We start from the raw sequence: 56,203 nt of genomic DNA on the forward strand, positions 1-56,203 counted from the left end.
GCTCACGTCGAAGTTGATCGCATCCAGCCGCACCGGAAATTCCGCGGTGCACTCGCGAATCGCCCACAGCGCGCGCGCATCGGCCACCGACTGCGCGATCACCGCGTCGCGGATCGCGCCGGCGTCGAGCGCTTCGGTCAGCGCGGCGGCCAAACGTTCGCCGTCGTCGCCTGAATCGAAGCCCGCATGTTCGATCAGCGCATAAAGCGGATGCGGGTCGGCGAACGGCGAGCGCGTGCCCGTCAGCTTCACGCCGAAATCATAGAAGTCCGGCCACATGATCTCGAATGCACCGATGTCGTTGCCGAAACGCGTCGACAGACGGCGCAGCAGGTTCACGGCGCCGTCGTACCCGTCGAGCGCGACCAGCGCCGTGTGACGCGCCGCGCGCCGCGGATGGAGCCGCAACACCGCGCGCGTGATGATGCCGAGCGTGCCTTCCGATCCGATGAACCAATGTTTCAGGTCGTAGCCGGTATTGTTCTTGACCATCTTGCCGAGCGAGGTCAGCACGTCGCCATTGGCGAGCACCACTTCCAGCCCGAGCACCTGATCGCGCGCGGTGCCCGACTGGATCACGCGGTTGCCGCCCGCGTTGGTCGCCAGATTGCCGCCGATCTGGCACGAGCCGCGCGCGCCGAGATCGAGCGCGAGTTCGAAGCCCGCTTCGGCGGCCGCTTCCTGCGCGGCTTGCAAGGTCGTGCCGGCGCGCACCGTGAGCGTGGCCGACGCGGCATCGACTTCCTCGACGCCGCTCAAGCGTTCGAGCGATAACGCGATATCCGTGGCGCGTGCAATCGCGCCGCCCGCGAGACCGGTCATGCCGCCTTGCGGCACCACCGGTTGATGCGCCGCATGGCAGATCGCCAGCGCGCGCGAGACTTCTTCCGTGCCGCGCGGCAGCAGCACCGCGGCGGGGCGCGTCGGATCGTGGCGCGTCCAGTCGGTGAGCGCGCGTTCGCCGATCTCTGCGCCGACGCGCACCGCATCGTCACCGAGCGCGGCGCGCAGTGCATCGAGTGTCGCGGCAAGCGGCGCCGCGCTGTGCGTCCCGCTGTGTATCCCGCTGTTTTCCCTGCTGTTATCCGTCATGCAGTGGTTCCTTGCGTTCCTTCGCGTGCCTGCTTCTTCCGATAACCCATCGAATCGTTGATGCGCCCGAGGATATAGTCGCCTGCCGCAACCGGCTGATACTTCAGGTCGGCCTCGCTCGTGCCGAGCTCGCGCGGATCGACCCGCGCGCCGTAGGTCGGATCGTAGAAGGTCGCGATCGAATAACGCTCGCGCCCCGACGCATTGATCACGCGATGCAGCGTGGAGCGGAAGCGGTCGTTGGTCCAGCGCGCGAGCAGATCGCCGACGTTCACGACGAAGCTGCCTTCGATCGGCGGCGCCTCCACCCAGGTGTCGTTGGCGATCTCACGCACCTGCAAGCCGCCCACCTGATCCTGCCAGAGCAGCGTGATGCAGCCGTAGTCGGTATGCGGCGCGACACCGAACTGATCGGCATCCGATTGGGGCGGCTGCGGCGGATAGTAGACCATCTGCGTGCGCTGCATCCGCTTCGTATAACGCGGCGCGAAGAACTGTTCGTCGACGCCGAGACTCACCGCCACCGCGCGCAGCAGATCGGCGCCGCACGCCCCGACCGCTTCATAGTAGCCATACAACGCGGGGCGTAATTCCGGCATGAAGTCGGGCCAGTTGTTCGGGCCGCGCAGCGCCTGGCCGGCCAGCACGTCGGGATCGTCCTCCGGCAATTCGAGGCCGATGCTGAAGAACTCTTTATAGTCGGGACGCGTGGCCTGATACATGGTCGCGTCGCCGAGCGCATTGAAGCCGCGATGCCGATGATTGACCGCCGCGCGCCGCTTGGTCTCCACCGGAAACGCGAAGAACGTGCGCGCCGCCTGCGCGGCTGCGTCGATCGTCGCTTGCGGCACGCCGTGATTGACGATGTAAAAGAAGCCGATGGTCGTGCACGCTTCACGGATTTCCCGCGCGGCATGCTGCAAGGCCGGCGGATCGCCCGCGCGAACGCCGGCGAAATCGATGATCGGAATGCGGGTCACAGGCATCGCGTTGCTCCATGAAAGGCCGGTCGATTCGACTGCTCAATGCGCGGCGCGAATGGGGTGCCGCAAGGGGTGCCGCAAATTCGCGCGCCTCGCGCATCCCAGTTGTATATACCGCCAAAAGCACACTCGCAAGTTGCTTCGCGGCGCTTCACGTAAGGGCTTTTCTCTACTCGCGCGTTTATTTGTTTCGCGCGAAAAACGCGGTATATACTGCCTCGCATGACTCGCGCCGTGCCCGTTCGCGGACCGCTTTCGTGCGACACCGCTTTGCCACCCGGAGAATCTCATGAGCATCCTTGCAGGCTGGAAGTGTCGTTTGGTCATGCTGGCGTTGTGCGCGGCAAGCGTCGCGGCCCACGCCGAAGACCAGCTCGCAAAAGTAAAGAAAGCCGGCGAACTGGTGGTCGGCACCGAGATGCAGTTCGCGCCGTTCGACTTCCTCGAAAACGGCCAGCAAGCGGGCTTCAACAAGGATCTGTTCGCCGAGGTCGGCAAGGAACTGGGCGTGAAGGTGCGCTTCATCGACCTGCCGTGGCCGAGCGTGCTGCCGGGTCTCGAAGCGGGCAAGTTCGACATGGTGGGCGGACCGCTCACGGTCACGAAGGCGCGCATGGAGCGCTACACGTACACGCTGCCGATCGCGGACGCCACCGACGCGCTGCTCAAGCGCGCCAACGATGCTTCGGTCAAGCAATCGTCGGACATCGCGGGCAAGACGGTCGGCGCGGGCAAGGGCTCGGCGCAACTCGATCAGTTGAAGAGCTACGTCGCCACCTTGCCGAAGCCGCCTGAAATCCGCGAATACGTCGACAACAATCAGGCTTACGCCGATCTCGCCGCCGGCCGGATCGCGGCGGTCGCGAACTCGATGACCAACATCGCGTATGTGGCGAAGCAACGTCCCGAAACGTTCGCCGTGGTGCAGCCGCCGTTCGGCGCGAAAGTGTACTTTGCTTACTGCCTGCGTAAAGACGCGGACAGCAAGCCGCTCGCCGACGCCTTCAACGCCGCGCTCGTGAAGATGCACAACGACGGGCGCCTCGCGACCTTGCAGAAGAAATGGTTCGGCGTCGCGATGGACGCACCCAGTACGATGCCCACGCCGAACTATTGACGGCTCCCGACCCATCGTTTCGATGCAGGCGATGCGCGCTTTTCAACAGGCCGCATCGCCCTCCCCGTTCCAGCGAGTGCGACGCTCATGTTCAGCACAACCGTCTTCGTCCAGGGCTTGCCGCTGCTGTTGCATGCGGCGCTCGCCACCATCGGCATTTCGCTGACGGGTCTGCTGATCGGTTTCTTCGTCGCGGTCGGCGTGTGTGCCGCGCGGCTTTCCACGAACCGCGCGGCGCGCATGTTCGGCGGCGCTTATGTATTCTTCTTTCGCGGCGTGCCGATGCTGGTGCAACTGCTGCTGGTGTACTACCTGCTGCCGTTCGCGGGCATCAACGTGTCGCCGGTGGTGGCCGCGATCAGCGCCGTGTCGCTGTGTTCCGCGTCGTATATCGCCGAGATTCTGCGCGGCGGTTTTCTGAGCATTCCGCCGGGCCATCTGGAAGCAGCGCGCATGCTTGGGCTTTCGCCGTTCGACATGCTGCGGCGCATTCTGGTGCCGCAAGCGTTTCGCTTGACGCTGCCCTCGCTCGTCAACGAAATGGTGCTGCTGATCAAGGCTTCGTCGCTGATTTCGGTGGTGGGCGTGGCCGAATTGACGCGCACCGCGCAGAACATCGCCGCCAGTACGTATCGGCCGCTGGAAGCGTATCTGGCCGCCGGGCTGATTTACTTCGTGATCTGCGGTGCGCTCGCGCTCATCGCGCACGCCGCCGAATACCGCTTGCAGCGAGCCTGAGCCCGAGATCGAAAGCAAACCATGCAAACGCTCGACCCCGCCGTCATCACGCACAACCTTCAGCCGATCGCCGCCGGCCTCGCGACCACGCTCGGCACGTGGGCCGCGGGCGTCGCGATCGGCATGCTGATCGGCTTCCTGATCGCCGTGCTGCAGCTCTTTTGCGGACGCTGGGTGCGTGGCCTGCTGCGCCTCCATATCGAACTGTTTCGCGGCACGCCCTTTCTCGTGCAACTGTTTCTGCTTTACTACGGCGGACCGTCCTTCGGCCTCACGCTCGAACCGATGACGGCCGGCGTGCTCGGCTTGGGCCTCTACGGCAGCGCGTATTTCGCCGAAGCGTTCCGCTCCGGCTTTCAATCGGTGCCGCCCGGTCATCTGGAAGCGGCCGCGTGTCTCGGCCTCACGCGCTGGCAAGCCGTCCTGCGCATTCAGGTGCCGCAGATGCTCGTGCTGATCGTGCCCGCGCTGACCAATCTGATCATCGTGCTGAGCAAGGAAACGGCGGTATTGTCGATCGTTACCGTGCCCGAACTCACGTTCGTGCTGACCGGCATCGGCTCGGCCACGTTTGCCTTCGTCGAAACCCTGCTGGTGCTGTGCGTGTGCTATCTCGCGCTGGTCGAACTCACGTCGCGCGCGGGCATGTGGGCCGAAAGCCGCATCGCACGCTTCATGGCATGAACGCAATCGGGACCACCTTATGAACGCCATCGCCGACATGCCCTCCTCCGCCTCCACCGCTGCCGCCGATACGTCGCGTGGCGCGCCGCTGATCGAAGTACGCGATCTGCGCAAACGCTTCGGCGAAGTCGAGGTGCTGCGCGGCGTCGACCTGCGGATCGCCCGCTCGGAAGTGGTCTGCATCATCGGCCCGTCGGGCTCGGGCAAGAGCACGCTGCTGCGCTGCCTCGCCGCGCTCGAAACCTACGACCACGGCGAGGTACGCATCGAAGGCGAACTGCTCGGCTACAGCGAGCGCAGCGGCAAGCGCGTGCGCGCCTCGCAGGGCGAGATCAATCGCGTGCGGCGCAACGTCGGCATGGTGTTTCAGCAGTTCAATCTGTGGCCGCACATGACGGCGCTCGGCAACGTGACGGAAGCGCTCCTGCGCGTGCGTCATCTTTCACGCGACGAAGCGCGCCGCCGCGCGAATGCGATGCTCGAAACGGTCGGCCTCGCGCATAAAGGCGATGCGTACCCCGCGAAACTCTCGGGCGGTCAGCAGCAACGCGTGGCGATTGCGCGAGCGCTGGCGATGGAGCCGCACATCATGCTGTTCGACGAGCCGACCTCCGCGCTCGATCCCGAACTGGTGGGCGAAGTGTTGCAAGTGATGAAGCAGCTCGCGCGCGACGGCATGACGATGGCCGTGGTCACGCATGAAATGGGCTTTGCCGCGCAGGTCGCCGACAAGGTCATGTTCATCGATCAAGGCCGCATCGCCGTGCAAGGCGAACCGCGCGAAGTCTTTCACGATGCCGGGCAGCCGCGCTTGCGGCAGTTCCTGCAAAACTACTTCGACCGCAACGCCTTCTGGACGCGCGGTCCCGATGACGTGGAGCCGCTATGAGCGCGCGCGAATTGGCACCCGCGCAAGCGTCACGCGGACTGTAGCGCGAGAACGCCGATGTCCTCCACCGTTCGCAGCCGAGCCCACGACAAGCCGCCGCCCGCCGCGTCGCCGAAAGCCACGGGCGCGACGGGAACCACGCGCGCCGCGCGATCCACGCGCCCCGCCGACGACGCGCCGGCCGCACGCTACGAACAGGTGAAACACCATATCCGCGCGATCATCGAATCGGGCGCGCGGCAAGCGGGCGACCGCCTGCCTTCCGAACTGGATCTGGTCGCGACGCTCGGCGTGTCGCGCATGACCGTGAATCGCGCGCTGCGCGAGCTGGCGGACGAAGGGCTCGTCACGCGCGTATCCGGCGTCGGCACCTTCGTCGCGCAAAGCAAGCCGCAATCGACGCTGCTGATGATCGCGCATATCGGCGACGAGATCCGCTCGCGCGGCCACGAGTACAGCTACAACACGCTGCTGTCGCAACGCGAAACGGCCTCGGTGATGGTGTCGAATGCGCTGGGCCTCGCGCCGGGCGCTTCGGTGTTCCATGTGATTTGCGTGCACCGTGAGAACGGCTTGCCGGTGCAGTTGGAGGATCGCTACGTGAATCCCGCGACCGCGCCGGATTTTTTGCAGCAGGATTTTTCGACGATCAGGCCGTCGGAGTATCTGTTCGAGACCGTGCCGGCGCACGACGTCGAGCATGTGGTCGACGCGGGTCTGCCGACGCGCGCCGAAGCGGATCTGCTCGAAATCCGCGCTGAGGAGCCGTGCCTCACGCTGATGCGCCGCACATGGACGAGCGGTGTGGCGGTGACGTTCGCGCGTTTCGTGCATCCGGGCTCGCGCTATCGGCTGGGCTGCCGGTTTTCGCCGGATATGTCGCAGCGTCAAGGTTGACGGCACGACATATCAATCCGCGCCAACCCGCGCTACACGTTCCCCGCCAGATGAAACCGCGACGCCGGGTGCCACAACTGCACCGAGGTCGCCACATCGTCGCCCACCCAGGTGCGGCGCCATAGCTGCAAGCACGGCTCGCCGATATCCATCAGCAGATGCCGCCGCACATAAGCGTCGGGTTTTTGCGCGTAGATGCGAAACTCCGCGCGCTGGATCGGCGCGAGCCGCACCATGTAGTGATTCGGCGTCTCGACGGTGAAGTCCTGTTGCAGGTAGTCGGGGAATACCTTCGGGTTCACGTAGCGGTCCTCGTACTGGATCGGCTCGCCTTCCTCGCTGTGCACGATGCACGAGTGAAACGCCGGGCCGCTCGCGAGTCCGAGCGCTTCGAGCGCTTGCGGGTCGTCGCTCGGTTCGAGCGTAAGCACGCGGGCCGAATGACGATGACCGCGCGCGGCGATTTCGTCGGCGATATTGCGGATTTCCAGTACCGTCGATTCGTAGCGTTGCGGCGCGACGAAGGTGCCCGAGCCTTGCACGCGCGTGAGCACGCGTTCGGTCGTTAACTCGCGCAGCGCACGCGACACGGTCATGCGCGCAACGCCGAACTCCTTGACCAGCTCCGTTTCCGATGGAATCAGGCCGCCCGGCTTCCAGTCGCCTTCACTGATGCGCCTGATTACGTAGCGCTTGATCTGCTCGTAGGCGGGCATCGCCTTCGCGGGTGTCTCCGGGCTGCGATCGGGACCATCAAGGCGGTCCTGCGTGTCTGCGGTTTGCGCGTTTGTGTTTGTAATAGTGTTCACGTCGACCTCGTGGGTGGTACGCGGGTAGTACACGGTGTGTTCGGATTGTCCACTTTCGCCGGTTCGCAGGCGGGTAGCCCGCTCACCGGATGTCTGCATCACGCCTCGCGGGCGACGGTTGGCCCTTGGTTGGCCGCGTTCATGGTTGGAGCCGCGGTTGCGTCATTGGCCGCGCCATGCGCGCTTGCGTCGAGCTTGCCTGTATCCGGCACACTCGCCACGTTCGCCACGTTCGCCAGCACAGCAAGCTCCGGGCCGCGCCCGGAGGTAACCGGCCGGGGCCCAATGTTACCCGGGTTCGGCAGCGGCGGCGGCGCCTCGTCGGCGATCATGCGAAACGCAATGCTCATGTCGTCCGCGAGCGGCCGGTCGTCGCGGTAGGTGGGCACGACGCGGCGCACGCGTTGCCACAGCGCGTCGGTATGCGGCGCGCGCGGCGCGTCCACGCGTTGCAGATCGTAGGCCTGCGCCGCCGCCAGCAACTCGATCGCGACGATGCGCCCGGCGTTGTCGACGATCTCCAGCGCCTTGAGCGCGGCGGGCGTGGCATGGCACAGGTGGTCTTCCTGCAAGCCGGACGTGATGCCGCCATCGAGACTCGCGGGCATCGCGAGACGCCGGTTCTGCGCGACCAGCGAGGCCGCCGTGTACTGCGCGATCATGAAGCCGGAACAGGTGCCGCCCGGCTCGGCGAGAAAAGCCGGCAAGCCGCTGACGAGCGGATTGACCAGACGGTCGAGACGCCGCTCGGCCATCGCGGCGACTTGCGCGATCGCGGTGGCGAGGCTGTCCATCGCGAGTGCGATCGACGCGCCCACCGCATGCGCCTGCGAATAGACGCGCGGATCCTCGGGCGTGCCGGCGACGATCGGGTTATCGGTAATCGACGCGAGTTCGCGATCGACCACGACCGCGGTCGCGGCCAGCACGTCGCGCGCCGCGCCGTGCACGTGCGGAATGGTCCGCATGCTCAGCGGGTCTTGCGTGCGATGACCGACCACCGCCGCGAGAATGCCGCTGTCGGCGAGCGCCGCGCGCATGCGTTCGCCGACCAGGTTCAGCCCCGGCGAAATGCGCAGTGCGAGCGAATCCTCGGCGAAGGCCGCGAGTTGGCCGCGCAAGTTCTCGAAACTCATCGCGGCGACCATGTCGGTCCAGTCGAGCAAACGCGCGGCGCGCGCGAGCGCCAACGCCGCGAGGCCGGTCACGCACGGCGTGCCGTTGATCAGGCTCAGCCCTTCCTTGGCTTCGAGCACGAGCGGTTCGAGGCCGAGCCGTTGCAGCGCGTCGCGCCCCTTGAGCCGCTCGCCGCGATGACGTACATGCCCTTCGCCGATACACACCAGCGCGATATGCGCCATATGGCTCAGGTAACCGACCGAGCCGAATGCCGGCACCTCGGGCAAACAATCCGCGTTGAGCAAGGCGACCAGTTGATCGGCGACTTCCAGGCGGATACCGGAATGCCCGTGCGCGAAGTTGTTGACGGCCGCGGCCATGATCGCGCGCGTCTCGGCGACACCGAGCGGCGCGCCCACGCCGACCGCGTGGCTCATCAGAATGTTGCGCGACAGCGTGCGCTGTTCGCTCGGCGACACGATCACGTCGCACAACGCGCCCACGCCGGTGTTCACGCCGTAGGCGCGAATCCCGCGCTCGACGATCTGTTCGACGAGCACGCGCGCCGCCGCGATGCGCGCGCGGGCGTCGGCGGAAAGTTCGAGCGGCTCGCCGGCGGCGATGGCCGCCACCTGAGCCCAGTCGAGAGGACGATCGGAACGGATCACGGCCATGATGGTGCTCTGCGCGGTAAGGTAGCCAAGTGCTGCGGATTAGTTGGTGGTGCGGTCCTGATGACTCGACACGAATTGCCGGAAGCGGTCCGACTTGCATTCGACAAAGACTTCGTCGGGCGTGCCGTCGGCTTCCACCTGGCCTTGATGCAGGAACATCACGCGATTCGATACGTGCCGCGCGAAACCCATCTCATGCGTGACGACCAGCATGGTGCGGCCTTCCTCGGCGAGCGAGCGCATCACGCGCAGCACTTCGCCCACCAGTTCGGGATCGAGCGCGGAGGTCGGCTCGTCGAACAGCATCACTTTCGGATGCATCGCCAACGCGCGCGCGATCGCCACGCGCTGCTGCTGACCACCCGACAGATGCGCCGGATAGTGGCCGCGCTTTTCCGCGAGGCCGACTTTCGCGAGCAGCGCCTCGGCTTCTTCCACCGACTCGGCGCGGCTGCGTTTTTGCACGCGCATCGGGCCTTCGATCAGGTTTTCCAGCACCGTCATATGCGACCAGAGATTGAAGTTCTGGAACACCATGCCGAGTTGCGAGCGCACCCGGTCGACCTGACGGCGATCGCTCGGTTGCAGCTTGCCGTCGCCGCGGCGCTTCATTTTCAGTTCCTCGCCGGCGAGCGCGACCAGGCCGTCGTCGGGCGTTTCGAGCAGATTCAGGCAGCGCAGAAACGTGCTCTTGCCCGAGCCGCTCGCGCCGAGAATCGAAATCACGTCGCCTTGATGGGCGTCGAGCGAAATGCCCTTGAGTACGTGATGGTCGCCGAACGACTTGTGAATGTTCTTGACCGAGAGTGCAACGGGTGCCGCAGCGTTCATGGGATTCTCCAGATTCATCCGGGATGGGCGGCCGTTCAGGGCGCGGCGCGGCGTGCTTCGGCGGTGGCCGAAACCGGCCGGCTCGGCGCGGCCTGCGCGGGCGCGGCGCGCAGATGGCGCGACAGACGCGTCTCGAGGTAGCCGAGCAGACGCACGATGACGAAGTTCAGGAACAGATAGATCAGCGCCGCGCAGATGAATACTTCGGTCGTGCGGTAGCTTTGCTGAATGATCTGCTGCGCGACCCCGGTCACTTCCCACACGGTAACGAGGCTCGCGAGCGCGGTGGATTTGACGAGCAGCACCGCTTCGGTCGAATACGCGGGCAGGCACTGGCGCAGCGCAATCGGACCGATCACGCGGCGCAGCAGCGCGAAGCCCGACAGGCCGATCGAATAACCCGCTTCGATCTGGCCGACCGGCACGGCCATCAAGCCGCCGCGAATGATTTCCGCCGTATAGCCGGCCGTGCACAACGCCAGCGATAAAACCGCGCACAGGTACGGCTCGCGCAGCACCGGCCACAGGAAGCTCTCGCGAATCACGCCGAACTGACCCATGCCGTAGTAGACGAGGAACATCTGGATCAGCAGCGGCGAGCCGCGGAACACCAGGATATAAGCGCGTGCGAAGCGGTTCGGCAGCCAATGCGGCGATACGCGCATCGTGACGATCACGAGGGAAAGCAAGCCGCCGAGAATCAGCGAGCAGAAGAACAGGCCGAGCGTGGTCGGCACCGCCACCAGCAGTTGCCGCAGCGTATCGAGAAGGAAGTCGAAGTCGAAATGCATGATGTCCGTCCTCGTCAGTTGCGCGCGAAGTTGCGCTTGAAGGACCGGCCCACGCGTGCTTCGGCGCGGTTGAAAATGCGGTTCGAGATGCCGGTCATCAGCAGATACAGCGCGCCGCCCACCACGAAGAACGTGAAGTATTGATGCGTGGAACTCGCCGCCACCTGGCTCGTGCGCAGCAATTCGGCGAGCCCCGTGACGGAGATCAGCGCCGAATCCTTCAGGCTCAATTGCCACACGTTGCCGATGCCGGGCAGCGCTAAACGCAGCACTTGCGGAATCAGAATGCGGCGCGCCATGGTGAGCGTGGGCATGCCGATCGAGCGCGCGGCTTCGAGTTCGCCGCGCGAGACCGCGAGCACCGCCGAGCGGTACACCTCGGCCTGATACGCGCCGGAAATCATGCCGACCGCGAGCGCGCCGATCACGAACGGCGGCACGCCGACAAAACCCTCCGCGCCGAACCATTGGCCGACAGTCGTGACGAGCGTGGAGCCGCCGAAATAGAACAGATAGATGACGAGCAGTTCAGGCACGCCGCGAAACACCGTGGTGTAGATGTCGCCGATCACGCGCAGCGTGCGAAACCGCGACAGCTTGGCCGCCGCCACCAGCGCGCCGAACACCGCGCCGACGGCGAGCGCCGCCAGCGTGAGCGCGACCGTCATCAACGCCGCGAGCAGCAACACGCCGCCCCAGCCCTCCGGCCCGAAGCCGAGCATCTCTATCAGCGCCATTCCCTACCCCTCAGCCGTTACGGCGGATCGAACCAGCGAGGCGCGGCCTGTCGATGCCGCGCCCGCCTCTACCTCTGAACGTTCAGCGAATCAAGGCGTGACGTCGGTCTTGAACCACTTGGCGGACAGCTTCTTGACGGTGCCGTCGGCGAGCGCGGCGCTGATCGCGGTGTCGAACTTCGCTTTCAGATCGGCGTCCTGCTTGCGGAATGCGAGACCTTCGCCCGGACCCCAGATCGGGCCGCCGATCTTCGGGCCGGCCATCAGGATCGACGCGGTTTCCTTCTTGTCGATGTTGGCGGCGTAGTAGGTCACGTCGTCGAACGACGCGTCGATGCGGCCGTTCGCGAGATCCAGATCGCGCTCGGGCGAGGTCTTGTAGACGCGGATCGTGGCGATGTCCTTGAAGCCTTCGTTGATGAACCTGGTGTAGACCGTGCCCGACTGGATGCCGATGGTCTTGCCCTTCAACTGCTTGCGCAACGCGTCGACGGTGGGTTGATCGGTCTTGGGATCGCCCGTCAGTTTGACGACGCCCGCGGTGGGCGCGGCCTTGGCGAGCACTTTCGCGTCCGTCACGGCGAAGGTGGCGGGCGTGGCGGCATACGGCTTCGAGAACGCGATGACTTTTTCACGCTCGGGCGTGATCGAGATCGCGTCCATCAACACGTCGAACTTGCCGGCTTGCAGACCGGGGATCATGCCGTCCCAGTCTTGCGCCACGAGATTGCATTGCAGCTTGATGCGCTCGCACAGATTCGCGACCAGTTCGGGTTCGAAGCCGCCCAGCTTGCCGCCCGGCAACGTGAGGTTCCACGGCGCATAGCCGCCTTCGAGCGCGATGGTCACCGTCTTCCAGTCCTTGGCCTGGGCCGGTGCCGCGAAAATCGTCGCGGCGCCGAGAACGGCGCCCATCAATGCTTTTGCTAACGTCGTGCGCTTCACTTTCACGTCGAAACTCCTTTGATTGAGGAAACCGTCGAACTGGATGTTTAACCGCTGCTTAATTTGTATAGACAAGTCTGCATGAGTCAAATAACCGTCGCAAGAGAATTTGCGCGGAATCGCCGGAATCATCGGGTAAGCCCCTAGAAAGCGCGGCGTTACAAGGCTTTACCGGGAGTGACGAGTCAATGATGAGCAGAGAACGCATGCGCTTGCATGCGTCAGCGCGGTGCGCTTTGTCTAGACAGGTTGGTGCACGAGGAGCAGATGCGCGCAAGAATGGCGCACGGCCGCGCTACCAGATGAAGGGCACGAAACGGTAGCGCACGCGTGCGGTGTAGTCGGCGTAGCCGTCGAGCTGCTCGGCCAGCATGCGCTCCTCGCGCACCGCGCGCCAGCCGAGTCCGATCGCCATGACCGGCGCCACGGCGAGCCCCCACCATGAGCCGAGCAGCAACGGCGTGCCGATGAAAAACAGCAGCGCGGCCGAATACATCGGATGACGGACATACGCGTAAGGACCGCTGTCGATCACCTTATGGCCGCGGCTCGCCTGGATCTTCACGACCGGCGCGGCAAAGCTGTTCGCACGGAATACGAAGCGGCACATGAAGATGCAAAGGAACACGCACAACGAACCGAGACTGACCAGCGCCACCGGCAACGGCGCCGACCAGTGAAAGCGCATGGCGTCGAGCCCCATCAGGATCAGCCAGCCGAACCACGCCACGCCGGCGCTCGTCACAAAGAGACGATCCCAGCGGCTTTGCTGCGGCTGCGCGAACACGGACATGCGCTCGGCGAGCAAGCCGGGATCGTGACGCGCGAGCCACAGTCCGATCCACAGGCTCAGCACGCCCATCTCGATCAGATACCACCATGCGGCCGGCCACGCGAAAGTGCCGGCCGCGCCGAACAACAGCACGCCCATGAACACCAGCCAGGCCGCTGTGTGGAGAATCAGGCGCTTGATCATGGCGATGCCCGGCTCGTTACGCGCTGTTGGCCGGGGTACGCACGCGGCCGAATATTTCGCCGATGTCGATGCCGCCGGTATTCAGGCCGAAGCGATCGCGCAGACAAGCGGCGAGTTCGTCCGCGCTCGCGAGTTGCCGTTCGCTGACGATCTGGCCGTCCGGGGCGCGTTCGTTCAGTAGATCGTTGAGCAGCGTGAGCCGCGCTTCGGGCAATACGCGGCACACGATCAGGTTGCTCGCGAAGATCGAATCCGGCGCCGTGGACGTGTACCAGTTCGAGGTCTCGTAGTCGATCCACTCGACCGGCTGCAGGTCGAAACGATAAACGCGCGACCAGCTCTCGTCGCGCGTCAGCACTTCGAGGTATAGCGAACCATGCGCCGCGTCGGCGAGGCGAAACGTGCCCAGCGGCGTGGGCTGCGCGAGGCCCGCGTTCAGACGCAGCGGTGCGGTGAGCGTGACGCTGCCGAAGCCGACGTCGGCGATCCACGCTTCGTTGCCGATGTCGATGCGCAAGACCATGTGCGTGCGCGGGGGAATCACGCCGGGCTCGCGCCCCCAGAGCACTCTGCCGAGCAGCGGCGTGACCTTGAAGCCCAACTGCGTCAGCACGTTTGCCAGCAGCGCGTTCTGTTCGAAGCAGTAGCCGCCGCGGCGCTCGGTGACGAGTTTGTTCTCGATCGACGCGAGGTCGAGTTTCACCGCGCGGCGCGTGAGCGGGTTCAGGTTCTCGAAGGGGATCGCTCGCGGATGCAGCGTGTGGATGTCCCGCAGCACTTCCAGCGTTGCCGCGCGCGGGCCTCGATAACCTATGCGGGCGAAGTAGTTTTCCAGATTCACTGTGTCTGACATCGGCGTGGTCCCGGTAGGGTTTGGCGTGTTGGGCATGGGTGAATCGTGCGTGGGCCGGATGCGGCCTCGCGGCTTCGGGTGATGATCATAGCCGTTTTTTCGAGGCTGCCCGGCGCACCGCGCTCTGCCTGTTTTCGTAGGATTTCGCACGGCTTGCGCCGCGCCGCCGCGGCGCGGCGCTCGCATGCCAGGCCTATCCTTACTGGCCGCCTTGCAACGCCGAGGTCGCGATCGACGGCACGCTGATGCCGTGGCTCGACGCGAACTGCACCGCCGCGCTCAGCGTCGACATCAACGATTGCAACTGGCCCGGCGCGGACTGCGCGATATACGACGCGCTCTGCGCAGTCTGCGGATTCATGCCGGCCTGCAACAGCGACGCCGGATTCATTTGGCCGATGCTGCCGAGCCCCGACTGCAAGCTCGAATACTGGCTCACGCCTTTACCGAGCGACGCGAGGCCGTCCGTGAACGCCTGCTTGTTCACCGGCGCCGCCGACGAGCCGCCACTCGCGCGGCTCGCCAACGCCTGCGTCAGCGTTTGCGACAACGACTGCTGCGCGCTGCCCGCCTGCGTCAATTGACTGACGGACGGCGTGCCGCCGCTCAGCAATCCCGCCGCCTGTTGCGCTTGCCCTGCCGCACTGCTCAAACCCATCGCCGACGCGAGACTCGATTGGCCGCTCAGCACCTGTTGATTCGCGCCGACGTAGGTTTGCAACAACTGCGCGATGCCACCCGACGACGCCGCGCCCGCATCCGCCGAACTCTCGCCGCCGCCTATGCCGAATTGCTTCAGATTCAGTTGCGCGTTCGACACGCCGCTCATCAGTAAACCGCCGCTCGCGAGCAACGAAATCAAAAGGCTGCGCTTATTCATGTGTCTCTCCTGACTTGGGACTTTGGGGTACTCGCGCGGTTCGACACCCTGGCCTCGCGCCGGTTCATACGAAGCGACCACTCCGGGCAATGCGCTCGCGCATTCGGGCTCGGTCACGTCGAGTGGCCGATGAGTGGCCGCTGAGTCGCGATATGTCAAGGTAAAAAATTGCGCTTTGGCAAGTTCGATGCGAATCGTTCTCATTTGTTGACGCATCGATTACGCATGAGTACGATCTCGCCTTCTGCTGTAGTCCGGCGTGGCAAATGGATGCGGCACATCGCGGGCCCATGGAGACACCGCCCCGCGATGCTCGAACCACTCCATACGATACCAATAAGGATCCCGATGAAACTCTCCTCATCCAGCGGACTCACGGCTCGCGCAGGTTCGCTGCGCGAGCATGCCGCGCGCCGTTCGCGTCTACCGTCGATGCGGCGCGCCGCGCTTTACACGGCCTTTGCGTGTGCATCGCTGACAGCGGGCGCCGCGATGGCGCAGGCCGCTTCCGACGCCGCGCCGGAAGCGGCCGAAGCCGAACGCAACGCCAACGCCAACGCCAACGCGACGGATACGAAAGCACCAGCCGGTTTCTGGGAGCGCGAACAAATGCTCGGCGATATGGGCGGTTTGCGCCCCTGGCTCGGCAAGTACGGCGTGACGCTCACCGTCACCGAGACCAGCGAAATTCTCGGCAACCTTCGTGGCGGCCTCGCGCGCGGCGCAGCCTACGACGGGGTGACCACAGCGGCCCTTCAGCTCGACACACAAGAAGCGTTCGGCCTGCCCGGCGGCCAGTTCAACGTCAGCGCATTGCAGATTCACGGCCGCAATCTCAGCGCCGACAAACTCGGCACGCTGAATACGGCAAGCGGCATCGAAGCCGAAGGCACGACGCGCCTGTGGGAGTTGTGGTATCAGCAGTCGTTCCTCGACAAGCGCGTCGACGTGAAGATCGGTCAGCAAAGCATCGACCAGGAATTCATCGCGAGCACCTATTCGGCGCTCTTCCTCAACACGATGTTCGGCTGGCCGGCGCTGCCCTCCTATGACATGCCGTCCGGCGGTCCCGCTTACCCGCTGTCGGCGCTCGGCGTGCGCGTGCGCGGCCAGATCACACCCTCGTTGACGGCGCTCGCCGGCGTGTTCGACGGCGATCCGCTCGGCAACAATCCGAACAACAAGAGCGGCACCAACTTCAATCTGCATAACGGCACGCTGTTCATCGGCGAGTTGCAGTACGCGATCAACCAGCCGGCGGAAGACGGAAAGCCCGCCGCGAGCGGCGGCGGTTTGCCGGGCACCTACAAGATCGGCCTCTGGTACAACAACGGCCGCTTCGCGGATCAACGCTACGACAACACCGGACTGTCGCTCGCGAATCCGGCCTCCACCGGCACTGCCGCGAATCATCGCGGCGACTACAGCTTCTATGCCGTGGCCGACCAGATGATCTGGCGTCCGAGCCCGGACGCGGCGCGCAGCCTCGGCGTGTTCGCCCGCGTGATGGGCGCGCCGGGCGACCGCAACCTGGTGAGCTTCGCGGCGAACCTCGGCGTCGTGCTGAAAGCGCCGTTCGCCGGACGCGACAACGACAGCGCAGGCCTCGCCCTCACCTACATCAAGGTCGGCAATCACACGCACGGACTCGACCAGGATAGCCGGGCATTCAGCGGCGGGCCGTACGGCGTGCGCACGAGTGAAACGGCGTTCGAAGCGACCTATCAGTATCAGGTCGCTCCATGGTGGACGCTGCAAGCCGATGCGCAATACACGTTCAACGCGGGCGCCGGTCAGAATCCGAACGACCCGGCGCAGCCGCTGCGCAATACGTTCGTGGTTGGCGTGCGGACCAACATCGCGTTCTGATGCGTGGTGTGTGGCCCTACGCAGGCGCCGCCGAACCGCGCGCCTGCGTGCGCAGCGACAGATCCTGCACCATCTGCGCGGCCAGATAGTCGCACGTGGGCCGATCCGATTTGGCGCTGCGCGCCACCACGATTTCCAGCGGAGCGATCTTCGGCAAGCCTTGCGCCTCGCCGAGAATCGCCAGCCGCGGCGGCACGCTGCAACGCGTGAGCGCGACCACCGAGAGCCCCGCGTCCACGGTCGCCACGAGGCCCATCAAACTGGCGCTGCTGAACGCGGCCCGATAGCGGATACGTGCGCCGTCCAGCGCGGCGAGCGTGTGCTGACGCGCCACGCAGCCCGGTTCGTACAGTCCGACCGGCAACGGCGACACCGCCAGCACCGGCGTCTCCACCGACGCCCCCACCCACACCATCGGCTCGCTGCGCACGAATTCGCCGCGCAGTTTGCGGTCGCGCGTGACGAAGGCGAGATCGATCCGGTTATCGGCCAGCATGGGCGCGAGCGACGTGCTCTGCGCGCAGACGATTTCGATCTCCACATGCGGATACAGATTCGAGAAGCGCCGCAATACCGGCGACAGGAGCGACGACACGTAATCGTCCGGCGCGCCGAGCACCACGCGCCCGGTCACTTCCGGCCGCACGATCGCCGACCACGCCTCCTCATGCAACGCGAGCACGCGCCGCGCGTATTCGAGCAGCGTGTTGCCGGGCCGCGTGAGCGACAGATTGCGCGTGTTGCGCGCAAACAGCGTGGTGCCGAGCATGGTTTCGAGCCGCTTGATCTGCATGCTGACCGCTGCCTGCGAGCGATGCACCGACACCGACGCCTTCGTGAAGCTGCCGTTTTCCACCACCGCGACGAAGGTGCGCAGCAAATCGACGTCGAATTCGGGGTGCATGATTCATCAATCCGGCTTATGGAATTGCTCAATTTAATTCGTTTGTGACAGCCACGCAAGCCGCGCAATATTCGTGATTCCACGTCTACCGAGGCCGCTTCGCATGTCCCTCACCCCACGTCAACAAGGCGCGATCACGCTGGCGAGCGGCGGGCTTCTGATGGGCACGCTCGGTGTGTTCGTCGAGGAAGCGCGGCTCGGCGCGCTGACGCTGGTGTTCTTTCGCTGCCTGTTCGGCTTCCTGTCGCTCGCTGCGTATTGCGCCTGGAAGGGCTTCTTCACGCGCGCGCATTTCACGCGCCGCACGGTCATGCTGGCGCTGATCTCCGGCGTGCTGATGGTCACGCAATGGGTCGGTTTCTTCGATGCGATTCATCGCACGAGCATTGCGGTGGCGACGGTGGTGTTTCACGTGCAGCCGTTCTGGGTCGTGCTGATCGGCGCGGCGCTCTTCAAGGAGCGCCTGGGCGCCGACCGGCTCGGCTGGATCGCGACCGCCTTCGTCGGACTCGTGCTCGCGTCGGGCGTCGCGGCCACCGAGAATCTGCAGGGGCACACGCGCTATCTGATCGGTATCGGCGAGGCTTTGGTGGGGTCGGTGCTGTACGCGGGCGTCACGTTGATCGCCAAGGGGCTCGGCGAGCTGCGGCCGCATCTGCTGACGCTCGCGCAGTGCGCGGTCGGCGTGGTATGCCTGCCGTTCATCGCACCGCTCGCCGCCGAGCCCATCGGCGCGATGCAGTGGTTCTGGCTGATCGGCATGGGCGTGCTGCATACGGGGCTCTCGTATGTGCTGATCTACGGCGCGCTGCCCAGGCTGACCACGCCGATCATCGCCGTGCTGCTGTTCATCTATCCGTTGACGGCCATCGTGGTCGACGCGCTCGTGTATGGGCGGGCGCTGTCGCTGCCGCAACTCGCGGGCATGGCGTTGATCGTGGTCGCGAGTCTGGGCGTCAATCTCGGCTGGCCGCTGCTTTCAGCATTACGGCCGGGCGGACGTGCGCGGCGTCACGCGGATTGAGTTGCCGCCGCGCCTGCGCCGCACGCGCAGTGGCATTGGACGCAAGGCGGTTCGCGTTCTCTGCTCGCATCGACCCGGAACGTACCTTGCAAAAAACCAACGTTCTCCATGCATTTCGCACAATCGAGAATTCTTCTCGTTTATAATTTCAAGATATTACAAGCCGGGCACTGATCCGGCTTCCGCTGTATCTCCCATCCCCACATCGACATGCCATTCCGCGGCAGCCGATGTCACGCCCGCGCATTTTTGCGCGCTGACGAGCGGCGCCCCGGCCGTTTCGATTTTCGAATTCATTCGACAGTAACAGGGGATCCCCACTGCGCCTTGCCTGACCCATTTCGCGGCCCTTGCCTTGCCGCGCGGCGCGCGTTTGCCCGCGTGCCATGCCGCTTCGCCGCGCTTAAAAACCCAAACCTATAACAGCCACCGATCCGACTCAAAGAACGTCAACATGAACGTCAATAAGAAGATTTACCGCGCACTGCTGATCGCCACTTCCCTCGCCGGTGTGAAGCCCTTGATGGCGCAAGAGACGGCACCCGCCGCCGGCGCCGCCGACAACACGCTGCCGGCCATCGCCGTCAAGGCCGCCGCCGACCGCTCGTACGACACCAGCACGTCGAACACCGCGACCAGAACCAGCATGCCGCTGATGGACGTGCCGCAGACCGTCAATATCGTGCCGCGCGCGCTGCTCGACGAGCAGAACGCGAGCTCGTTGCAGGACGCACTGCGCAACGTGCCGGGCGTCGGCTTTTCAGTCGGCGACGGCCAGCGCGATCAGGTCACGTTGCGCGGCTTCAACAGCATGACCGATCAATACGTCGACGGCATTCGCGACGATGCGCTCTACTACCGCGACCTGTCGAACGTCGAACGCGTCGACGTGTTGAAGGGACCGGCCGCCGTGCTGTATGGACGCGGTTCGGCGGGCGGGCTGATCAACCGCGTGTTGAAGAAACCCTCGGCGAATCCGCAGCAAGCGGTGGGCGTCACGCTCGGCACCGAAGGCGAGCGCCGCGGCGAATTCGACCTCGGCTGGAACGCGAACGATGCGGCGCGTTTTCGCATTACCGGCGCCGCCGAAAACTCGAACAGCTTTCGCGACCAGTTCCAGTTGAATCGCCAGGCCGTGGCGCCGTCCGCGCAATTTCGCATCGACCGCGACACCACGATCAATCTCGAAGCCGATTATCTGCACGACCGCCGCACCTCCGATCAGGGCCTGCCCGCCTATCTCGGCCGTCCGGTCAACGTGCCGATCAATACCTATTACGGCTCGTCCAACGCGGTCAACGCCTCGTACAACGACATCGACGCGAAGAGCGCGACCGCGTCGCTCGACCACCGCTTCAACGATTCGCTGTCGTTGCACACCGCCGTGCGCGCGTACGACTTCTCGCTCGAACGCAAGAACTACGTCACGTTCGAGCCGATCAAGACGGCGGCGCATCCTGTGGTGACGCTCGACCAGAGCACGCGCTTTCGCCAGGATCACGGCGTGGACGGCCTGTTCGAACTGACGCAGAAGACCACGCTGTTCGGCATGAAGCATGAGTTGCTGTACGGCGTCGAGTTATCGCAACAGCAGAAGTTCGACACGATCTACTCGACTAACAAGGTCGCCACCTACGATCTTTACAATCCGCAACTGGTCAACTTGCCCGGCGTGAAGCCCGGCACCGCGGCGAAAACCAATGCGGCGACGGTGCTCGGACTGGTGGGCGTCTATGCGCAGGACCTGATCTCGCTGACCGAACACTGGAAGATTCTCGCGGGTTTGCGCTTCGACTATCTGACGCAAACGCGCAACGACTACACGCCGGCGCACGTGAATCTGGATCGCACGGACCGCGCGTGGAGTCCGCGCGTGGGCCTGATTTACGAGCCGCTCGACTGGGTGTCGCTGTATGCGTCGTATAGCCAGTCGTTCTCGCCGCTTGCCGACACGCTGATCAGCAGCGGCGCGTTTGCCAACGGCTCGGCGCTGGCGCCGCAAAAGACCACCAGCTTCGAAATCGGCTCGAAGTTCGACCTGGGCCGGGCGAGCGCGAGCGTCGCGCTGTTCGACATGAAGCAGACCCATCAGCAGATCGCCGATCCTGCTAACCCGGGCTACGCGCTGCCGGTCGGCACGCAGCGCTCGCGCGGGCTGGAGCTGTCGATGACCGGCGAGATCGCGCCCAAGTGGTCGGTGTACGCGGGCTACGCGTATATGAACGGAAAAGTGGACGGCTCGCCGCAAGCGACCTCGGCCGGGCTGGTTTTGCACGACAACACGCCGGGCCTGATGCCGCGCCATAGCGCGAGCGTCTGGATCAAGCGCGACCTGAAGTACGGCTTCTACGCGGCGGGCGGCGCGCAGTTCCAGTCGGCGCGCTATACGTCGGCAAGCGATGCGGTCACGTTGCCGTCGTTCGTGACCTTCGATCTGGGCGCGGGTTATCACGGCAAGAACGTCGACGTCACGTTGACGCTGGAGAACCTGTTCGACCGCAAGTATTTCATCGCGGCGCACGGCAACGCGGACATGTACAACATGCCGGGCGCGCCGCGCACGCTGACCGTGGCGGCGCGGTGGCACATGTGAAGTTTTTCGGACGCGGCGGCGTTTGGCTGCGTTGAATCGTCGAATAAAAAACCGGGCGCGGCGCCCGGTTTTTTATTTCAATCGCCGTAATGAAAACGGCAGGCAATCACATAGATCTTTCCGTCTCGCGGCAGGTAGACGAGACGGTCGCCATGCGTGATGCGGCGCGACCAGAAGCCGCTCAAGCTGCCGACCAGCGGCTCCGGCTTTCCCGTACCGCTATAAGGATCGCGCCGGCATTCCTCCAGCAACGTGTTGATCTTGCGCAGCACCTTGCGGTCGGTTTCCTGCCAATAGAGATAGTCGTCCCACGCTTCGTCGGTGAACATAAAAACACTGTCAGCCTTTGCGGCTTCCTCGTTGCGGCTTTTCTGTTGCTTCATCGGTCAGCAGTTCGCGCGCGGCCGCACCGCCGGCGTTCAACTGGGCGATGGATCGAGCGAGCCGCTGGGCGTTCTTCGACGAACTCAACAGATACAAGGTCTCCTGCATCGCATTGAAATCATCGAGCGAAACCATGACCACGTTTTCGCCGCTCTGCCGGGTGATCAGCATGGGCGTGTGGTCGCGGCAGACTTCGTCCATCGCTTGCTTGAAGCCGGCACGCGCCTCGCTGTAAGTAAGGACGTTCATTCGTTTTCGATTGGAGAGGCTACCCTCCGATCGCTCCTGTCAAAAGTTAGAGACGATTCCACCGCTAAACGGATTGACCGCGCCGCGGGGACTACCGCGTGAGCCGTTGACCCGAAGGGAAAACCCCCTCCCGATGGCCACGGCCATTGTACAGATCACTGTACAGAACGGCAAACCCAAAAACAACGGAGAAATACGTCGTCCAACCCATGAGAGGATGCCCGCCGACAACCCCGCGCGCCACTCGGCCAAACGGCCAATGTCACTGAAGCCGCACCGCGCCGTTCGTCTCCGGGTTCGCTGCCTGCAAAACGCTCATTTTTATATATAATATTTGAACTTATGAGCGATGCGACAGAGAGTCCCCCCTTGGACATTCCGACGCGCGGCCTGCTGCTACCGGCGGCGGCGCCGCGCGAGAGCACGTCCCGTGTCATTGCGGAGGCGCTGCGCGCGGCGATCGTCGACGGCACCCTGGCGCCCGGCGCGCCGCTGCGCCAGGACGCGATCGCGCGGCATTTCTCGGTCAGCGCGATTCCCGTGCGCGAGGCCTTGCGTCAGCTCGAAAGCGAAGGCTGGGCGAAGGCCGCAGTCCATAAGGGCGCGACGGTCGCGCCCTTGTCGGCGGATGAAGCGCGCGAAATCTACGAAATCCGTGCCGCGCTGGAGAGCCTCGCCATCGGCCTCGCGATTCCCAGGCACACCGCCGCCACGCTGCGCGAATGCGCCAGGCTGTGCCGCGCCGCCGAACGCGAGCCCGATCCGGCGCTGTACGTGGCGCGCAACGTCGCGTTTCATATGAGCCTGTATGCGCCCGCCGCGCGTTCGCAACTCGAGGAAATGATCGGCACGCTGCATCGGCGTGGCGAACGCTATCTGCGCCTGAAGTTCGGCTTGCCGTCGTACAAGGGCGAGTCCGACAATGAACACGCCGCCCTGCTCGACGCGGTGCGCCGCCGCGACATTCCCGCGGCCCAGGCGCTGGTCGTCGCGCATCTGCTCGGCACCGGCGACGTGCTGCATCGCTTCCTGACCGAACGCGCGCAGGCGGAAGCCGCGCATGCGAATCAACCCAAGCGGCGCGGCAGACGCGCGCGCACCACCACCGGGAGCTGACTCCGCCGATGAACCGTTCCGCCGAAGCCTCACCCCTCGCCCGTTCATGGACCACGCGTCGCGACGAAAAGAACCGCCGCCTCGCGGCCATCGCGCCGTGGCTGGAAGACGGCGTGCTGCCGTCCCACCGCATCGTCGATGCGCTCGAAACGCTGATCCAGCCGGGCGACCGTGTCGCGCTCGAAGGCGACAACCAGAAACAGGCCGACTTCCTGTCGCGCTCGCTCGCCCGAGTCGATCCACAAAAGATTCACGACGTGCATCTGCTGATTTCGAGCATCAGCCGTCCCGAGCATTTGACGCTGTTCGAGCGCGGCATCGCGCACAAGGTCGACTTTTCGTTCGCCGGGCCGCAGAGCTTGCGGGTCGCGCAATTGCTCGAGGACGGGCAACTGGAGATCGGCGCGATCTACACCTACGTGGAGTTGTACGCGCGCATGTTCGTCGATCTGACGCCGCACGTCGCGCTGCTGTGCGCGGAAAAGGCCGACCGTCATGGCAATCTGTACACCGGTCCGAACACCGAGGACACCCCCACCATCGCCGAAGCCGCTGCGTTCCGTCATGGCATCGTGATCGTGCAGGTCAACGAGGTCGTCGATGAACTGCCGCGCGTCGACATTCCGGGTTCGTGGGTCGACGTGGTCGTGGAGGCGGACCGGCCGTTCGCCGTCGAGCCGTTGTTCACGCGCGATCCGCGCCATATCGGCGACCTGCAGGTGCTCACCGCGATGATGGTGATCCGCGGCATCTACGAACCGTATGGCGTGAGCTCGCTGAATCACGGCATCGGCTTCGACACGGCCGCGATCGAATTGCTGCTGCCGACTTACGGCGAGTCGCTCGGCCTGAAGGGCAAGATCTGCCGCAACTGGACGCTCAATCCGCACCCCACGATGATTCCCGCGATCGAGTCGGGCTGGGTCGACAGCATTCATTGCTTCGGCAGCGAGGTCGGCATGGAGGCGTATATCGAAGCGCGCCCCGATGTGTTCTTTACCGGCAACGACGGCAGCCTGCGCTCGAATCGCGTGCTGTGCCAACTGGCCGGGCAATACGGCGTCGATCTGTTCATCGGCTCGACCTTGCAGATCGACGCGGACGCGAATTCGTCGACCGTCACGCGTGGGCGTCTCGCCGGTTTCGGCGGCGCGCCGAACATGGGCCACGATCCGCGTGGCCGCCGTCATTCGAGCGAAGCCTGGCTCAAGCTGCTGAAGGATCAAGGGCCGGTATCGCGCGGACAGAAGCTGGTCGTGCAGTTGGCGGAGACCTACAAGAAAGGCGGAGAGCCGACGTTCGTCGACGAACTCGATGCGGTCGCGGTGGGTGCGAAAAACGGCATGCCGATCGCGCCCGTGATGATCTACGGCGACGATGTGAGCCATGTCGTCACCGAGGAAGGCATCGCGCATCTGCACAAGGCCGAAGGCATCGACGAGCGGCGCGCTGCGCTCGCCGCGGTGGCGGGCGTGACGCCGGTCGGATTGCGCGCGAAGCCTGAAAAGACGGCGGAGCTGCGCCGGCGCGGCATTGTCGCGTATCCGGAAGACCTCGGGATCCGGCGCGGCGAAGCGAAGCGCTCGTTGCTGGCCGCGCGCAGCATCGACGATCTGGTGACGTGGTCGGGCGGCCTGTACGCGCCGCCGGCACGCTTCAGGAGCTGGTGAGGATGGCGCCCGCCGCCTTGCGCGCGCGTGCGGATCGGGCCTGCGCACACACCGCGTGTGTCGCGCAGAACGATTTACGCGCCGATGTCGCCGATGTTGTTGATAGGCCGGCTCACGTCCTCGCTCATGCTGTCTCTCACGCTGATGCCGCCCACGCCGCGCCGCTCGCGGCGGTGCCCGCCGACGCGCAGTTGTCGCGCTACGCCGTCACCGCGCTGATCGAGGAAGCGCAACTCACCCCCAAGCCCGCGCTGGTGGACCGGCGCGGCAGCGGCGCGCATCGCGATCTCGACCTCGCCACGATGCTGCGCTCGGCACACGCGCTCGCGCCGACCTTCGCGGCGCTGGCGCGCGCGGCGCGCCGCCGCGGCGAACCGTCGGCGCTGTTGCGTACCGAACTCGCGCAAATCGGCCGCGCCGGCGAGCACGACATGCTGCGCGCCACCGGCGGCAGCAACGCGCACCGCGGCGCGATCTGGATCGTCGGCTTGCTCGTCGCGGGCGCGTCGATGCCGGGCGGCGGCACGCAACGCCATGCGGCGCACGTATGCGGACGTGCCGCGCGGATCGCCTGCTTTCCGGATCGCTTCGCCGCGCCCTCGAACAGTCATGGCGAACGCGCACGTCAGCGTTATCAGGTCGGCGGCGCGCGCCGCGAAGCGCAAGACGGTTTTCCGCATGTCGTCGAAATCGGCCTGCCCGCGCTGGTCGCGGCACGCGCGCGAGGCATCGCCGAGGATGCGGCGCGCCTCGACGCCCTGCTCGCGATCATGGCTTCGCTCGACGATACCTGCCTGTTGCATCGCGCGGGTTTGCCGGGCTTGCACGCCGGCCAACGCGGCGCGCGCCGCGTGCTCGCTGCCGGCGGAAGTTCGACGCACGCGGGCGCCGCCGCCCTTGCCGCACTCGAGCACGACCTGCTGTCGCTCAATGCATCGCCTGGCGGCGCGGCCGATCTGCTCGCCGCCACCCTTTTTCTCGACATGCTGGCGCAACACGACGCCGGCGGGAGCCCAGTCACATGGAACATCTGACCTTCGACTATCCGGCGCAACGCGCCGTCACGACCCGCGCGCATGTCGGCGTGGTGGGTTCCGGCGATCTGGAAGTGCTGCTGTCGCCGGCCGGTAACGGCGCCGCGCTGAACGCGCATGTGGTCGTGCGCACCAGCGTCGACGGCTATGGCCACATCTGGAAAAGCGTGCTCGACCGCTTCTTCACGCGCTACGACGGCGCCGCGCACATCGAAATCAACGACTTCGGCGCGACGCCGGGCGTAGTGGCATTGCGCCTCGCGGAAGCCGTCGAGGCGGCCGAACAGGGAGACGCCGCATGACTACCGTTGCGACCGCGCATCCCGCGCCGATTCTGCGCGACAGTTTCATCGAACTGCCGGCGCGCGAGCGCGCCCGCTCGCTGCTCGACGCCGGCACCTTCCGCGAATTGCTCGGACCGTTCGACAAGATCGAGTCGCCGTGGCTGCCGCTGCAAGGCGTCGTCTGCCAGGCCGACGACGGCTGCGTGATCGCGCGCGGCAGCATCGACGGCGAACCCGCCGTGGTGGCCGCGATCGAATCGGCGTTCCAGGGCGGCAGCATCGGCGAAGTGTCGGGCAGCAAGATCGCCGCCGCGCTGGAAATGGCCTTGCGCGACTGCGAGCGCGGCAAGATCGTGCGCCCCGTGGTGCTGTTCGAGACCGGTGGCGTGCGGCTTCAGGAAGCCAATCTCGGGCTCGCGGTGATCGCCGAGATTCAGGCGGCGATCGTCGCGCTGCGCCGGCATGTGCCGGTGGTCGGCGTGATCGCGGGAATGGTGGGCTGCTTCGGCGGCATGTCGCTCGCGGCCGCGCTGTGCTCGTATCTCGTCGTGACGAAGCAAGGCCGGCTCGGCATGAACGGCCCCGAGGTGATCGAACAGGAAGCGGGCATCGAGGAACTCGACGCGAGCGACCGCCGCCGCGTGTGGCAATTGATCGGCGGCGAACAAAGGGCCGCGACCGCGCTGGCCGATCGGCTGGTCGACGACGATGCCGACGCCGTGAGCGCCGCCGTGCGCGCCGCGTTCGCGCAAGGCCTGCCGGCCGCGCATCGCAGCGAACAGGTCGACACGTTTCTGGACCGGCTCGCGCGGATCGATCCGGCCAGCGTCACGCCGGAAACGATGCGCGAGGTCTACCACCCGCATGTGCAAAACGACGCGCGCAAGGAGCAAGCATGAACGACACTCAACCGAGCCGCGGCGCGCGCTGGTTTCAGGCGCTCGCCGGCGAACCGTCCGGCAAGGCGCCGGTATTGAGCGCCGATGCGCCGCTCGGCGGCGAGACCGCGCGCTTCATCGCGGTCGTGCCCGATCCCGACAACCGTTTTCCGCGCGCGACCGATAACGTCGTCGGCCTGGAACAGGGCTGGCTGCTCGCGCGGGCCGTGCGTGAAGCGATGACGCGGGACGAAGCGAGCGGCACGCGCCGCCCGATCGTCGCGATCGTCGACGTGAAAAGCCAGGCATATGGCTATCGCGAGGAGATGCTCGGCATTCACCTCGCCTGCGCCGCCGCCGTCGATGCGTATGCGGCGGCGCGCGATGCGGGCCATCCGGTGATCGCGCTGATCGTCGGGCCCGCGATGTCGGGGGCCTTCCTCGCGCACGGCTACCAGGCCAACCGCATCGTCGCGCTCGACGCGCCCGGCACAATGGTTCACGCGATGGGCAAGGAAGCCGCCGCGCGCGTCACGCGCCGCACCGTCGAAGCGCTCGACGCGCTCGGCGAAACCATCGTGCCGATGTCGTACACCATGGCCTCGTTCGCCAAACTCGGGCTGCTCGATCAGGTGATCGAAGGCGTCGATGCGGATGCGCCGGATGCCGCGCAGATCGAGCGCGTGCGTGAGGTGTTGTCGGCGCAGATTCGCAGCGCGCGCGACGGCAGCCGTGACCTGTCGCATCGGCTCGAATCGGCGGCGGCGCGGCAGAACCGCGCGGCGTCGATCGAAGTGCGCCGGCGTCTCGCCGAACAATGGGATGCCACGTGATGCGAGTCTGCGCCGCCCCGCCGTTCCCAAACGGTCAAGCGTTGTCCCGCGATACGCGATGGCGGCCGCATGACCTGCTGCGCTTGCGGCGCCTGCAACAGTTCGATGGCGAACCGGCATGGGTGCGCGAGGCCTTTGCTCGTGCGCCGTATGCGGTCGTGCGACGCGCGTTGGCCGCCGAGGGTGTAATCGCGATTGGCGTGCGCGGCGCGGGGCGTTCGCAGCGCTATGGCACGTGGGCGTCGGCGGACGATATCGAAAATGTCATATCGCCGGAAGTGTTGGCGCACCGCAGCCCTGCTGGCGAGCGCGCCGCGTTGCCAGCGTTCGCCGCGCTCGCCGCATTGCAGAGCGAGGCCGACGGGCCATTGCGCGGCTTCGTTTGGGGACCGACTGGCAGCGCCGGTTTCGAACTCGCGGCGCAAGTGCCTACCGTGTCCGAATCGAGCGATCTCGACTTGCTGATCCGCACGCCGTCGAAGCTCGCACACGAGGACGCCGTTCGATTGCTCGGCCATCTGCAAGCTTTGGCGCAGCGCGCCGGCATTCGCGTGGACGCGCAACTCGAAACGCCCGCGGGCGGGGTGGCGCTGGCCGAATGGGCGGCAGGCAAGGCGCAGGTGATGGCGCGCGACGCACGCGGCCCGCAACTCGTCGCCGATCCTTGGGCCGCTGTTCGCGGCGACGACGTCTGATGCTTGCATTGATCTTCCCCGGCCAGGGCGCGCAGACCGAAGGGTTCCTGCATCGTCTGCCCCAGCATCGCCTCGTGCGCGAAACGCTCGCGGAAGCCTCCGAGGTGATCGGCGCCGATGTGCTGACACTGGATACCGCGCACGCGCTGCGTTCGACCGTCGCGGTGCAGATCGGCTTGACGGTTGCGGGCGTGGCGATCACGCGTGCGCTGGCCGATGAACGGCTGATACCGGCGCTCAACGCGGGGCTGTCGGTGGGCGCGTATGCCGCGGCGGTCAGTTGCGGCGCTGTCCACTTCGACGATGCGCTAAGGATGGTTCGCAAGCGCGCCGAATTGATGGAAACCGCGTATCCGTCGGGATACGGTCTCGCGGCCGTGTCGGGTTTGACGGAACACCAACTGGAAACGCTCGCCGCGCAGCACGCGAACGAAGCGCGACAGCGCGTCTATATCGGCAATGTGAATGCGCCGCGTCAGATCGTCGTGGCGGGCGCGAATGCCGCGCTGGATGCGTTTATCGAACGTGCGCTGGCAGCCGGTGCCCGCAAGGCCACCCGGCTCGCGGTGAGCGTGCCGTCGCATTGCGAATTGCTCGCGCATGCCACCGACGAGCTGGTCGCCTACGCCCATGACGTGCCTTTTTACACGCCGCACGGCACCTATGTCGGCAACCGCGGCGGCCGGCCCTTGTACACGGCGGACGCGATCCGCGACGATCTCGTCACGAACATGCGCTACACCGTGCGTTGGTTCGACGCGCTCGCGGCGATGCTGGAAATGGGCGCTCGCGTGCTGATCGAAGCGCCGCCCGGCCAGGTGTTGACGGACATTGCGCGCGACAACTTTCCGGATGCCGCCGCGCTGGCCGCGAGCGGCTTCCCGTTCGATCGGCTGGTGGCGACGGCGCGCCGGCGTCTGGAAGCGGATTGAGCGGTGAGCGGGCGGGCGCCGCAAGGCCCGCGTTCCCGAGCGGCGCTATAAAGCCTGTTCCGGCGCGCGTCCGATCGTTTGCGAATCCGCCGCCGCACCCGCATCGCTGCGCGCGCGCTCACGCCCCGGCGTCACCACCGCGCCGCTTCCGCCCGGACGCCCCACCGATTTCGCATGCCGCTCGATCAGCCGTTGCAACAGACAGAACGCGCAGAGCAAGGCGCCGATCACGATGCGCGTCCACCATGAACTGAGCGTGCCGTCGAACGTGATCAAGGTCTGGATCGTGCCGAGAATGCCGACCCCGAACAGCGACCCGAGCACATAGCCGACGCCGCCCGTCAGCAGCGTGCCGCCGATCACCGTCGCGGCGATCGCGTCGAGTTCCATGCCCTGCCCTTGCAAACCGTAACCGGACAGCACGTAGAAGGTGAAGACCGCGCCGCCGAGCGCCGAGCAGAAGCCGCTCAACGCATACACGCCGATCCGCGTGTGCGCGACCGGCAAGCCCATCAGCAGCGCCGAGCGCGCGTTGCCGCCGACCGCATACACGTTGCGGCCGAAGCGTGTGAAATGCGCGATATAAATCGCCGCAAGCAGCGTGATAAAGGCGATCAACACATTCGCGGTGACGGAACCGATACCGATGTCGAGGCGAAACGCCGAGATCGCGTGAAAGGTCGGATCGTTGATGGTGATCGACTGCGTCGTGATCAGAAAGCACAGGCCGCGCGCGAAGAACATGCCGGCCAGCGTGACGATGAACGCCTGCAGGCGGAAGAAGTGAATCAGCGCGCCCTGCACCGCGCCGAACACGGTGCCCATCAGCAGCACGGCCGGCACGATCAGCCAGACCGGCCAATGCATGTGTTCGGACAGCACCGCCTCGACAATCGTGGTTAGCGCGACGATCGAGCCGACCGAGAGGTCGATCCCGCCCGAGACGATCACGAACGTCATGCCGATCGCGACGATCAGCAGAAACGCGTTGTCGACCAGCAGATCGAGCAGCACTTGCCACGAGAAAAAGCCGGTGTACATCACCGAGCCGAAACCGAACAGCGCGCAGAACAGCAGGATCGTGACGGCGATCGGCAACGTGCGCGGATCGACGATACGGGCGCATGCTTCGAGGAGTCGTCTCATCGGGCCACCCCGCGCTGCGTGAAGAGCGACATGGCGATCGAGCGCGCCGCCGGCGACTGGATCACGCTCACCGTGAGCACGACGGCCGCCTTCACGACGAGCGTCGCTTCCGGCGGCACGCCGATCGAATAAGTGGTGTAGGTGAGCGTCTGGATGATCAGCGCGCCGAGCACCGTGCCCGCGAGACTGAAGCGGCCGCCGAGCAGCGACGTGCCGCCGAGCGTCACCGCGAGGATCGCGTCGAGTTCGAGCAGCAGGCCGGCGTTATTGCCGTCGGCGCTGCGCACGTTCGAGCTGATGAGAATGCCCGCCATCGCGGCGGTCAATCCCGAGAAACCGTACACCGCGAAGACGAGGGCTTTCGAGCGCAGTCCGACGAGACGCGTCGCGACCGGATTCACGCCGATCGCTCGAATGAAGAGCCCGAGCGCGGTGCCTTCGACGAGCGCCGCGGTGGCGAGCACGGCCACCGTCGCGATCCACACCGAACATGGCACACCAAGCCAGTAACCGCCGCCCACGAACAGATAGCCGGGCGCGCCGATCGGAATGATCTGCCCCGCCGTCAGCAATTGCGCGATGCCGCGGCCGGCCACCATCAGAATCAACGTCGCGATGATCGGCTGCATGCCGACGAACGACACCAGCAAGCCGTTCCACATGCCGCTCAGTACGCCGACGATCAACGCCGCCACCAGGGCTTGCGCGATCAGTCCGCCGCTCGGCACGGGCTGCGTCGCGAGTATCGTCGCGGCGGCGGCGCCCGCGATCGCCACCACCGCGCCGACCGAAATGTCGATGCCGCGCGTGGCGATCACGAGCGTCATGCCGGTCGCGACGAGCACGAGCGGCGCGGCGCGATTCAGCACGTCGATCGGCGCGCCGAACAGATGGCCGTCGAGCATCCGCAGCGACAGAAAATGCGGGTTCACCCACAGGTTCAGGCCGCACAGCAACGCGAGCGTGACGCACGGCCAGATCAATGCGCGCTCGGCGCCGTCGCGCACGAACCAGTTCGATAGCTTCATTCGCCGCTCCCCGCGATGAGTCGGTAGATGTTGTCTTCGTTCGAAGCCTTGCCGGCCACTTCGGCGATCTTGCGGCGGTCGCGCAACACCGCCACGCGATGGCTGACCCGCACCACCTCGCTGATCTCGGACGAGATGAACAGAATGCTCAAGCCGTTCGCGCACAGCGCCAGCAGGCGGTCCATGATGTCGAACTTGGCCGCGACGTCGATGCCGCGCGTGGGTTCATCGAGAATCAGCAGCTTCGGATCGGTGGCGAGCCAGCGCGCAAGCAGTGCTTTTTGCTGGTTGCCGCCGGAGAGCAGCCCGATCGGCTGCTCGGCGTCCGAGGCCTTGATGCCGAGCCGCTCGATCCACAGATCGGCCAGTTCGCGCGCGCGTTGACGGCTGATCTTGCGCCACCATCCGCGTCTTGCCTGCAAGGCCAGCAGGATGTTCTCGCGGATCGAGAGTTCGGCGACGATGCCTTCTTTCTTGCGATCTTCCGCGCAGTAGCTGATGCCGTGATGCACCGCGTCGCGCGGCGAACGCAAGCGCACCGGCCGGCCTTCGACGAGGATCGTGCCGCTATCGGCGCGGTCCGCGCCGAACAGCAGCCGCGCGGTTTCGGTGCGGCCCGAGCCGAGCAATCCGGCGAGGCCGAGAATCTGCCCCGGCTGCACGTCGAGGTCGAGCGGCTGCATGGTGCCGCGCCGGCCCACGCCGCGCAATTCGACGAATGGCTGAACAGCTTCCTTGCCATGCTGATATTCGTGCGGATCGCGGCCTTCATGCGCGGCTTCACGCAGGCGCGCGCTCATGCGCTCGTGGCCGACCATCTTCGAGACGAGTTGATCGGCCGGCAAATCGCGCGCGAGATATTCGCCTTCACGCTCGCCGTTGCGCATCACCGTGATGCGATCGGAAATGGCATACGTCTGCTCGATGAAGTGCGTGACGAACAGAATCGCAATGCCGGATTTCTTGAGATGGCGAAGGATTTTGAACAACTGCGCGACTTCGCTGTCGTCGAGGCTCGAGGTCGGCTCGTCGAGGATCAACACGCGCGCATCGACCGACAGCGCTCGCGCGATCGCCACCATCTGCTGCACGGCGATCGGATAAGCGTCGAGCGAGCGCGTGACGTCGAGCGATACGTCGAGACGCGCGAGCGCGGCCTGCGCGCGGCGCTTGATGTCGGGCCAGTCGATCGCGCCGAAGCGGCGCGGCTGCCGGCCCGCGAAAATGTTCTCCGCGACCGACAGGTTCGGGCACAGGTTCACTTCCTGATACAGCGTGCGCACGCCGGCCGCCTCGGCTTCCTGCGGCGAGGCGAACGCCACGGTCTCGCCGCCCAGGCGGATCGTGCCAGCATCAGGCGCAACCACGCCGGTCAGCACGTTGATCAGCGTGGACTTGCCGGCGCCGTTCTGGCCCATCAGCGTGTGGATTTCGCCGGGGAACAGGCGGAAATCGACCTGCTGTAGCGCCTTCACGCCAGGAAACGTCTTGCTGACGCCGGCGGTGGCAAGAATGGGCTCGTGTGCGTTCGCGGCGCCATCGGCAATGGTTGCGATAGCGCCGACGGCCGGCGGATTGGGTTCAGAAGCGCGATGCGTCATAGACCTCGCTCGATCGGCGGTGCGTTGGTGCGTTGCTTCGGTGGCTCTGGCGAAACTCGAAGGCACTCAGCGGACACCGCGGAAAAGAGACCGCCCGCTGCCCAAGCAGACGGGCGGTCAGGCACCGCTGGAGAAACTGCTACACCTGTCCGTACTGCGCTTTCGTGCTGAGTTCGTGCGCCGCTTTTTGGTCAGCAAGCCTCGGTACTGTGCGTCAGTACTTGCGCGTCGGCAATGTCTGCGCCGCGACGCTCATCGGAAAGACGGTTTCTTCCGTGAGAATGCGCTTGGGCAGCGGCTTGCCGGCCACGACGTCCTTCACCGCCGACATCAACTGCGGCCCGAGCAGCGGACTGCATTCCACGTCGACGTTCATCTTGCCGGCGGCCATCGCCTGGAAGCCGCCCTTGGTCGCATCGAAAGAGACGACGATCACGTCCTTGCCCGGATGCATGCCGGCTTCTTCCATTGCCTGGATCGCGCCGAGCGCCATATCGTCGTTATGCGCATAAACTACGTTTATTTTATTCCCATAGGTTTTTATAAACGCCTCCATGACCTGCTTTCCGCCGGCCAACGTGAAGTCGCCGCTTTGGGACGCGATGATCTTGAACTTGGGATCGCTCTTGATTACTTCGATCAGGCCGGCGTGCCGGTCATTGGCGGGCGCGGAGCCAACCGTTCCCTGAAGTTCCGCGATATTGACCGTGTTCTTTTCGTTCTTGTAGTGGTCCGCAAGCCACTTGCCGCCGCGCCGCCCTTCTTCCAGAAAGTCGGAGCCGATCATCGTCACGTAAAGCGAGGTGTCTTTCACGTCGACGTTGCGGTCGGTCAGGATCACCGGAATCTTTGCGGCTTTAGCCTCGCGCAGCACCGGCTCCCAGCCCGATTCCACAACCGGCGAGAACGCGATGACGTCGACTTTCTGCGCGATGTAGGAGCGGATCGCCTTGATCTGGTTTTCCTGCTTTTGCTGGGCGTCGGAGAATTTGAGCTTGATTTTCGCTTCAGTGGCGGCGGATTTCACCGACTCGGTGTTCGCCGTGCGCCATGCGCTTTCGGCGCCGACCTGGGCGAAGCCGAGCGTGATCTGTTTGTCCTGCGCGTAGGCGCCCGGTGCTGCCAGCGTCAGCGCGCCCATGCCCGCGCACAATGCGAGCGCGCCCAACGCACGACATGCGGCGCGTCGTGTATTCGCCATGACTGTCTCCTGATCGTTGTTGTGTAGGCGACCCAGCGAAACCGCCCAGCGCTTGCGGCTTTCACGGTGCGTGGATCGTGATGTAGCGTAGTGTGCGGCGCGTTAACCGTCCAATCATATGATTCGCGCCGACGATATCAATTCTGGTATAGCGGACGGTGTCGGTTGTCGCGTGGCCGTGTGTCGACCTCCGCGTCGAGGATGTCGGCGGCGCCTGGTCCGCGTTCCGGCTGACGGGCTTTTTATGCGCTTACGTGCCGATGGCGCGCTGCCGGGCTGACCGGTTCACGACGGTCTACCGCGTTACCGCACGCGGCGTGACCCAACGAAACGTCAGATTGATTCGTTCGCCCGTGACATCAGACTCCTTAGGCACCCGATGCCGCCATTCGGCCTGCGTGTCGCCTTTCATCACCAGCAAACTGCCGCCTTTGAGCGAAAACGACTTCGTCACGCCGGTTTCGTTGTGGCGCAAATCGAAGGTGCGCGCCACGCCGAGGCTCACCGACGCGATCACCGGCCGGGCGCCGAGTTCAGGCTCGCGGTCCGCGTGCCAGCCCATGCTGTCGGCGCCGCTGCGGTAGCGGTTGACCAGCACGCTGTTGAAACGGGCGTTGCAGGCGGCTTCGGCGGCGGCCTTCAGTTCGGCGACGGTCGGCGTCCAGGGTTGCGGCACGTTGCGGATACCCGAGTAGACGTAGACCGCGTCCGGCTCCCCTTGCCAGGCGGTCAAACGCGGCAGCGGCACGCGGCCGGCGGGCGTACCCATCATGTCCTGGCGCCATTCGACTTCGCCGACAAGCCGCGTCAAAGTCCGCTGCGCCGCCGCGGGCGTCAGCCAGTCGGGATACCAGTCGACGTCGGGCGCCGGCAGGCGATGATCATCAAAGAGATCCATCATGAGATTGGGCTGAGTGCGGCCGCACGCGCGATGCGTGCCGGGAGAAAAGGTGTGGCTATTATGGCGGCAGCGACAGAGCGGCTCACGGTGATCGTCGGGAAGGAGATGGCGTTTGATAACCAACTGCCGAAGCTGTTTCCGCATGCCGACGCGTGCAGTTGGTTCGCCGGAAACAATAGGGCTATCGCGGAGACGACATTTCGCGATTCAACGCTGCAGTGCGACCCAATATCCTGGCCGCCCGTGCGCCCGGCATCCGGCGAAACTATTGCCGCGCAACGCGCGCTGTTCGTTCGACGAACCGCGCGTATCGTCTGATGGACCGGAACTCATCCACGCGATCAGGTGAAGACGGCGACGTAAAACACCACTGCGCCGATCACGGCGCCGATAAAGCAGAAGCCCTCCTCGGTATCCTCGCCATTCGAACGCAACCACCCGCCGACCACCCCGAACAACCCTGCGATGCCGAGCGCGACGCACACCATCACGATGTAGAAGAGCGCGGTTTTGCCCAGTTCGGAAAAGTCGATGTTGCGCACGCCGACGTACAGGCTGACCGCCATCAGCGAGAAGACCACCAGCGGCAGCATCACATGGCTGCCCTCGTACCCGACATGATGCGCGTGGTGCGCGGGCGGTAACTGATTGCCTGATCTGAGCAGTTTCATGATGCCCCCTGCCTCGCCTTTACCGGCGATAAAACGAACCGCGATCCGGCCGCGGCGGCCCTGATGCAAGCCGGTTCATTTTGAGAATAGTCTACGCACGGACACGATTCAAAGCCCATTTAATTATGGCTCCAAGCACCGCCGGGCGGGCCTTGCGTCGCGGTCTTGATGCTGCGATGCAGTAGCCGGGGCGGCCGCCCAAGGCGGGTTCCATAACTTGGCGAGCAAGTTTGGTGCCGCCCGGCGCGCAGTGGCACATGCCGGTAGAATGGTTCACCCCGTTCGCTAACGCGGCATCGCAGTCTCCGAGTCGCCCAAGGTTCAGTTCGTCTCGGACCCTTCCCGCCCTTATCTTCCCTATGCGCCGCTCATCGTTTCTTGTCCGCATCATCCTCATTGGCATCCTGCTGCATATTTATGTCGGCTTCCGTCTGATTCCAGACATGCCGATCGATACTGTCGGTCGAGGGCTTTGCGCGCTGTGGCTCGTGCTGTCGATCTTTCTGATTCCGCTCGGCATGCTGGCGCGCACCATCAAACGGCAGCCGCTCGGCGACCGGCTCGCATGGGTCGGCCTGCTGGCGATGGGTTTTTTCTCGTCTTTGCTGGTGCTGACTTTTTTGCGCGACGTGGTTCTCGCGTCGCTGCTCACCATCGATGCAATCTGGCCGCGCGCCGTGGCAATGGGAATCTGGCGGACCGGTTCGGCGGCAGCGGTGCCTTTGACTGCGCTGCTTTCGACGCTCGTCGGTCTCGTCAACGCGCGCCGGCGCGCCAGAGTGGTGACGATCGAAGTGCCGATCGACGATTTACCGCCCGCGCTGGACGGCTTCACGATTGTTCAGATCAGCGATATCCACGTCGGCCCGACCATCAAACGCCATTACGTGGACGCCATCGTCAATGCGGTGAACCGTCTCGAGCCCGATCTGATTGCCGTGACCGGCGATATCGTGGACGGCAGCGTGCCGCAATTGAGGAACCACACGCAGCCGCTCTCGCGGTTGAGCGCGCGTCACGGCGCTTTTCTCGTTACCGGCAACCACGAGTATTACGCCGGCGCAAATGCATGGATCGACGAATTCCGACGCCTCGGATTGATCGTGCTGCTCAACGAACACGTGATCGTGGACCACGACGGCGCGCGCGCCGTGATTGCCGGCGTGACCGATTATTCGGCGGGTCATCATGACCCGTTGCATCGTAGCGACCCTGTCGCCGCGCTTGCCGGCGCGCCTGGCGACGTGCTGATCAAGGTGCTGCTCGCCCATCAGCCGCGCTCCGCTGAGGCGGCCGCGGCCGCCGGTTTCACGCTGCAGCTATCCGGCCACACGCACGGCGGTCAGTTCTTTCCGTGGAATTTCTTTGTGAGATTTCAACAGCCGTTCACAGCCGGCCTCGCACGCCTGAATGGACTGTGGGTGTACACGAGCCGTGGCACAGGGTATTGGGGACCGCCGAAGCGTCTCGGCGCGCCGTCTGAAATCACACGGTTGCGCCTTGTGCCTGGCGAGCCCGATTAAGGCATCCAAATAAAGCGAAACGCAGGCGCCGTCATGAAACGGCGCCTGCGTTGTATTGGACTGACTGCATGACAGGAGCGCGGACGTCGGCAATGACATCCGCTTCCAAGGCGCCAACGTGCAGCGTCCGTTAGCCTGACTATTGCGCGGGCACGACGGCCACGCTGGCTTGCGGCGCGAACGCTACCGACACCTGCATACCGGGAGTCACATTGGCGAGTGTTGCCGGCTCGCGGCCCTTGATATGAAACACGGCGTTATTCGGACCCTTCAGGGCCAGGATGCCCGACGCGTGGTCGACGGTCTGGATCTCGGCGGTGACGTTCCCGGCGGTGTTGGACTGAACGACCGGCGTAGCAGCACCTTGACCGGCACCACGGGTAACGCTGATCACGGCGTTGCGCACCATGCGGACGTGGACCTTGCCGCCCTGCTTGATCTGCGTAAGGTCGCGCGAGTCGGTGACATTGAACGAAGCCTGGCTGCCGCGAGCATCGCGCACGGTGACCGAATGTTTCGCCATGTCTACCGATGTCACGACGCCTTCCGCCTGCAGCGTGCTGCTACCTTCGAACGGCGCGGGCAGACCTGCGGCAAACGACATGAGCGGAGCGGCAGCAATCAACGCGCCGGCGATGATGCGACGAGCTTGAACTTTCATACTTTCCTCAACTGGGGTAAACGGCTAAAACGGACGACGTCGAGCGAATCCTGGATCAAGACCTTCCGCACAATGCTCGAGCAAAGCCGCTAGAAGTGAAACGTGGATTGAGCGCTGCGAGAGTGCTAAAAGCGCGCGACGTATTTGGAAATGTGCGAACAGTGTGGCTTCCGGGATGAGGTCGGTCAATATTCGGAGTCCCCATTTACGCGGTGATAGTTCCAGATTTTCACTGGAAGTTTCCACAACAGGACATGGGTTCGCCAGCACTGTGTGCTTTATCCCGGCTTGACTTACCTTTGCAGAGCCGCCTAAAATTCGCCCACTTCATTTAGCCGGAATCACGATCTTGGACAGTAGCAGTACTACCAGTCGAGCTTCGATTCACCCGATCGCCTGATCGGCAAGATTTCCGCGTCAGCTTTCCTGTCTGTCGCCGTCTTGCCTCCGGGCTCGACGGTGCGCGTCGTCTCTTTACTTTTCACAGCCTTTTATCGCGCTTCTCCGCGTGTGAAGCGCCGCATGGTTCGATGCCATCCGATTGCTCCGCGACGTTCAGCGCCGCCGCGAGCCCCGCTCGCGTTCTCGTCATGCCTGACCGCATCCGCGTTTCGTCGGCGATTCGCGCTGCTGTCATGCGTAGGGCTCACACTGCGCGGATATGCGCCACAAGCTTTCTTACCGATGACAATTGAATTCGTCTTGCGGCTCCTTGCCGCCTTCGCCTGCGGCGTGGCAATCGGCCTCGAACGGCAGATGCGTCAGCGCAACGCCGGCCTGCGCACGATCACACTCGTCGCGAGCGGCGCGTGCCTGTTCGTCACCCTCGGCGTACTGACCGGCAACGGCACCACCGGCATCACCCAGATCGCCGCGTATGTCGTATCCGGCGTCGGCTTTCTCGGCGGCGGCGTGATCATGCGCGACAAGGGTTCCATTCAGGGCATCAATACCGCGGCGACCTTGTGGTGTTCGGCGGCGGTCGGCGTGTTATGCGGTGCGGGCCATTACGGCCCCGCGATCGCCGGCACCGCGGTTGTGCTGCTCACCAATACGGTGCTGCGTGAAGTGAGCCGCACCATCAACGCGGCGCCGGTTTCCAACGCGGACCTGATTCGCGAGTACGTGCTGACGATCGTCTGCCGGGAAACCGACGAGATTCACATTCGCACCGCCGTGTCCAACTCGATGTATTCGGCGCCATTGTCGTTCCAGAGCCTGACCAGCGAGGACGTGGAAGGCGATACCGGACGTATCCGTGTCACGGCGACACTGAAGCTGCATCCCAAGGACCAGCCGAAGCTCGAACAGATGGCAAGCCGCATCAGTATGGAAAAAAGCGTATCGAGCGTCAGTTGGACGGCCAGAGAAGCGGAGCCGACGCCGGAATAATGCGCCGTGAGCAAGTGCCGCTTATGCGGGCGCATCGTCTACACTTAGTCGCAATACATTCAGACAATGTTAATTTACCGTCCTGAATATGGACTGCCGCATGACCATCGACTAAGCTCTGTCACCGTGAATTTTTCACACTCAACCAAGGAGTCTCGATTATGGAACACGGCATCATTGCATGGCTCATCATCGGCGCGATCGCCGGCTGGCTGGCCGGCGTGCTCGTCAAGGGCGGCGGCTTCGGCTTGATCGTCGACATCATCGTCGGGATTGTCGGCGCGTTCATCGGCGGGTGGCTTGCCGGTGTGCTGCATATCTCGCTTGGCAGCGGCTGGATCGGCTCGATCATTACTGCTGTCATCGGCGCGGTCATTCTGCTGTTTCTTATCCGCCTCGTCCGCCGAGGTGGTTGAGGGTCGCATTTGATGTCTTCCGGCGTCAGGGGCGAAGGCCGCCTGACGTCGGTTTCGACTAGAGAAGCACGTCCTCAGCCGGCAACATCGAGCCGGTGTCACGCAGCCGCGTATGCCAGTTGAAAGCCTGGTCCAGTCGATGCGGCGTTTGTCCTCCCCATTGCAAGGCGTCCCGATAATAGTCGCGCAACAGATCGCGATACAGCGGATGCGCACAGTTTTCGATGATCAGCGTGGCGCGCTCGCGCGGCGCCAGCCCGCGCAGATCGGCCAAGCCCTGCTCCGTCACGACCACGTCCACGTCATGTTCGTTGTGGTCGCAATGCGGCACCATCGGCACGACGCTCGAAATGCGGCCGCTCCTCGCCATCGATTTGGTTGCGAAGATCGCGCAAGACGCATTGCGTGAAAAGTCGCCCGAGCCGCCGATGCCGTTCATCATGTGCGTGCCGCCCACATGCGTCGAATTCACGTTGCCGTAGATGTCGAATTCCAACGCGGTATTCAGCGCGATCAACCCAAGCCGCCGGATCACTTCCGGATGATTGCTGACCTCTTGTGGGCGCAATACCAGACGATCGCGATAGCGTTCGAGTTCGCCGAACACCTGCGCCTGACGCGCGGCCGACAACGTAATCGATGCGCCTGAGGCGAACGTCACCTTGCCGGCATCCATCAGGTCGAACGTCGAATCCTGCAGTACCTCCGAGTAAATTTCGAAGGGATCGAAAGGCGAGTCGGCGAAGCCCGCCAGCACCGCATTGGCGATCGTGCCGATGCCCGCCTGCAGCGGCGGCAAGCGCCGAGGCATGCGACCGCGCGACACCTCGTACTGAAAGAACTCGATGAGGTGGCCCGCGATCATCTTCGTCTCTTCATCGGCCGGCAACACCGTGGACGCACTGTCCGCCATATCGGTGATGACGATCGCCGCGATCCTGTCGAATGGAAGCTCGATGGCCGGTGTGCCGACGCGATCGTGTGGATGGACGATCGGCAACGGCTCCCGGTTCGGCCTGCGACCTGGAATCCAGATGTCGTGCAGCCCTTCGAGAGCGATCGGCTGGGCCAGATTGATTTCAACGATGATCTTCTCGGCGAGCATTGCGAAGCTCGCCGAATTGCCGACGGAAGTGGCCGGCACGATGCCGCCCGTCTCGGTGATCGCTGCCGCTTCGATAATCGCGACGTCGAGTTTGCCGAGTTGATTCGCGCGCAGCATTTCGACGGTTTCGGACAGATGCTGATCGACGAACATCACTTCGCCACGATTGATCGCATCGCGCAGGGTCTTGTCCACCTGGAAGGGCAAGCGACGCGCCAGCACGTGTGCCTCGGTCAGCATGCGATCGACGTCGTGGCCGAGCGATGCACCGGTCATCAGCGTAATGCGCAGCGGCTTGCCTTCGTTGCGCGCACGTTCGGCGAGCGCGACAGGGACGGCTTTTGCGTCGCCCGCGCGTGTAAAACCGCTGGCGCCGACGCACATGCCGTCCTGAATGAGAAGCGCCGCAGTTGCGGCGGAAGTGATTTTTCCGCGCAGCGCGGCGCAGCGAATCCGGTCTTCGTACATGAAACTGAGTCTCTCCATGGTCACCAGTTCTGGCTACCGGTGCGCACATCGGCGGCGTGCTTCGTTCAGTAGCCCGATTGTCGCAACAGGCGCGACGTCTTCCTGAGAGGGCGTCGCGGCCAGGTACTTCGTCGCGCCGTCACTTTCGCAACGGCTCTTGCAGGCACGACTTGGGTAAGGTGCGGCGCTGACTAGCTACCGAAATAGATATTGCAGAAACTCATGGGGCCGACGCACTCTTCAGCTTTAGCGGCCGGTGCGGCACGGTGGTCTTGCATGGCGGCGCTGTCGGCGCGTTGGTTATTTGCCTGGGCGGCCTTCTGTTGCGGCGTGGACGGCGCGGTTTGTGCATGAGCAACAGCAGCGGATAAAGCACAGGCAATCAGGACAATCCTCAACACTTTCATTTTTTTCTCCGGGACTTACGGTTACTGCGAGGCAGCGATGAAACTATAGAGCCGCCGTTCATGCGGATAAACGTGGCTGTCCGGAAGTGACCTTTCCATCCGGCGGAAGGATCGACGCGTGCGACCGATCACATGAGCATCGGTCAACGTGTATTGAAAGGCGCGTCCTTGTCGAGCAACGCAGTGCAGATGAAATGCAGGCAACTCAGAATGCGCTGCACGTCATGGCGTTTGTCGCGGTCGGCATGAACGGTTTGCAACACGTCTTGCGCGATCCATGTGGCCGAGCGCACCACCACGAGCGCGTGCTCCAGAGCATGCGTGTCAGGTCGCGCGAACAGCTGCGAGAGCGCGTTGCAGGTTTGCTCCAGAACGCTGTCCCAACGTCGATGAATTGTCACCGCATAGGTGGCGCGTGACGCTTCGCTGCGTAGATCGATAACGGCGTGGCCGACTTCGAGTGTCGCAAGCATCCAGCGCAACGCATCCCGGCGGCGGCGGGAGCGTCGCGTCAGCAGCATGCGCAATTGGGAGGCGAGGTCGTGTGTGCTCGACTGAAAACGCTGATTGAGCCCGGGCAGCTTGTCGTTGCATGCGAACACGACTTGCTCGCGCAGATCGCCCATGATCCTGTCGATGAGCCACGGCATATCGGCCGGACAAACCACCGCGAAAACGATTGCCGCCAACAGCATCGCGGCGCTCAGCGCCAGGCCGTTGTTGATCAGCAGATCAGGCGCATAGGTGACGACGTTGTCCGGCCCGGCCAGCAGGCAAAAGAACACGGAGAAGCCGATGCCATATCCGGCCGTGAGCTTACGCGTCGCGACGAACCCGCCGAGCGCAAGCACTGGCGCAAGCATGATGCAAAGGAGCGGAAAACCGTCGATGTTGGGATACACATAGCATGTGAAGAAGTAGCCGGTCATGGTGGCCAGCACGGCGCCGAGCGCCATCTGCACGGCTGTCTTCGAAGGATTCGGCGCGGTGGAAGTCAGAGCGCACACCAGTGCCGCGCCGATCACCGCTAGACCACCGCTCGGCCAATCGGTCGCGATCCAGAACCATCCGACGATCGACAAGACCACCGCGGACCGCACGAAAGTGAATGCGACGAGAGAGCCGTTCGTCCTGCTCACGTAGCGGCTGCCATTGCGTTGCTTGTTCTCTGGCTTGCGCCTCGCCAAAGCCGCGTAGGTTTCCGAGTAGCGAATCCATTCGTCGACGAACCGATACAGCAGTTCGGCGGCCGTGTCGAAATCCGCCAGTGGTTCGGCAGGCGCGGTTTCCAGCGGACGTCTTGTTTCGCGCACGCGCCGTGGCAGGCTTGCCTGAAAGAGCCGCAAGCGGGCTGCGACGCGCGAGGCATCGACGGTGGCGTCAGCTTGCGGCGCCAGCAACGACGATAGCTGATGGAAGTACGGCTTGATCGCGTCGATCACACGCGCCGAAGCGTTGACACGCCCACGCTTGAGCAATTGGTGCAGTGCATGCAGCCGCGCACATGCATCCATGAATTCGCCGTTCAGACGGCCTAGATGTTGGCTGCGTGAGCGCATGGCGGGATCTTCGAACGCGGCGAAAATGCGCGTCGCCTCGAAACCCACGATTTCGTCGACGAGGTTCGCAAAGCGCCGCTCGAACTGACCACGCTCGATTCCACGTCCCAGCGCGTCGGCCGCGAACGCAGTAAAATTTGTGTATCGAATTTGCAGCGCGTGCAGCAGAGCAAGACTCGAACGCTGCGGCGCGATTAACGCACTGACCGCGCTCGAGCACACAATGCCAATCGTTACTTCCGCCGCGCGTGTGAGCGCGGCCAGAAACAGGTCGTGAGGCGCGGTGACATTCGGAACGCCGATCAAGGCGGCGGTGTAACCCGCCAGCACAAAACCATACCACTTGAAATGCCGATATCGGACAGCGGCAGCGATGCAGGCGCTCACCCAGGCGACCATGCCGAACATATACAGTTCAGGCTGCTGGACGAACAGCGCACCGAGCATGAGCGCCGCGACCGTGCCCACCGCGGTGCCGAAAAGCCGATAGAAACTTTTGGCGAGAACCATGCCGCTGAACGGCTGCATCAATACGAACACCGTCGTCATTGCAATGCGCGGCTGCGGCAGATCCAGCAGCATCGCGATGCCCTGCGCCAGCAGACCCGCGGTGACCGTTTTCGACAGATGCAGCCAGATCAGACCCTCGCTGTTTGCCCAATCACGAATCGCCGCGCCGAGCATCGTTTGCGATGTGACGTTCCACTGTCGGCGGGAATCCGCAGGCGGTTCGATCGCACGTTGGCGTTTCATCGGAAAGCAATGCGCCCCGGGTTGATGCTGAAAGAAGCGCCGGCGAATGCTGCGCACACCGGCAGGCAAGGCGCCGATTGTAGGAGCGTGCGACGCACGCACTAATGGGACTGGTGCGGAAGGTCCCTTGCAGAACGAACAACAATGCGCTTGCGGGACAGGCGGACAATACGGCTTCTGCCGTGAATCAGAAGGATCGATGGATACGTTACAAAATATGCGAGTGTTCGTGCGAGTCGTGGAAGCCGGTAGTTTTACCGCCGCAGCGCAGTCGCTCAATTCAACGACCGGGGCGATGTCCCGCGCAGTCTCGGAACTCGAAGCCCATCTACGTACCAGGTTGCTAAACCGTTCGACACGGCGACTTGCCCTAACCACTGCGGGCGAGCGTTATATGGAGCGATGCCAACAAATACTCGCGGACGTCGACACGGCGGAAGAAGAGGCGAGTTGCGCGCACGAGCGTCCCAGCGGCGCATTGCGAATGCATAGCTTCGCCAGCATCGGCCAGCACTATGTGCTGCCGGCTATCTCGCGTTATCGCGCGCTTTATCCGGAGGTGACGGTGGAGCTGACGTTGTCCCAGCGTATGCCCGATCTCTTCGAAGGCAGTGCGGACGTCGCAGTGATCGGCGCCTCGAATTTGCCCAACTCGGATCTTGTCTCGCTGCCGCTCGGAACGACCTTTAGCATTTTGTGTGCATCGCCTGCTTATGTGAGGACGCATGGCTCGCCGCAACAGCCGGGCGATCTCGCGCATCACGAATGTCTGATCCTGCACACGCCAGCATTTCCGCCGCACGAATGGCTGCTCGACGGGCCAAACGGAGGCGAGATGATGGAAGTGAATGGGCCCGTGCACGTGAACATTGCGGAGTCGCTGATCGTTGCGATTCGCGAAGGGATGGGCATCGGCATGGTGCCGCTTTACGCGGCGATTTCCGGGTTGCGTGATGGAACGTTAATGCGCGTGTTGCCGGAATATACGCTGCAGAAAATGAACATTTACGCGCTGTATCCATCGCGTAAGTTCATCGATGCCAAGACGCGGACGTGGGTCGAATTTCTGCGCGCCCACCTGCCGGAAGTGATTGCACGCGACGAGGCGCTGCTTGCGGAAATCGGTCAGTTATATACCGACGATGAAGTCATGCCGGTTCGTGCCTGCGCCGTTGGCAGCGGCGATGCCGCCACGCATTGATGTGGAATTTTGCGTGCACCGCTTGCTGGGGCACTATGCTGTTAGCGCTGTTTGAAAAACAGAAGTGCCCTGGCGAGCGATGTTTATGTGCTGGTTGGTCGTTGCGAGAGAGCACGATTAGATGTTTGTTTTTAGCCCCATCTCGAATATGGCGCGTAAACGCACAAACCCCACCGGTGTGGGGTGGGGTCTGTGTTTCTGCATGGGAGCCTGACGATTACCTACTTTCACACGGGCAATCCGCACTATCATCGGCGTGGAGTCGTTTCACGGTCCTGTTCGGGATGGGAAGGGGTGGTACCGACTCGCTATGGTCATCAGGCATGACTTGTTGTCAGGTTGACGCGGGGGTCAACACGACCAATCTGGAAGAAGTAGTGTCTGGTGCATCGCACCAGGGGCAATGGGGTGGTGAGTGTATCGGGCACAACGCGGATCTCAACCGTGCGGGGCGACGCGGGGAGGCGCCACCGGAAACACACTGGTTATAGGATCAAGCCTTACGGGCAATTAGTATCAGTTAGCTCAACGCATTACTGCGCTTACACACCTGACCTATCAACGTCCTGGTCTTGAACGACCCTTCAAGGGGCTCGAAGCCCCGGGGATATCTCATCTTAAGGCGAGTTTCCCGCTTAGATGCTTTCAGCGGTTATCTCTTCCGAACATAGCTACCCGGCGATGCCACTGGCGTGACAACCGGTACACCAGAGGTTCGTCCACTCCGGTCCTCTCGTACTAGGAGCAGCCCCCTTCAAATATCCAGCGCCCACGGCAGATAGGGACCAAACTGTCTCACGACGTTTTAAACCCAGCTCACGTACCTCTTTAAATGGCGAACAGCCATACCCTTGGGACCGGCTACAGCCCCAGGATGAGATGAGCCGACATCGAGGTGCCAAACACCGCCGTCGATATGAACTCTTGGGCGGTATCAGCCTGTTATCCCCAGAGTACCTTTTATCCGTTGAGCGATGGCCCTTCCATACAGAACCACCGGATCACTATGACCTGCTTTCGCACCTGCTCGACTTGTCGGTCTCGCAGTCAAGCACGCTTATGCCATTGCACTATCAGCACGATTTCCGACCGTACCTAGCGTACCTTCGTACTCCTCCGTTACACTTTGGGAGGAGACCGCCCCAGTCAAACTGCCTACCATGCACTGTCCCCGGTCCGGATTCACGGACCAGGGTTAGAACCTCAAACAGATCAGGGTGGTATTTCAAGGATGGCTCCACGCAAACTGGCGTTCACGCTTCAAAGCCTCCCACCTATCCTACACAGACCGGTTCAAAGTCCAATGCAAAGCTACAGTAAAGGTTCATGGGGTCTTTCCGTCTAGCCGCGGGGAGATTGCATCATCACAAACACTTCAACTTCGCTGAGTCTCGGGAGGAGACAGTGTGGCCATCGTTACGCCATTCGTGCAGGTCGGAACTTACCCGACAAGGAATTTCGCTACCTTAGGACCGTTATAGTTACGGCCGCCGTTTACCGGGACTTCAATCAGGAGCTTGCACCCCATCATTTAATCTTCCGGCACCGGGCAGGCGTCACACCCTATACGTCCACTTTCGTGTTTGCAGAGTGCTGTGTTTTTATTAAACAGTCGCAGCCACCAGTTTATTGCAACCCCTTCACCCTTTGCGCGCAGGCGCATCAAGCTACAGGGGCGTACCTTATCCCGAAGTTACGGTACCAATTTGCCGAGTTCCTTCTCCCGAGTTCTCTCAAGCGCCTTAGAATACTCATCTCGCCCACCTGTGTCGGTTTGCGGTACGGTCTTGTTGAACTGAAGCTTAGAGGCTTTTCCTGGAACCACTTCCGATTGCTTCGTCACCGAAGTGACTGGCCTCACACCCTTGAATTACGCGCCCGGATTTGCCAAAGCGCCTTCTCCAATGCAAGGACCGGGACTTCCAACACCCGGACAACCTTCCGCGATCCGTCCCCCCATCGCATTCAACAATGGTGCAGGAATATTAACCTGCTTCCCATCAGCTACGCATTTCTGCCTCGCCTTAGGGGCCGACTCACCCTACGCCGATGAACGTTGCGTAGGAAACCTTGGGCTTACGGCGAGGGGGCCTTTCACCCCCTTTATCGCTACTCATGTCAGCATTCGCACTTCCGATACCTCCAGCACACTTTCCAGTGCACCTTCGCAGGCTTACGGAACGCTCTCCTACCATGCATATAAATATGCATCCGCAGCTTCGGTATATTGCTTAGCCCCGTTACATCTTCCGCGCAGGACGACTCGATCAGTGAGCTATTACGCTTTCTTTAAAGGATGGCTGCTTCTAAGCCAACCTCCTGACTGTTTTAGCCTTCCCACTTCGTTTCCCACTTAGCAATATTTGGGGACCTTAGCTGGCGGTCTGGGTTGTTTCCCTCTTGACACCGGACGTTAGCACCCGATGTCTGTCTCCCGTGATTGCACTCTTCGGTATTCGGAGTTTGCTATGGCGTAGTAATCCGCAATGGACCCCACAACCATGACAGTGCTCTACCCCCGAAGGTGATACACGAGGCACTACCTAAATAGTTTTCGGAGAGAACCAGCTATTTCCAGGTTTGTTTAGCCTTTCACCCCTATCCACAGCTCATCCCCTAACTTTTCAACGTTAGTGGGTTCGGACCTCCAGTACGTGTTACCGCACCTTCATCCTGGCCATGGATAGATCACCTGGTTTCGGGTCTACACCCAGCGACTGAATCGCCCTGTTCGGACTCGCTTTCGCTACGCCTGCCCTAATCGGTTAAGCTTGCCACTGAATGTAAGTCGCTGACCCATTATACAAAAGGTACGCCGTCACCCCTTGCGAGGCTCCGACTGTTTGTATGCATGCGGTTTCAGGATCTGTTTCACTCCCCTCCCGGGGTTCTTTTCGCCTTTCCCTCACGGTACTGGTTCACTATCGGTCGATCACGAGTATTTAGCCTTGGAGGATGGTCCCCCCATCTTCAGACAGGATTTCACGTGTCCCGCCCTACTTGTCGTACACCTAGTTCTTCCTCGCTGTTTTCGTCTACAGGGCTATCACCTGCTATGGCCGCACTTTCCAGAGCGTTCGACTAACAATGAAGATAAAGAGTACAGGCTGCTCCCATTTCGCTCGCCACTACTCTGGGAATCTCGGTTGATTTCTTTTCCTGCGGTTACTTAGATGTTTCAGTTCACCGCGTTCGCTTCACGTAGCCTATGTATTCAGCTACGGATACTCCATAAGGAGTGGGTTTCCCCATTCGGATATCGGTGGATCAAAGCTCGTTTGCCAGCTCCCCACCGCTTTTCGCAGGCTACCGCGTCCTTCATCGCCTGTGATCGCCAAGGCATCCACCACATGCACTTGTTCGCTTGACCCTATAACGAGTGTGTCTCCCGGTCCTTGCGGATCCGTTGAGCTCGCTACAGGTTGAGTATTCGTGTTGCGCCGTATTCCAGGGCAATCTTCCGATTCCCCTTTCATACATTGATACAATCACAACCCTGATTCACCTACTCGGACACCCATCTCGAGGTACCCTTTCGTGAATCTCTTTACTACTTCTTCCTGATTGTTAAAGAACGACAGCCGATATCGCAGTTGCCATAACCGCGTATCACTCTGACTGGCTCAATCGCCAATGCAAAACGCTCTGTGCCGTACACAGAACACTGCGCATTGAGGATTGGTGGAGGATGACGGGATCGAACCGACGACCCCCTGCTTGCAAAGCAGGTGCTCTCCCAGCTGAGCTAATCCCCCGGGATCATGCAGATGCGCCAGAGGGGTTGCATTCAGCACACCAGACAAGACAATGGTGGGTCTGGATGGGTTCGAACCATCGACCCCCGCCTTATCAAGACGGTGCTCTAACCAGCTGAGCTACAGACCCCTGAGTCTGCCTGATTTCACAGCCGATAAGCGTGAGCGCTCAACACTTGGACGCGTTAGCTCGAGAAAGGAGGTGATCCAGCCGCACCTTCCGATACGGCTACCTTGTTACGACTTCACCCCAGTCATGAATCCTACCGTGGTGACCGTCCTCCTTGCGGTTAGACTAGCCACTTCTGGTAAAACCCACTCCCATGGTGTGACGGGCGGTGTGTACAAGACCCGGGAACGTATTCACCGCGGCATGCTGATCCGCGATTACTAGCGATTCCAGCTTCACGCACTCGAGTTGCAGAGTGCGATCCGGACTACGATCGGTTTTCTGGGATTGGCTCCACCTCGCGGCTTGGCGACCCTCTGTTCCGACCATTGTATGACGTGTGAAGCCCTACCCATAAGGGCCATGAGGACTTGACGTCATCCCCACCTTCCTCCGGTTTGTCACCGGCAGTCTCCCTGGAGTGCTCTTGCGTAGCAACTAGGGACAAGGGTTGCGCTCGTTGCGGGACTTAACCCAACATCTCACGACACGAGCTGACGACAGCCATGCAGCACCTGTGTTACGGCTCCCTTTCGGGCACTCCCACCTCTCAGCAGGATTCCGTACATGTCAAGGGTAGGTAAGGTTTTTCGCGTTGCATCGAATTAATCCACATCATCCACCGCTTGTGCGGGTCCCCGTCAATTCCTTTGAGTTTTAATCTTGCGACCGTACTCCCCAGGCGGTCAACTTCACGCGTTAGCTACGTTACCAAGCCAATGAAGGCCCGACAACTAGTTGACATCGTTTAGGGCGTGGACTACCAGGGTATCTAATCCTGTTTGCTCCCCACGCTTTCGTGCATGAGCGTCAGTATTGGCCCAGGGGGCTGCCTTCGCCATCGGTATTCCTCCACATCTCTACGCATTTCACTGCTACACGTGGAATTCTACCCCCCTCTGCCATACTCTAGCCCGCCAGTCACAAATGCAGTTCCCAGGTTAAGCCCGGGGATTTCACATCTGTCTTAGCGGACCGCCTGCGCACGCTTTACGCCCAGTAATTCCGATTAACGCTTGCACCCTACGTATTACCGCGGCTGCTGGCACGTAGTTAGCCGGTGCTTATTCTTCCGGTACCGTCATCCCCCCGCCGTATTAGGGCAGAGGTTTTCTTTCCGGACAAAAGTGCTTTACAACCCGAAGGCCTTCTTCACACACGCGGCATTGCTGGATCAGGCTTGCGCCCATTGTCCAAAATTCCCCACTGCTGCCTCCCGTAGGAGTCTGGGCCGTGTCTCAGTCCCAGTGTGGCTGGTCGTCCTCTCAGACCAGCTACAGATCGTCGCCTTGGTAGGCCTTTACCCCACCAACTAGCTAATCTGCCATCGGCCGCCCCTGTAGCGCGAGGTCCCGAAGGAGCCCCCGCTTTCCTCCGCAGAGCGTATGCGGTATTAATCCGGCTTTCGCCGGGCTATCCCCCACTACAGGACACGTTCCGATGTATTACTCACCCGTTCGCCACTCGCCACCAGGGTTGCCCCCGTGCTGCCGTTCGACTTGCATGTGTAAGGCATGCCGCCAGCGTTCAATCTGAGCCAGGATCAAACTCTTCAGTTCAATGCCTGTTACTGTTTTTCGGTTGTTTTACCAACCGGTCGCTCACTCAACGTACTGACGAATGATCATCCTGTCTTTCAACAGGAAAACCTTCCTTTCATTACTGTGTGAGACTTGATACCTTCGCTTCCGGCAGACTCCGAAGAGTCCACCGCGCGCCGCGCACCAAGCGCCCACACTTATCGGCTGTTAGTTTTTAAAGATCGGTTACGCATTCACCACCGTCACGACGCCCACTTCAACCACCCGGCACCGCTTCGTTCTGCGTCGCTGCATCTGCAGCAGAGAAATGAGATTATGGAGAACTTCCGTCACGCCGTCAACAGGTTTTTCCAACTTTACTAACCCGTCCGACCTGCCGCAAACCCCCGCCATTGCTGGCTCTCCCGCTTCCCGCGCCCCGCTGTCCGAGGCACGAAAGAGCGAGATTCTAGCGACCCCGAACGGGCCTTGCAAGCGTTATTTTGATGAGCATCAATTGCGCCAGAATTGGCGCAAAGAAAGCACAAACCAGGAGACGAAATCAGTCCGAGTCCGGGAGCAATACAGCGACTCGAAACGGACTCAATCAACCGCCCGATTGCGCATCACTCGCTCGACGAGCTCCAGATAGTGCTCCAAACCGGGCGTCGCGCGGTTTTCTTCTTTTGCGCGATCGTCCCATTGACGCAGACGCAACGCATCTTCCGCGTGAGGCTTTTGCAGGAATGCCGCGACTTCCTCCTTACTGAAGACGCCGCCTTGCAATGCAAGGCTTCGCACCGAATCAGGGGAAAGCTGGCCAAAGTACCCGTCGTCGATTGCGCACAGGCAGCGCTTTGCGTCGACGTGCAAGCGGATCGGCTCCAATACCGCGTCCGGGAGCACAGGCCGCAAGAACGGCAGCGCGAAATACTGATGCAGATCGTCGATACCACGCTGCGTCGGCGTGTCGCCTTGCAGATTCAGAAGATGCCCGGCGTCGTGCAAGAAGGCGGCGGCGACGAGTTCATCATCAGCGTCCGCCTCCTCCGCCAATGCGCCACTCTGCAACGCGTGTTCGAGTTGCGTCACCGGCTCGCCGCTATATGCGAGATTGCCGTATTGCTCGAACAACGATCGGATGTCGTTCAGACTCAATGCCACCGATTACTCCCACGCGAATGAAAAAGTCTTCAGATTGGGACAACCTTTCGTCGCGTACTGAACGACTTCCTTTTAGCCGAACCCGGCACTTCGATACAGCCGAACCGCATTGGCTCGACCCAATAGCCCGGCACCTCCCACGCGTTGGCCATTCCCACGCGCAGTTCACTGATGAAGCGCGTAGTGACGTCCTCCCGTTCGCACACACGCTGGACGACGAGCCGAACGACGCTCCGTTTGCCGATACGAATGTCGTCACCGAACGCTCGCCTTAAGCCGCGGCACTGAAGCCCGAACTGCCGCGTCGTCCCGCGACACCGCATTCACGACGCCTGCAGATGATTCAACGCGACGTCGAAGATATCGAAGTTGCGCAGCCGTTTGCCACCCGCGGCAGACGGCAGGACCTCGACGCGCCGATTGAACAACAACGGCACGATCTGCTCCGAAATACCGCCGTGCGAGCGCAACGGCACGGTCAGTCCGGAAAGATCATGCTCATCGCGCCGCGTGCCGAGCACCACATGTCTGGCGCTGACAACGACGATATCGCCGACGCGGTCGCTCGGCAGCTCGAAGCGTTCGCACGCGGCGCGCTTATCGAGCACGACATCGACGCCCGGCAAGCCGCCGATCCGTTCGATCACCTGCGCGACACCAGCATCGCGCGGCAGATAGATCGTCGCGAATGAACCGAGCGCGCCGTGATGCACCACGTAGGGATCGGTGATCGGCAAGATCACGCGCGCCCTTTTCACGCCGAGCCAATCGTCCAGCACGTCCTGCAGATAGATCACATTCGGCTCGCCGGTTTGCGGATCGTGCTTGGCGTTCATGCCGTGGTCGGCGGTGAGGCCGATTATCCAGCCGAGCGCGTCGAGCTTCGCGAGATAGCCGTCCATCATCGAGTAGAACGCGTTTGCGCCTTGCGTGCCCGGCGCGCATTTGTGCTGGATGTAATCGGTGGTGGACAGGTACATCAGATCGAGCTTGCGCGTTTCGGCCAGCCGCACGCCGGCGGCGAACACGAACTCGGACAAAGCCGCGCTATACACATCCGGCAACGGCAAACCGACCAGATCGAGCACCTCGCCGATGCGGTTTTTCTCGCGCGTCACCTTGTCGGCTTTTTCCGCCGAGAAGCAGATGCCCTTCAGTTGCCAGCCGAGCAGCCGGCACAGCTTGTCTTTCGCGGTGACCACGGCGACCGTCGCGCCCGCTTCGGCCGCAGCCGCGAGCAAGGTGCCGGCGCGCAGATACGCGGGGTCGTTCATCATCACTTCCGCACCCTCGCCGCCGCTCGCGTCCGGGTCCCAGAAGTAATTGCCGCAGATGCCATGCACCGACGGCGGCACGCCGCACACGATCGACAGGTTGTTCGGGTTCGTGAACGACGGAATCACACAGTCGCCCTTGAAAGCCGCCCCGCCCTCGAGCATCTTGCCGATGAACGGCGCCACGCCCGCCGCGGCAGCCGCTTCGAGGTAATCGAATTCGCAGCCATCGACGCACACCACGACGGTCGGTTGCGAGGGTAGGCGGTAGCCGCGCCCGTTGACTTCGATCGTACGTTCGCCTGCATTCGCCATCGTTACCGTCCCTGCGTGTCGAGCACGCGTGCAGTTACCACTTCGTAGTCAAGCTGTTTCAACACGGTCAATCGTGCGACGTCCGCCACGTCCAACGGTCCAGCCGGTTCGCGCGCGTCACGGGCGCGCCGCACGCCGCTATTCACACGCGTCTGCATTCGCACGGCGCGCAGGTTGGTCATTGTGCGATGGTCGGCGCGCCGTCATGACACACAACACGAAACATCAGAAGTTGCCTGTCAGTTCACCCCGACGACGCAGCACGCGAGCCGCGATCAGCAGCAGCGAGGCCGGCGAGACCAGCAGCAGAATCAACGACAAAGCCGAAGCCGAAGCCGAAGCCGAAGCCGAAGCCGAAGCCGAAGCCGAAGCCGAAGCCGAAGCCGGCAGATAATAGCCGCGCTCCACTTGCCCGACGACGAGGACCGGCACCGTCGCGAAACCCGGCGGGTACACCGTGAGCGTAGCGCCGGGTTCGCCGAGCGACAACGCGAAGCCGAGCGTGAGGCTCGCGGATCGCCGGCACGAGTTGCGGCAGCACGACGAGCCGCAGCACCATCGAACGCGGCGCACCGAGGCTTGCCGCCGCTTCGCGCGGAATCGTCAACACAGGTCGCGGGGCGGCCGCGCCATGCCGCGTGAGCGTGGCTGTCGCGCCTCGGTCCGCGTGGTGGAGATGCGCGATTGCGGGAAGCTTGCCGCTTCTCTTCAGCCTGGCTTGCAGTCTGCTTGCGATCTTCGCGCTGCCTGCCATGTCTGAACGGGCAGAAGAATCACAGCTTTGGATGACAAGTCCATGACCGTCGCATCGGATTGAACAAAGCGACACAACTCGCCAATCACATGCAAATCACGCGCAAATCGAATTTTCCGGTCGAGCGGGGCGACGAACCTTGATCCGCCGACGGAAGCTCATATAACAACCGCGCCCTCGTGAAGCCCGGGACTCTAGCCAAGCAAAATGAAACAGCGCAAACGGCCCGGCCGCTCGAAGCTCAGGCGATCACGATTTCCGGCCCGTGCGCCGCGATCGCCTTGCCGAGCGTTTTTTCCGGCGCGAGTTCGGTCACGAGATAACGCGCCGATTCGATCCCGTTGATGCGCACCGGCGTCACACGTCCGAACTTCGAATGGTCGGCGACGATCACCACCGTATCGGCGGCGGCGATCATGCGGCTGCGCACTTCGGCGGCCATGCGGCTGTAGTCGGTCAGAAAGCCATCCGGCGAGATGCCGCCTGCGCCGATGAACGCGAAATCCGCGTGGTACTGGGTGAGTTGATGGACGGTGTCGAGCCCGAAGGTGGCGTCTTCGATATCCGACAGTTCGCCGCCGAGCAACGTGATGCGGTTGTCGTTGCGGCGGCCCAGCAGCAGCGCGATGCGCCAGTCGTTCGTGTACACCGACAGACGATGCCGGTCGAGCAGCGCCCGCGCCACCGCTTGCGTGGTGCTGCCCGAATCGATGATCAGCGATGCGCCATCGGGCACGAACTCGGCCGCGCGCTCGCCGATCGCACGCTTCGCGCCGGCGTTGGCGGCTTCGCGCGTGTCGAGGTCGGGCTCGCGCCGGTCGCTCGACAGCGCGCCGCCATGCGTGGTGACCAGCAGACCGCGCCCGGCGAGCGCGTTCAGATCACGGCGGATCGTTTCACGCGACACGTTCAGTTCGCGCACGAGTTCAGCGACCGAGAGCGCGCCGGTTTTGGCGACTTGCGCGAGGATGTATTGGTGACGTTGTTCTGCGAGCATTGACGGCTTTTCCTTCATCATCCGAGAGAGGCTGGTCACGCGGGGCATTTCTTCATCAAAGGCCCTTCAGATAAGGGCTTTTTGTATCGACCGTTTGCGCACCAAGAAACAGCTACGGTCGTCGTCTGCAAGTTGCTAAACGCTAGGCATTGGCATAACTCTTTTTCGCTCGTTAGCCGAAAACCTACACCGACCACGCGATTTGATGCCAAGGCTGCCAAACAGCTAAAACCTGGTACTTACATGAGCTTCGACGCGTTCCCGGGCCTTCGTCTGGAAGCGACCGCATCGCGGCGCAGTTGGACCTACCGATTCAAATCGCCCGTCGACGGCCGGATGCGTCAGCAGAAGCTGCGAGAGTGGCCAGCAATGTCGTACGCTGCCGCGATAGTCGAATGTCGAATGTCGAATGGCAAGACATTCGGCAGCGCCGCGACGCTAAGGAAGACCCTGTTCTCACACTCAAGGCATCCAATCGGACTGTGGCGGCTTCGACGCCGGAATCATACACGGTGCGAAAACTGTGTGACGACTTCGTCATCCGCCAGCGTTAAGCCTTGGGCACTAGGCGACATAACGGGTCGGACGTCGAGCGAGATCGTCGCCGATCTCGCGCCGGGAGCGAAGGTCGTCAAGGCGTTCAACACCGTTCCAGTGCCCCTGGGTCTCGGATTTCTCGCCGTCAAAGCGGAAGACCGCGTTCTTCGTGTCCGGGGACGACGCCGGCGCCAAAAAAGCGGTG

At 63.2% G+C, this 56,203-nt stretch carries 48 protein-coding genes, 2 tRNA genes, 3 rRNA genes and 2 pseudogenes (1 of these 55 only partly in view); 21 read left to right on the forward strand and 34 right to left on the reverse strand.

The window, feature by feature from the left end; translation table 11 throughout:
- Both CUJ90_RS18905 and CUJ90_RS18910 read right to left on the reverse strand, forming a co-directional pair.
- Positions 1-1,092, reverse strand: the 5' portion of a protein-coding gene (locus tag CUJ90_RS18905; RefSeq protein ID WP_208645273.1) for an FAD-binding oxidoreductase. The gene continues 345 nt to the left of window position 1, outside the view; only the first 1,092 of its 1,437 coding nucleotides appear in the window; it begins with the start codon at positions 1,090-1,092; the stop codon falls past the left edge of the window.
- Positions 1,089-2,078 (reverse strand): isopenicillin N synthase family dioxygenase, encoded by a 990-nt coding sequence (locus CUJ90_RS18910; protein ID WP_114163649.1) that lies wholly within the window; start codon positions 2,076-2,078, stop codon positions 1,089-1,091. Before CUJ90_RS18910 ends, CUJ90_RS18905 begins: the two co-directional genes overlap by 4 nt.
- A 286-nt stretch (positions 2,079-2,364) precedes the next feature.
- On the opposite strand from CUJ90_RS18910, the gene CUJ90_RS18915 reads away from it, so the two are divergent.
- The 5 genes from CUJ90_RS18915 to hutC (CUJ90_RS18935) all read left to right on the forward strand — a co-directional run bounded on the left by CUJ90_RS18915 (position 2,365) and on the right by hutC (CUJ90_RS18935) (position 6,400).
- Entirely contained in the window at positions 2,365-3,192 is an 828-nt protein-coding gene (locus CUJ90_RS18915) for a transporter substrate-binding domain-containing protein (RefSeq protein ID WP_073431903.1), read from the forward strand.
- Positions 3,193-3,279: 87 nt separating this feature from the next.
- Entirely contained in the window at positions 3,280-3,930 is a 651-nt protein-coding gene (locus CUJ90_RS18920; protein WP_114163650.1) for an amino acid ABC transporter permease, read from the forward strand.
- A gap of 21 nt (positions 3,931-3,951) precedes the next feature.
- On the forward strand, positions 3,952-4,614 hold the full coding sequence (locus tag CUJ90_RS18925) for an amino acid ABC transporter permease (RefSeq protein WP_114163651.1): 663 nt from the start codon (positions 3,952-3,954) through the stop codon (positions 4,612-4,614).
- Between the two features lie 19 nt (positions 4,615-4,633).
- The gene (locus CUJ90_RS18930; RefSeq protein WP_114163652.1) at positions 4,634-5,503 is read left to right on the forward strand and encodes an amino acid ABC transporter ATP-binding protein; all 870 of its coding nucleotides are present in this window, start codon (positions 4,634-4,636) and stop codon (positions 5,501-5,503) included.
- Between the two features lie 57 nt (positions 5,504-5,560).
- Positions 5,561-6,400, forward strand: coding sequence for a histidine utilization repressor (gene hutC / locus CUJ90_RS18935; RefSeq protein WP_114163653.1), 840 nt, complete (start codon positions 5,561-5,563; stop codon positions 6,398-6,400).
- 32 nt (positions 6,401-6,432) lie between these two features.
- Here hutC (CUJ90_RS18935) and hutC (CUJ90_RS18940) read toward each other — a convergent pair whose 3' ends face one another.
- The 9 genes from hutC (CUJ90_RS18940) to CUJ90_RS18980 form a co-directional block, all read right to left on the reverse strand.
- Positions 6,433-7,116 (reverse strand): histidine utilization repressor, encoded by a 684-nt coding sequence (hutC, locus tag CUJ90_RS18940; RefSeq protein WP_090518852.1) that lies wholly within the window; start codon positions 7,114-7,116, stop codon positions 6,433-6,435.
- 191 nt (positions 7,117-7,307) lie between these two features.
- Complete coding sequence (locus CUJ90_RS18945) at positions 7,308-9,002, reverse strand: HAL/PAL/TAL family ammonia-lyase (protein WP_114163654.1); 1,695 nt, start codon at positions 9,000-9,002, stop codon at positions 7,308-7,310.
- Between the two features lie 39 nt (positions 9,003-9,041).
- Positions 9,042-9,833 (reverse strand): ABC transporter ATP-binding protein, encoded by a 792-nt coding sequence (locus CUJ90_RS18950; RefSeq protein WP_114163655.1) that lies wholly within the window; start codon positions 9,831-9,833, stop codon positions 9,042-9,044.
- 35 nt (positions 9,834-9,868) lie between these two features.
- Positions 9,869-10,624, reverse strand: coding sequence for an ABC transporter permease (locus CUJ90_RS18955; RefSeq protein WP_114163656.1), 756 nt, complete (start codon positions 10,622-10,624; stop codon positions 9,869-9,871).
- 14 nt (positions 10,625-10,638) lie between these two features.
- Positions 10,639-11,361: an ABC transporter permease gene (locus CUJ90_RS18960; RefSeq protein ID WP_114163657.1), complete on the reverse strand. Its 723-nt coding sequence runs from the start codon at positions 11,359-11,361 to the stop codon at positions 10,639-10,641.
- Positions 11,362-11,451: 90 nt separating this feature from the next.
- Complete coding sequence (locus tag CUJ90_RS18965) at positions 11,452-12,276, reverse strand: transporter substrate-binding domain-containing protein (RefSeq protein WP_374710950.1); 825 nt, start codon at positions 12,274-12,276, stop codon at positions 11,452-11,454.
- A 325-nt stretch (positions 12,277-12,601) separates the two neighbouring features.
- Positions 12,602-13,282, reverse strand: coding sequence for a methyltransferase family protein (locus CUJ90_RS18970; protein WP_073431914.1), 681 nt, complete (start codon positions 13,280-13,282; stop codon positions 12,602-12,604).
- A gap of 16 nt (positions 13,283-13,298) precedes the next feature.
- A complete protein-coding gene (locus tag CUJ90_RS18975) occupies positions 13,299-14,135 on the reverse strand; it encodes an arylamine N-acetyltransferase family protein (protein ID WP_073431915.1) in 837 nt (278 codons plus the stop codon).
- 199 nt (positions 14,136-14,334) lie between these two features.
- A complete protein-coding gene (locus tag CUJ90_RS18980; RefSeq protein WP_114163658.1) occupies positions 14,335-15,015 on the reverse strand; it encodes a hypothetical protein in 681 nt (226 codons plus the stop codon).
- 348 nt (positions 15,016-15,363) lie between these two features.
- Here CUJ90_RS18980 and CUJ90_RS18985 point away from each other — a divergent pair, with 348 nt between their 5' ends.
- Positions 15,364-16,884 carry a carbohydrate porin gene (locus CUJ90_RS18985; protein WP_114163659.1) on the forward strand — a complete coding sequence of 507 codons (1,521 nt, stop codon included), beginning with the start codon at positions 15,364-15,366 and terminating at the stop codon, positions 16,882-16,884.
- Between the two features lie 16 nt (positions 16,885-16,900).
- Here the strand turns inward: CUJ90_RS18985 and CUJ90_RS18990 are convergent, their stop codons facing one another.
- Complete coding sequence (locus tag CUJ90_RS18990) at positions 16,901-17,788, reverse strand: LysR substrate-binding domain-containing protein (protein ID WP_114163660.1); 888 nt, start codon at positions 17,786-17,788, stop codon at positions 16,901-16,903.
- A gap of 103 nt (positions 17,789-17,891) precedes the next feature.
- Here CUJ90_RS18990 and CUJ90_RS18995 point away from each other — a divergent pair, with 103 nt between their 5' ends.
- Both CUJ90_RS18995 and CUJ90_RS19000 read left to right on the forward strand, forming a co-directional pair.
- Positions 17,892-18,812, forward strand: coding sequence for a DMT family transporter (locus CUJ90_RS18995; protein ID WP_114163661.1), 921 nt, complete (start codon positions 17,892-17,894; stop codon positions 18,810-18,812).
- Between the two features lie 454 nt (positions 18,813-19,266).
- Positions 19,267-21,405: a TonB-dependent receptor gene (locus CUJ90_RS19000; protein WP_114163662.1), complete on the forward strand. Its 2,139-nt coding sequence runs from the start codon at positions 19,267-19,269 to the stop codon at positions 21,403-21,405.
- A gap of 77 nt (positions 21,406-21,482) precedes the next feature.
- Here the strand turns inward: CUJ90_RS19000 and CUJ90_RS19005 are convergent, their stop codons facing one another.
- Positions 21,483-21,734 carry a Txe/YoeB family addiction module toxin gene (locus tag CUJ90_RS19005; RefSeq protein ID WP_114163663.1) on the reverse strand — a complete coding sequence of 84 codons (252 nt, stop codon included), beginning with the start codon at positions 21,732-21,734 and terminating at the stop codon, positions 21,483-21,485.
- 10 nt (positions 21,735-21,744) lie between these two features.
- On the reverse strand, positions 21,745-22,038 hold the full coding sequence (locus tag CUJ90_RS19010; protein ID WP_114163664.1) for a type II toxin-antitoxin system Phd/YefM family antitoxin: 294 nt from the start codon (positions 22,036-22,038) through the stop codon (positions 21,745-21,747).
- Positions 22,039-22,380: 342 nt separating this feature from the next.
- On the opposite strand from CUJ90_RS19010, the gene CUJ90_RS19015 reads away from it, so the two are divergent.
- The 8 genes from CUJ90_RS19015 to mdcH are packed head-to-tail and all read left to right on the forward strand — an operon-like array spanning position 22,381 to position 29,480.
- On the forward strand, positions 22,381-23,154 hold the full coding sequence (locus tag CUJ90_RS19015) for a GntR family transcriptional regulator (RefSeq protein WP_073431923.1): 774 nt from the start codon (positions 22,381-22,383) through the stop codon (positions 23,152-23,154).
- An 8-nt stretch (positions 23,155-23,162) separates the two neighbouring features.
- The gene (gene mdcA, locus CUJ90_RS19020) at positions 23,163-24,824 is read left to right on the forward strand and encodes a malonate decarboxylase subunit alpha (protein ID WP_114163665.1); all 1,662 of its coding nucleotides are present in this window, start codon (positions 23,163-23,165) and stop codon (positions 24,822-24,824) included.
- A gap of 2 nt (positions 24,825-24,826) precedes the next feature.
- Positions 24,827-25,858 carry a triphosphoribosyl-dephospho-CoA synthase gene (locus CUJ90_RS19025; protein WP_114163666.1) on the forward strand — a complete coding sequence of 344 codons (1,032 nt, stop codon included), beginning with the start codon at positions 24,827-24,829 and terminating at the stop codon, positions 25,856-25,858.
- The gene (locus CUJ90_RS19030; protein WP_073431925.1) at positions 25,846-26,160 is read left to right on the forward strand and encodes a malonate decarboxylase subunit delta; all 315 of its coding nucleotides are present in this window, start codon (positions 25,846-25,848) and stop codon (positions 26,158-26,160) included. The genes CUJ90_RS19025 and CUJ90_RS19030 overlap by 13 nt, the downstream gene beginning before the upstream one ends.
- Positions 26,157-27,041, forward strand: a complete 885-nt coding sequence (locus CUJ90_RS19035; protein ID WP_114163667.1) for a biotin-independent malonate decarboxylase subunit beta — start codon at positions 26,157-26,159, stop codon at positions 27,039-27,041. The genes CUJ90_RS19030 and CUJ90_RS19035 overlap by 4 nt, the downstream gene beginning before the upstream one ends.
- Positions 27,038-27,853 (forward strand): biotin-independent malonate decarboxylase subunit gamma, encoded by an 816-nt coding sequence (gene mdcE, locus CUJ90_RS19040; protein ID WP_114163668.1) that lies wholly within the window; start codon positions 27,038-27,040, stop codon positions 27,851-27,853. The genes CUJ90_RS19035 and mdcE overlap by 4 nt, the downstream gene beginning before the upstream one ends.
- On the forward strand, positions 27,853-28,548 hold the full coding sequence (locus tag CUJ90_RS19045; RefSeq protein ID WP_114164658.1) for a malonate decarboxylase holo-ACP synthase: 696 nt from the start codon (positions 27,853-27,855) through the stop codon (positions 28,546-28,548). Before mdcE ends, CUJ90_RS19045 begins: the two co-directional genes overlap by 1 nt.
- Positions 28,548-29,480 (forward strand): malonate decarboxylase subunit epsilon, encoded by a 933-nt coding sequence (mdcH, locus tag CUJ90_RS19050; protein WP_114163669.1) that lies wholly within the window; start codon positions 28,548-28,550, stop codon positions 29,478-29,480. Before CUJ90_RS19045 ends, mdcH begins: the two co-directional genes overlap by 1 nt.
- A 45-nt stretch (positions 29,481-29,525) precedes the next feature.
- Here mdcH and yjfF read toward each other — a convergent pair whose 3' ends face one another.
- From yjfF to CUJ90_RS19075, 5 genes are all read right to left on the reverse strand, one after another.
- Positions 29,526-30,626: a galactofuranose ABC transporter, permease protein YjfF gene (yjfF, locus tag CUJ90_RS19055; protein ID WP_073431929.1), complete on the reverse strand. Its 1,101-nt coding sequence runs from the start codon at positions 30,624-30,626 to the stop codon at positions 29,526-29,528.
- Positions 30,623-31,654 carry an ABC transporter permease gene (locus tag CUJ90_RS19060; protein ID WP_114163670.1) on the reverse strand — a complete coding sequence of 344 codons (1,032 nt, stop codon included), beginning with the start codon at positions 31,652-31,654 and terminating at the stop codon, positions 30,623-30,625. The genes yjfF and CUJ90_RS19060 overlap by 4 nt, the downstream gene beginning before the upstream one ends.
- The gene (locus CUJ90_RS19065; RefSeq protein WP_114163671.1) at positions 31,651-33,255 is read right to left on the reverse strand and encodes a sugar ABC transporter ATP-binding protein; all 1,605 of its coding nucleotides are present in this window, start codon (positions 33,253-33,255) and stop codon (positions 31,651-31,653) included. Before CUJ90_RS19065 ends, CUJ90_RS19060 begins: the two co-directional genes overlap by 4 nt.
- Before the next feature lie 214 nt (positions 33,256-33,469).
- Positions 33,470-34,396, reverse strand: coding sequence for an ABC transporter substrate-binding protein (locus tag CUJ90_RS19070; RefSeq protein WP_227470935.1), 927 nt, complete (start codon positions 34,394-34,396; stop codon positions 33,470-33,472).
- 355 nt (positions 34,397-34,751) lie between these two features.
- Positions 34,752-35,357, reverse strand: coding sequence for an alpha-ketoglutarate-dependent dioxygenase AlkB family protein (locus CUJ90_RS19075; RefSeq protein ID WP_114163672.1), 606 nt, complete (start codon positions 35,355-35,357; stop codon positions 34,752-34,754).
- 81 nt (positions 35,358-35,438) lie between these two features.
- On the opposite strand from CUJ90_RS19075, the pseudogene CUJ90_RS19080 reads away from it, so the two are divergent.
- Positions 35,439-35,576: pseudogene (locus CUJ90_RS19080) on the forward strand (malonic semialdehyde reductase); the annotation flags it as partial.
- Between the two features lie 122 nt (positions 35,577-35,698).
- Here CUJ90_RS19080 and CUJ90_RS19085 read toward each other — a convergent pair.
- A complete protein-coding gene (locus tag CUJ90_RS19085; RefSeq protein ID WP_114164659.1) occupies positions 35,699-36,028 on the reverse strand; it encodes a hypothetical protein in 330 nt (109 codons plus the stop codon).
- Between the two features lie 359 nt (positions 36,029-36,387).
- Between CUJ90_RS19085 and CUJ90_RS19090 the strand changes: the two genes are divergently transcribed.
- On the forward strand, positions 36,388-37,551 hold the full coding sequence (locus CUJ90_RS19090) for a metallophosphoesterase (protein WP_114163673.1): 1,164 nt from the start codon (positions 36,388-36,390) through the stop codon (positions 37,549-37,551).
- Between the two features lie 139 nt (positions 37,552-37,690).
- Here CUJ90_RS19090 and CUJ90_RS19095 read toward each other — a convergent pair whose 3' ends face one another.
- Complete coding sequence (locus CUJ90_RS19095) at positions 37,691-38,212, reverse strand: hypothetical protein (RefSeq protein WP_114163674.1); 522 nt, start codon at positions 38,210-38,212, stop codon at positions 37,691-37,693.
- Between the two features lie 684 nt (positions 38,213-38,896).
- Between CUJ90_RS19095 and CUJ90_RS19100 the strand changes: the two genes are divergently transcribed.
- Together CUJ90_RS19100 and CUJ90_RS19105 are read left to right on the forward strand one after the other, a co-directional pair.
- Positions 38,897-39,604 (forward strand): MgtC/SapB family protein, encoded by a 708-nt coding sequence (locus tag CUJ90_RS19100; RefSeq protein WP_114163675.1) that lies wholly within the window; start codon positions 38,897-38,899, stop codon positions 39,602-39,604.
- 161 nt (positions 39,605-39,765) lie between these two features.
- Positions 39,766-40,020, forward strand: a complete 255-nt coding sequence (locus CUJ90_RS19105) for a GlsB/YeaQ/YmgE family stress response membrane protein (protein ID WP_073431937.1) — start codon at positions 39,766-39,768, stop codon at positions 40,018-40,020.
- A 58-nt stretch (positions 40,021-40,078) separates the two neighbouring features.
- On the opposite strand, the gene CUJ90_RS19110 is transcribed toward CUJ90_RS19105, so the two are convergent.
- From CUJ90_RS19110 to CUJ90_RS19120, 3 genes are all read right to left on the reverse strand, one after another.
- Positions 40,079-41,593, reverse strand: a complete 1,515-nt coding sequence (locus CUJ90_RS19110) for an acetyl-CoA hydrolase/transferase family protein (protein WP_114163676.1) — start codon at positions 41,591-41,593, stop codon at positions 40,079-40,081.
- 191 nt (positions 41,594-41,784) lie between these two features.
- Positions 41,785-42,000, reverse strand: a complete 216-nt coding sequence (locus CUJ90_RS19115; protein WP_114163677.1) for a hypothetical protein — start codon at positions 41,998-42,000, stop codon at positions 41,785-41,787.
- Between the two features lie 143 nt (positions 42,001-42,143).
- The gene (locus CUJ90_RS19120; RefSeq protein ID WP_114163678.1) at positions 42,144-44,312 is read right to left on the reverse strand and encodes an FUSC family protein; all 2,169 of its coding nucleotides are present in this window, start codon (positions 44,310-44,312) and stop codon (positions 42,144-42,146) included.
- 199 nt (positions 44,313-44,511) lie between these two features.
- Here CUJ90_RS19120 and CUJ90_RS19125 point away from each other — a divergent pair, with 199 nt between their 5' ends.
- Positions 44,512-45,513 carry a LysR family transcriptional regulator gene (locus CUJ90_RS19125; RefSeq protein WP_073431941.1) on the forward strand — a complete coding sequence of 334 codons (1,002 nt, stop codon included), beginning with the start codon at positions 44,512-44,514 and terminating at the stop codon, positions 45,511-45,513.
- 208 nt (positions 45,514-45,721) lie between these two features.
- On the opposite strand, the gene rrf is transcribed toward CUJ90_RS19125, so the two are convergent.
- From rrf to CUJ90_RS19180, 10 genes and pseudogenes are all read right to left on the reverse strand, one after another.
- Positions 45,722-45,835, reverse strand: a 5S ribosomal RNA gene (gene rrf, locus CUJ90_RS19130).
- A gap of 167 nt (positions 45,836-46,002) precedes the next feature.
- Positions 46,003-48,883 (reverse strand): 23S ribosomal RNA (locus CUJ90_RS19135).
- A 309-nt stretch (positions 48,884-49,192) separates the two neighbouring features.
- A tRNA-Ala gene (locus CUJ90_RS19140) sits at positions 49,193-49,268 on the reverse strand.
- Between the two features lie 53 nt (positions 49,269-49,321).
- A tRNA-Ile gene (locus tag CUJ90_RS19145) sits at positions 49,322-49,398 on the reverse strand.
- Between the two features lie 65 nt (positions 49,399-49,463).
- Positions 49,464-50,996 (reverse strand): 16S ribosomal RNA (locus tag CUJ90_RS19150).
- The 16S, 23S and 5S rRNA genes sit together here with 2 tRNA genes alongside, the layout of an rRNA operon.
- Before the next feature lie 564 nt (positions 50,997-51,560).
- Positions 51,561-52,121: a phosphonate degradation HD-domain oxygenase gene (locus tag CUJ90_RS19155; RefSeq protein ID WP_114163679.1), complete on the reverse strand. Its 561-nt coding sequence runs from the start codon at positions 52,119-52,121 to the stop codon at positions 51,561-51,563.
- Positions 52,122-52,444: 323 nt separating this feature from the next.
- The gene (phnA, locus tag CUJ90_RS19165; protein WP_114163681.1) at positions 52,445-53,710 is read right to left on the reverse strand and encodes a phosphonoacetate hydrolase; all 1,266 of its coding nucleotides are present in this window, start codon (positions 53,708-53,710) and stop codon (positions 52,445-52,447) included.
- Positions 53,711-53,712: 2 nt separating this feature from the next.
- Positions 53,713-53,892 carry a hypothetical protein gene (locus CUJ90_RS19170; protein WP_114163682.1) on the reverse strand — a complete coding sequence of 60 codons (180 nt, stop codon included), beginning with the start codon at positions 53,890-53,892 and terminating at the stop codon, positions 53,713-53,715.
- Positions 53,893-53,935: 43 nt separating this feature from the next.
- Positions 53,936-54,347 (reverse strand): annotated as a pseudogene (locus CUJ90_RS19175) (hypothetical protein); the annotation flags it as partial.
- A gap of 358 nt (positions 54,348-54,705) precedes the next feature.
- Entirely contained in the window at positions 54,706-55,461 is a 756-nt protein-coding gene (locus CUJ90_RS19180; protein ID WP_073432544.1) for a DeoR/GlpR family DNA-binding transcription regulator, read from the reverse strand.
- Between the last annotated feature and the right edge of the window lie 742 nt (positions 55,462-56,203).

It is taken from the genome of Paraburkholderia terricola, from assembly GCF_003330825.1.
In the GTDB taxonomy this organism is placed as follows: Bacteria; Pseudomonadota; Gammaproteobacteria; order Burkholderiales; family Burkholderiaceae; genus Paraburkholderia; species Paraburkholderia terricola.

Excerpts from the sequence above, each read along its gene's own strand:
- CUJ90_RS18910 (WP_114163649.1), bottom strand. The coding sequence starts at position 2,078 with ATGCCTGTGACCCGCATTCCGATCATCGATTTCGCCGGCGTTCGCGCG.
- CUJ90_RS18915 (WP_073431903.1), top strand. The coding sequence starts at position 2,365 with ATGAGCATCCTTGCAGGCTGGAAGTGTCGTTTGGTCATGCTGGCGTTG.
- CUJ90_RS18920 (WP_114163650.1), top strand. The coding sequence starts at position 3,280 with ATGTTCAGCACAACCGTCTTCGTCCAGGGCTTGCCGCTGCTGTTGCAT.
- CUJ90_RS18925 (WP_114163651.1), top strand. The coding sequence starts at position 3,952 with ATGCAAACGCTCGACCCCGCCGTCATCACGCACAACCTTCAGCCGATC.
- CUJ90_RS18930 (WP_114163652.1), top strand. The coding sequence starts at position 4,634 with ATGAACGCCATCGCCGACATGCCCTCCTCCGCCTCCACCGCTGCCGCC.
- hutC (WP_114163653.1), top strand. The coding sequence starts at position 5,561 with ATGTCCTCCACCGTTCGCAGCCGAGCCCACGACAAGCCGCCGCCCGCC.
- hutC (WP_090518852.1), bottom strand. The coding sequence starts at position 7,116 with ATGCCCGCCTACGAGCAGATCAAGCGCTACGTAATCAGGCGCATCAGT.
- CUJ90_RS18945 (WP_114163654.1), bottom strand. The coding sequence starts at position 9,002 with ATGGCCGTGATCCGTTCCGATCGTCCTCTCGACTGGGCTCAGGTGGCG.
- CUJ90_RS18950 (WP_114163655.1), bottom strand. The coding sequence starts at position 9,833 with ATGAACGCTGCGGCACCCGTTGCACTCTCGGTCAAGAACATTCACAAG.
- CUJ90_RS18955 (WP_114163656.1), bottom strand. The coding sequence starts at position 10,624 with ATGCATTTCGACTTCGACTTCCTTCTCGATACGCTGCGGCAACTGCTG.
- CUJ90_RS18960 (WP_114163657.1), bottom strand. The coding sequence starts at position 11,361 with ATGGCGCTGATAGAGATGCTCGGCTTCGGGCCGGAGGGCTGGGGCGGC.
- CUJ90_RS18965 (WP_374710950.1), bottom strand. The coding sequence starts at position 12,276 with ATGGGCGCCGTTCTCGGCGCCGCGACGATTTTCGCGGCACCGGCCCAG.
- CUJ90_RS18970 (WP_073431914.1), bottom strand. The coding sequence starts at position 13,282 with ATGATCAAGCGCCTGATTCTCCACACAGCGGCCTGGCTGGTGTTCATG.
- CUJ90_RS18975 (WP_073431915.1), bottom strand. The coding sequence starts at position 14,135 with ATGTCAGACACAGTGAATCTGGAAAACTACTTCGCCCGCATAGGTTAT.
- CUJ90_RS18980 (WP_114163658.1), bottom strand. The coding sequence starts at position 15,015 with ATGAATAAGCGCAGCCTTTTGATTTCGTTGCTCGCGAGCGGCGGTTTA.
- CUJ90_RS18985 (WP_114163659.1), top strand. The coding sequence starts at position 15,364 with ATGAAACTCTCCTCATCCAGCGGACTCACGGCTCGCGCAGGTTCGCTG.
- CUJ90_RS18990 (WP_114163660.1), bottom strand. The coding sequence starts at position 17,788 with ATGCACCCCGAATTCGACGTCGATTTGCTGCGCACCTTCGTCGCGGTG.
- CUJ90_RS18995 (WP_114163661.1), top strand. The coding sequence starts at position 17,892 with ATGTCCCTCACCCCACGTCAACAAGGCGCGATCACGCTGGCGAGCGGC.
- CUJ90_RS19000 (WP_114163662.1), top strand. The coding sequence starts at position 19,267 with ATGAACGTCAATAAGAAGATTTACCGCGCACTGCTGATCGCCACTTCC.
- CUJ90_RS19005 (WP_114163663.1), bottom strand. The coding sequence starts at position 21,734 with ATGTTCACCGACGAAGCGTGGGACGACTATCTCTATTGGCAGGAAACC.
- CUJ90_RS19010 (WP_114163664.1), bottom strand. The coding sequence starts at position 22,038 with ATGAACGTCCTTACTTACAGCGAGGCGCGTGCCGGCTTCAAGCAAGCG.
- CUJ90_RS19015 (WP_073431923.1), top strand. The coding sequence starts at position 22,381 with ATGAGCGATGCGACAGAGAGTCCCCCCTTGGACATTCCGACGCGCGGC.
- mdcA (WP_114163665.1), top strand. The coding sequence starts at position 23,163 with ATGAACCGTTCCGCCGAAGCCTCACCCCTCGCCCGTTCATGGACCACG.
- CUJ90_RS19025 (WP_114163666.1), top strand. The coding sequence starts at position 24,827 with ATGGCGCCCGCCGCCTTGCGCGCGCGTGCGGATCGGGCCTGCGCACAC.
- CUJ90_RS19030 (WP_073431925.1), top strand. The coding sequence starts at position 25,846 with ATGGAACATCTGACCTTCGACTATCCGGCGCAACGCGCCGTCACGACC.
- CUJ90_RS19035 (WP_114163667.1), top strand. The coding sequence starts at position 26,157 with ATGACTACCGTTGCGACCGCGCATCCCGCGCCGATTCTGCGCGACAGT.
- mdcE (WP_114163668.1), top strand. The coding sequence starts at position 27,038 with ATGAACGACACTCAACCGAGCCGCGGCGCGCGCTGGTTTCAGGCGCTC.
- CUJ90_RS19045 (WP_114164658.1), top strand. The coding sequence starts at position 27,853 with ATGCGAGTCTGCGCCGCCCCGCCGTTCCCAAACGGTCAAGCGTTGTCC.
- mdcH (WP_114163669.1), top strand. The coding sequence starts at position 28,548 with ATGCTTGCATTGATCTTCCCCGGCCAGGGCGCGCAGACCGAAGGGTTC.
- yjfF (WP_073431929.1), bottom strand. The coding sequence starts at position 30,626 with ATGAGACGACTCCTCGAAGCATGCGCCCGTATCGTCGATCCGCGCACG.
- CUJ90_RS19060 (WP_114163670.1), bottom strand. The coding sequence starts at position 31,654 with ATGAAGCTATCGAACTGGTTCGTGCGCGACGGCGCCGAGCGCGCATTG.
- CUJ90_RS19065 (WP_114163671.1), bottom strand. The coding sequence starts at position 33,255 with ATGACGCATCGCGCTTCTGAACCCAATCCGCCGGCCGTCGGCGCTATC.
- CUJ90_RS19070 (WP_227470935.1), bottom strand. The coding sequence starts at position 34,396 with ATGGGCGCGCTGACGCTGGCAGCACCGGGCGCCTACGCGCAGGACAAA.
- CUJ90_RS19075 (WP_114163672.1), bottom strand. The coding sequence starts at position 35,357 with ATGATGGATCTCTTTGATGATCATCGCCTGCCGGCGCCCGACGTCGAC.
- CUJ90_RS19085 (WP_114164659.1), bottom strand. The coding sequence starts at position 36,028 with ATGAAACTGCTCAGATCAGGCAATCAGTTACCGCCCGCGCACCACGCG.
- CUJ90_RS19090 (WP_114163673.1), top strand. The coding sequence starts at position 36,388 with ATGCGCCGCTCATCGTTTCTTGTCCGCATCATCCTCATTGGCATCCTG.
- CUJ90_RS19095 (WP_114163674.1), bottom strand. The coding sequence starts at position 38,212 with ATGAAAGTTCAAGCTCGTCGCATCATCGCCGGCGCGTTGATTGCTGCC.
- CUJ90_RS19100 (WP_114163675.1), top strand. The coding sequence starts at position 38,897 with ATGACAATTGAATTCGTCTTGCGGCTCCTTGCCGCCTTCGCCTGCGGC.
- CUJ90_RS19105 (WP_073431937.1), top strand. The coding sequence starts at position 39,766 with ATGGAACACGGCATCATTGCATGGCTCATCATCGGCGCGATCGCCGGC.
- CUJ90_RS19110 (WP_114163676.1), bottom strand. The coding sequence starts at position 41,593 with ATGTACGAAGACCGGATTCGCTGCGCCGCGCTGCGCGGAAAAATCACT.
- CUJ90_RS19115 (WP_114163677.1), bottom strand. The coding sequence starts at position 42,000 with ATGAAAGTGTTGAGGATTGTCCTGATTGCCTGTGCTTTATCCGCTGCT.
- CUJ90_RS19120 (WP_114163678.1), bottom strand. The coding sequence starts at position 44,312 with ATGAAACGCCAACGTGCGATCGAACCGCCTGCGGATTCCCGCCGACAG.
- CUJ90_RS19125 (WP_073431941.1), top strand. The coding sequence starts at position 44,512 with ATGGATACGTTACAAAATATGCGAGTGTTCGTGCGAGTCGTGGAAGCC.
- phnA (WP_114163681.1), bottom strand. The coding sequence starts at position 53,710 with ATGGCGAATGCAGGCGAACGTACGATCGAAGTCAACGGGCGCGGCTAC.
- CUJ90_RS19170 (WP_114163682.1), bottom strand. The coding sequence starts at position 53,892 with ATGACCAACCTGCGCGCCGTGCGAATGCAGACGCGTGTGAATAGCGGC.
- CUJ90_RS19180 (WP_073432544.1), bottom strand. The coding sequence starts at position 55,461 with ATGCTCGCAGAACAACGTCACCAATACATCCTCGCGCAAGTCGCCAAA.